53 protein-coding genes (1 of these 53 running past the window's edge) are annotated in these 55,645 nt (G+C 73.1%); 21 read left to right on the top strand and 32 right to left on the bottom strand.

Translation table 11 applies throughout. The annotated features are described in order from the left end of the window. Positions 1-314 precede the first annotated feature (314 nt). Positions 315-674 (top strand): hypothetical protein, encoded by a 360-nt coding sequence (locus ACIQFZ_RS07580; protein WP_365774332.1) that lies wholly within the window; start codon positions 315-317, stop codon positions 672-674. Between the two features lies 1 nt (position 675). Then, complete coding sequence (locus ACIQFZ_RS07575; protein ID WP_365425180.1) at positions 676-1,107, top strand: hypothetical protein; 432 nt, start codon at positions 676-678, stop codon at positions 1,105-1,107. Between the two features lie 17 nt (positions 1,108-1,124). On the opposite strand, the gene ACIQFZ_RS07570 is transcribed toward ACIQFZ_RS07575, so the two are convergent. Further along, entirely contained in the window at positions 1,125-1,622 is a 498-nt protein-coding gene (locus ACIQFZ_RS07570) for a GNAT family N-acetyltransferase (RefSeq protein ID WP_365774334.1), read from the bottom strand. Positions 1,623-1,896: 274 nt separating this feature from the next. Beyond that, positions 1,897-3,087 (bottom strand): glycerophosphodiester phosphodiesterase, encoded by a 1,191-nt coding sequence (locus ACIQFZ_RS07565; protein ID WP_365774335.1) that lies wholly within the window; start codon positions 3,085-3,087, stop codon positions 1,897-1,899. A gap of 627 nt (positions 3,088-3,714) precedes the next feature. On the opposite strand from ACIQFZ_RS07565, the gene ACIQFZ_RS07560 reads away from it, so the two are divergent. Further along, positions 3,715-4,386: a lysophospholipid acyltransferase family protein gene (locus ACIQFZ_RS07560; protein ID WP_365425186.1), complete on the top strand. Its 672-nt coding sequence runs from the start codon at positions 3,715-3,717 to the stop codon at positions 4,384-4,386. Positions 4,387-4,501: 115 nt separating this feature from the next. Here ACIQFZ_RS07560 and ACIQFZ_RS07555 read toward each other — a convergent pair whose 3' ends face one another. The 5 genes from ACIQFZ_RS07555 to ACIQFZ_RS07535 all read right to left on the bottom strand — a co-directional run bounded on the left by ACIQFZ_RS07555 (position 4,502) and on the right by ACIQFZ_RS07535 (position 10,489). After that, positions 4,502-6,013, bottom strand: coding sequence for an MFS transporter (locus tag ACIQFZ_RS07555; RefSeq protein ID WP_402690813.1), 1,512 nt, complete (start codon positions 6,011-6,013; stop codon positions 4,502-4,504). Continuing rightward, positions 6,010-6,576: a TetR/AcrR family transcriptional regulator gene (locus tag ACIQFZ_RS07550; RefSeq protein WP_365425190.1), complete on the bottom strand. Its 567-nt coding sequence runs from the start codon at positions 6,574-6,576 to the stop codon at positions 6,010-6,012. Before ACIQFZ_RS07550 ends, ACIQFZ_RS07555 begins: the two co-directional genes overlap by 4 nt. A gap of 99 nt (positions 6,577-6,675) precedes the next feature. Next, positions 6,676-7,647, bottom strand: a complete 972-nt coding sequence (locus ACIQFZ_RS07545; protein WP_402690812.1) for an aldo/keto reductase — start codon at positions 7,645-7,647, stop codon at positions 6,676-6,678. A gap of 72 nt (positions 7,648-7,719) precedes the next feature. Then, complete coding sequence (gene argH, locus ACIQFZ_RS07540) at positions 7,720-9,147, bottom strand: argininosuccinate lyase (RefSeq protein ID WP_365774336.1); 1,428 nt, start codon at positions 9,145-9,147, stop codon at positions 7,720-7,722. A gap of 148 nt (positions 9,148-9,295) precedes the next feature. Then, entirely contained in the window at positions 9,296-10,489 is a 1,194-nt protein-coding gene (locus ACIQFZ_RS07535; RefSeq protein ID WP_365425196.1) for an argininosuccinate synthase, read from the bottom strand. Between the two features lie 349 nt (positions 10,490-10,838). Here ACIQFZ_RS07535 and ACIQFZ_RS07530 point away from each other — a divergent pair, with 349 nt between their 5' ends. Further along, positions 10,839-11,426, top strand: coding sequence for a pyridoxamine 5'-phosphate oxidase family protein (locus ACIQFZ_RS07530; protein WP_402690811.1), 588 nt, complete (start codon positions 10,839-10,841; stop codon positions 11,424-11,426). A gap of 3 nt (positions 11,427-11,429) precedes the next feature. After that, entirely contained in the window at positions 11,430-12,128 is a 699-nt protein-coding gene (locus ACIQFZ_RS07525) for a L,D-transpeptidase family protein (protein ID WP_365425200.1), read from the top strand. Here the strand turns inward: ACIQFZ_RS07525 and ACIQFZ_RS07520 are convergent. Together ACIQFZ_RS07520 and ACIQFZ_RS07515 are read right to left on the bottom strand one after the other, a co-directional pair. Then, positions 12,115-13,638, bottom strand: a complete 1,524-nt coding sequence (locus ACIQFZ_RS07520) for a sensor histidine kinase (protein WP_402690810.1) — start codon at positions 13,636-13,638, stop codon at positions 12,115-12,117. The genes ACIQFZ_RS07525 and ACIQFZ_RS07520 overlap by 14 nt on opposite strands. A gap of 17 nt (positions 13,639-13,655) precedes the next feature. Continuing rightward, positions 13,656-14,405, bottom strand: a complete 750-nt coding sequence (locus ACIQFZ_RS07515) for a response regulator transcription factor (RefSeq protein WP_365436817.1) — start codon at positions 14,403-14,405, stop codon at positions 13,656-13,658. A gap of 154 nt (positions 14,406-14,559) precedes the next feature. Between ACIQFZ_RS07515 and ACIQFZ_RS07510 the strand changes: the two genes are divergently transcribed. The 5 genes from ACIQFZ_RS07510 to ACIQFZ_RS07490 all read left to right on the top strand — a co-directional run bounded on the left by ACIQFZ_RS07510 (position 14,560) and on the right by ACIQFZ_RS07490 (position 19,549). Next, positions 14,560-15,912: a ferric reductase-like transmembrane domain-containing protein gene (locus tag ACIQFZ_RS07510; protein ID WP_402690809.1), complete on the top strand. Its 1,353-nt coding sequence runs from the start codon at positions 14,560-14,562 to the stop codon at positions 15,910-15,912. Between the two features lie 7 nt (positions 15,913-15,919). Continuing rightward, positions 15,920-16,387, top strand: coding sequence for an FMN-binding protein (locus tag ACIQFZ_RS07505; protein WP_402690808.1), 468 nt, complete (start codon positions 15,920-15,922; stop codon positions 16,385-16,387). Between the two features lie 94 nt (positions 16,388-16,481). Then, complete coding sequence (locus tag ACIQFZ_RS07500; protein ID WP_376651654.1) at positions 16,482-17,864, top strand: ferric reductase-like transmembrane domain-containing protein; 1,383 nt, start codon at positions 16,482-16,484, stop codon at positions 17,862-17,864. A 73-nt stretch (positions 17,865-17,937) separates the two neighbouring features. Then, a complete protein-coding gene (locus tag ACIQFZ_RS07495; protein ID WP_402690807.1) occupies positions 17,938-18,756 on the top strand; it encodes an FMN-binding protein in 819 nt (272 codons plus the stop codon). A 55-nt stretch (positions 18,757-18,811) separates the two neighbouring features. After that, positions 18,812-19,549 (top strand): FAD:protein FMN transferase, encoded by a 738-nt coding sequence (locus ACIQFZ_RS07490; protein ID WP_402690840.1) that lies wholly within the window; start codon positions 18,812-18,814, stop codon positions 19,547-19,549. 24 nt (positions 19,550-19,573) lie between these two features. On the opposite strand, the gene ACIQFZ_RS07485 is transcribed toward ACIQFZ_RS07490, so the two are convergent. The 6 genes from ACIQFZ_RS07485 to argC form a co-directional block, all read right to left on the bottom strand. Continuing rightward, complete coding sequence (locus tag ACIQFZ_RS07485) at positions 19,574-20,113, bottom strand: arginine repressor (RefSeq protein WP_100567805.1); 540 nt, start codon at positions 20,111-20,113, stop codon at positions 19,574-19,576. A 19-nt stretch (positions 20,114-20,132) separates the two neighbouring features. Further along, the gene (locus tag ACIQFZ_RS07480; protein ID WP_402690839.1) at positions 20,133-21,317 is read right to left on the bottom strand and encodes an acetylornithine transaminase; all 1,185 of its coding nucleotides are present in this window, start codon (positions 21,315-21,317) and stop codon (positions 20,133-20,135) included. A gap of 101 nt (positions 21,318-21,418) precedes the next feature. Then, positions 21,419-22,327, bottom strand: coding sequence for an acetylglutamate kinase (gene argB, locus ACIQFZ_RS07475; protein WP_365425762.1), 909 nt, complete (start codon positions 22,325-22,327; stop codon positions 21,419-21,421). After that, positions 22,324-23,475: a bifunctional glutamate N-acetyltransferase/amino-acid acetyltransferase ArgJ gene (gene argJ / locus ACIQFZ_RS07470; RefSeq protein WP_365774340.1), complete on the bottom strand. Its 1,152-nt coding sequence runs from the start codon at positions 23,473-23,475 to the stop codon at positions 22,324-22,326. The genes argB and argJ overlap by 4 nt, the downstream gene beginning before the upstream one ends. Then, positions 23,472-23,624, bottom strand: a complete 153-nt coding sequence (locus tag ACIQFZ_RS07465; protein WP_365425766.1) for a hypothetical protein — start codon at positions 23,622-23,624, stop codon at positions 23,472-23,474. The genes argJ and ACIQFZ_RS07465 overlap by 4 nt, the downstream gene beginning before the upstream one ends. Next, the gene (gene argC / locus ACIQFZ_RS07460; RefSeq protein ID WP_402690806.1) at positions 23,621-24,649 is read right to left on the bottom strand and encodes an N-acetyl-gamma-glutamyl-phosphate reductase; all 1,029 of its coding nucleotides are present in this window, start codon (positions 24,647-24,649) and stop codon (positions 23,621-23,623) included. Before argC ends, ACIQFZ_RS07465 begins: the two co-directional genes overlap by 4 nt. Positions 24,650-24,734: 85 nt before the next feature. Between argC and ACIQFZ_RS07455 the strand changes: the two genes are divergently transcribed. Continuing rightward, positions 24,735-25,202 (top strand): DUF6314 family protein, encoded by a 468-nt coding sequence (locus tag ACIQFZ_RS07455; RefSeq protein WP_402690805.1) that lies wholly within the window; start codon positions 24,735-24,737, stop codon positions 25,200-25,202. Between the two features lie 37 nt (positions 25,203-25,239). Here ACIQFZ_RS07455 and ACIQFZ_RS07450 read toward each other — a convergent pair whose 3' ends face one another. Next, the gene (locus ACIQFZ_RS07450; RefSeq protein WP_365425770.1) at positions 25,240-26,685 is read right to left on the bottom strand and encodes a PLP-dependent aminotransferase family protein; all 1,446 of its coding nucleotides are present in this window, start codon (positions 26,683-26,685) and stop codon (positions 25,240-25,242) included. On the opposite strand from ACIQFZ_RS07450, the gene ACIQFZ_RS07445 reads away from it, so the two are divergent. Then, positions 26,684-27,598: a DMT family transporter gene (locus ACIQFZ_RS07445; protein ID WP_402690804.1), complete on the top strand. Its 915-nt coding sequence runs from the start codon at positions 26,684-26,686 to the stop codon at positions 27,596-27,598. The two genes, ACIQFZ_RS07450 and ACIQFZ_RS07445, sit on opposite strands and share 2 nt — an antisense overlap. Before the next feature lie 124 nt (positions 27,599-27,722). Next, complete coding sequence (locus ACIQFZ_RS07440) at positions 27,723-27,923, top strand: DUF1918 domain-containing protein (RefSeq protein ID WP_141362616.1); 201 nt, start codon at positions 27,723-27,725, stop codon at positions 27,921-27,923. 1 nt (position 27,924) lies between these two features. On the opposite strand, the gene ACIQFZ_RS07435 is transcribed toward ACIQFZ_RS07440, so the two are convergent. Then, on the bottom strand, positions 27,925-29,178 hold the full coding sequence (locus ACIQFZ_RS07435) for a glycoside hydrolase family 10 protein (RefSeq protein ID WP_402690803.1): 1,254 nt from the start codon (positions 29,176-29,178) through the stop codon (positions 27,925-27,927). Between the two features lie 171 nt (positions 29,179-29,349). Between ACIQFZ_RS07435 and ACIQFZ_RS07430 the strand changes: the two genes are divergently transcribed. Beyond that, positions 29,350-30,222 carry a 3-hydroxybutyryl-CoA dehydrogenase gene (locus tag ACIQFZ_RS07430; protein WP_361412808.1) on the top strand — a complete coding sequence of 291 codons (873 nt, stop codon included), beginning with the start codon at positions 29,350-29,352 and terminating at the stop codon, positions 30,220-30,222. A gap of 57 nt (positions 30,223-30,279) precedes the next feature. On the opposite strand, the gene ACIQFZ_RS07425 is transcribed toward ACIQFZ_RS07430, so the two are convergent. From ACIQFZ_RS07425 to infC, 9 genes are all read right to left on the bottom strand, one after another. Then, the gene (locus ACIQFZ_RS07425) at positions 30,280-30,822 is read right to left on the bottom strand and encodes an NUDIX domain-containing protein (RefSeq protein WP_365425776.1); all 543 of its coding nucleotides are present in this window, start codon (positions 30,820-30,822) and stop codon (positions 30,280-30,282) included. 95 nt (positions 30,823-30,917) lie between these two features. After that, a complete protein-coding gene (locus ACIQFZ_RS07420; RefSeq protein ID WP_365774345.1) occupies positions 30,918-32,258 on the bottom strand; it encodes a transcriptional regulator in 1,341 nt (446 codons plus the stop codon). Between the two features lie 422 nt (positions 32,259-32,680). After that, positions 32,681-35,194 carry a phenylalanine--tRNA ligase subunit beta gene (gene pheT / locus ACIQFZ_RS07415; RefSeq protein ID WP_365431715.1) on the bottom strand — a complete coding sequence of 838 codons (2,514 nt, stop codon included), beginning with the start codon at positions 35,192-35,194 and terminating at the stop codon, positions 32,681-32,683. Beyond that, positions 35,194-36,315, bottom strand: coding sequence for a phenylalanine--tRNA ligase subunit alpha (gene pheS / locus ACIQFZ_RS07410; protein ID WP_402690802.1), 1,122 nt, complete (start codon positions 36,313-36,315; stop codon positions 35,194-35,196). The genes pheT and pheS overlap by 1 nt, the downstream gene beginning before the upstream one ends. Positions 36,316-36,473: 158 nt before the next feature. Beyond that, positions 36,474-37,619 carry an ATP-binding protein gene (locus ACIQFZ_RS07405; RefSeq protein ID WP_365431709.1) on the bottom strand — a complete coding sequence of 382 codons (1,146 nt, stop codon included), beginning with the start codon at positions 37,617-37,619 and terminating at the stop codon, positions 36,474-36,476. Between the two features lie 50 nt (positions 37,620-37,669). Further along, positions 37,670-38,533, bottom strand: coding sequence for an RNA methyltransferase (locus tag ACIQFZ_RS07400; protein ID WP_365774348.1), 864 nt, complete (start codon positions 38,531-38,533; stop codon positions 37,670-37,672). Between the two features lie 163 nt (positions 38,534-38,696). Further along, positions 38,697-39,080, bottom strand: coding sequence for a 50S ribosomal protein L20 (gene rplT, locus ACIQFZ_RS07395; RefSeq protein WP_014671645.1), 384 nt, complete (start codon positions 39,078-39,080; stop codon positions 38,697-38,699). Positions 39,081-39,194: 114 nt separating this feature from the next. Continuing rightward, positions 39,195-39,389: a 50S ribosomal protein L35 gene (rpmI, locus tag ACIQFZ_RS07390; protein WP_007829094.1), complete on the bottom strand. Its 195-nt coding sequence runs from the start codon at positions 39,387-39,389 to the stop codon at positions 39,195-39,197. Positions 39,390-39,498: 109 nt separating this feature from the next. Continuing rightward, positions 39,499-40,146, bottom strand: coding sequence for a translation initiation factor IF-3 (gene infC, locus ACIQFZ_RS07385; RefSeq protein WP_365431718.1), 648 nt, complete (start codon positions 40,144-40,146; stop codon positions 39,499-39,501). A gap of 394 nt (positions 40,147-40,540) precedes the next feature. On the opposite strand from infC, the gene ACIQFZ_RS07380 reads away from it, so the two are divergent. Further along, on the top strand, positions 40,541-40,909 hold the full coding sequence (locus tag ACIQFZ_RS07380; protein WP_365418525.1) for a DUF1844 domain-containing protein: 369 nt from the start codon (positions 40,541-40,543) through the stop codon (positions 40,907-40,909). A 48-nt stretch (positions 40,910-40,957) separates the two neighbouring features. On the opposite strand, the gene ACIQFZ_RS07375 is transcribed toward ACIQFZ_RS07380, so the two are convergent. Next, entirely contained in the window at positions 40,958-41,710 is a 753-nt protein-coding gene (locus ACIQFZ_RS07375) for an SseB family protein (protein ID WP_402690801.1), read from the bottom strand. Between the two features lie 138 nt (positions 41,711-41,848). Between ACIQFZ_RS07375 and ACIQFZ_RS07370 the strand changes: the two genes are divergently transcribed. Then, on the top strand, positions 41,849-42,580 hold the full coding sequence (locus ACIQFZ_RS07370; RefSeq protein ID WP_402690800.1) for a hypothetical protein: 732 nt from the start codon (positions 41,849-41,851) through the stop codon (positions 42,578-42,580). A 29-nt stretch (positions 42,581-42,609) separates the two neighbouring features. Here ACIQFZ_RS07370 and mycP read toward each other — a convergent pair whose 3' ends face one another. After that, positions 42,610-43,821 carry a type VII secretion-associated serine protease mycosin gene (mycP, locus tag ACIQFZ_RS07365; protein ID WP_383058799.1) on the bottom strand — a complete coding sequence of 404 codons (1,212 nt, stop codon included), beginning with the start codon at positions 43,819-43,821 and terminating at the stop codon, positions 42,610-42,612. Then, positions 43,818-45,038, bottom strand: coding sequence for a hypothetical protein (locus ACIQFZ_RS07360; RefSeq protein ID WP_383058798.1), 1,221 nt, complete (start codon positions 45,036-45,038; stop codon positions 43,818-43,820). The genes mycP and ACIQFZ_RS07360 overlap by 4 nt, the downstream gene beginning before the upstream one ends. Before the next feature lie 1,241 nt (positions 45,039-46,279). On the opposite strand from ACIQFZ_RS07360, the gene ACIQFZ_RS07355 reads away from it, so the two are divergent. Further along, the gene (locus ACIQFZ_RS07355; protein ID WP_402690799.1) at positions 46,280-47,482 is read left to right on the top strand and encodes an amino acid deaminase/aldolase; all 1,203 of its coding nucleotides are present in this window, start codon (positions 46,280-46,282) and stop codon (positions 47,480-47,482) included. Positions 47,483-47,548: 66 nt separating this feature from the next. On the opposite strand, the gene ACIQFZ_RS07350 is transcribed toward ACIQFZ_RS07355, so the two are convergent. Further along, on the bottom strand, positions 47,549-48,460 hold the full coding sequence (locus ACIQFZ_RS07350) for a DUF2510 domain-containing protein (RefSeq protein WP_402690838.1): 912 nt from the start codon (positions 48,458-48,460) through the stop codon (positions 47,549-47,551). Positions 48,461-48,593: 133 nt separating this feature from the next. Further along, positions 48,594-49,226, bottom strand: a complete 633-nt coding sequence (locus ACIQFZ_RS07345) for a TetR/AcrR family transcriptional regulator (protein WP_383058795.1) — start codon at positions 49,224-49,226, stop codon at positions 48,594-48,596. Between the two features lie 137 nt (positions 49,227-49,363). On the opposite strand from ACIQFZ_RS07345, the gene ACIQFZ_RS07340 reads away from it, so the two are divergent. Genes ACIQFZ_RS07340 through ACIQFZ_RS07330 form a run of 3 tightly spaced genes read left to right on the top strand, consistent with a single transcriptional unit; the run spans position 49,364 to position 53,577 of the window. Continuing rightward, positions 49,364-50,827, top strand: coding sequence for a purine-cytosine permease family protein (locus ACIQFZ_RS07340; protein WP_402690798.1), 1,464 nt, complete (start codon positions 49,364-49,366; stop codon positions 50,825-50,827). Positions 50,828-50,851: 24 nt separating this feature from the next. Continuing rightward, entirely contained in the window at positions 50,852-52,480 is a 1,629-nt protein-coding gene (locus tag ACIQFZ_RS07335) for an amidohydrolase (RefSeq protein WP_365418509.1), read from the top strand. After that, positions 52,477-53,577 carry a C45 family autoproteolytic acyltransferase/hydolase gene (locus ACIQFZ_RS07330; RefSeq protein ID WP_383058790.1) on the top strand — a complete coding sequence of 367 codons (1,101 nt, stop codon included), beginning with the start codon at positions 52,477-52,479 and terminating at the stop codon, positions 53,575-53,577. Before ACIQFZ_RS07335 ends, ACIQFZ_RS07330 begins: the two co-directional genes overlap by 4 nt. Positions 53,578-53,809: 232 nt before the next feature. On the opposite strand, the gene ACIQFZ_RS07325 is transcribed toward ACIQFZ_RS07330, so the two are convergent. Beyond that, positions 53,810-54,799, bottom strand: coding sequence for a LysR family transcriptional regulator (locus tag ACIQFZ_RS07325; protein ID WP_376651661.1), 990 nt, complete (start codon positions 54,797-54,799; stop codon positions 53,810-53,812). Positions 54,800-54,869: 70 nt separating this feature from the next. Here ACIQFZ_RS07325 and ACIQFZ_RS07320 point away from each other — a divergent pair, with 70 nt between their 5' ends. Further along, a protein-coding gene (locus ACIQFZ_RS07320) for a TDT family transporter (protein WP_402690797.1) crosses the window boundary here: on the top strand, positions 54,870-55,645 show its 5' portion. 397 nt of this gene lie beyond the right edge of the window; 776 of the gene's 1,173 nt are visible here — the first part of the coding sequence; its start codon is at positions 54,870-54,872; the stop codon falls past the right edge of the window.

The following is a 55,645-nucleotide window of genomic DNA, read 5'->3' as shown; positions in this document are numbered from 1 at the left end:
GCCGGGATGCGGTCGCTCGTCGTGGTCATGCGGTCAGTAAACCAGACCCACGGGGACGGGAGGCCCTCGCTGTCCACATGCTGGACGCACGTGGACACCACGGCGATGCGGCGCGGACCTGGGGGTTTGGCGCCTGTGACCAGGGTGGACAAGGCCCGCGGGCGTCCGTCCGGACGGCCGCGGGCGGGCGCGGAGGACGCCGGACTGTGGCCAACGCCACGGCGCCGCACCGGGGGGAGCCGCGCCGGCGGACACCGGGTCCGCGGGGCCGGGCCGGGCGCGGCGGGGCGTTCACCCCGTAATAAGGTCGCAGCATGCTTGATGCCCTGACGCTGGTGACCGGCGTCGCCGCGCTGCTGCTCGCCGCCTGGTGCGGCTGGGCGGCCTACCGTGACCAGCCGACGAAGGACTGGCACTTCATCGGGATGGCGGTGGTGTCGCTGCTCGCCCTGGTCCAACTGGTGGTCGGGGTCGTGGCGCTGGCACGGGGCGAAAAGCCGGCACAGGGGACGACGATCTTCGTCGCGTATCTGCTGGGAGCCTTCGCGTGCGTCCCGGCGGCCGGGCTCATGTCGCTGACCGAGCGGACGCGCTGGGGTTCGGTGACGGCCGCGGCGGGCGGAGTGGTCCTCGCCGTCCTGGAGGTGCGGCTCTATGACATCTGGGGAAGGTGAGATGAGCGCCGTGGAGGAGAAGCCGGCCGGGGCACGGCTCGTCAGCGGACCGGGCACGCTGCTGGTCTGGCTGTACGGCGTGATGGTCGTCGGCGCGGTGTCGCGCTCGGCCTACCAGATCGCCACCGAGTTCGACCGGGCGCCGCTCGCCTACTCGCTGTCCGCGGTCGCCGGAGTCGTGTACGGCTTCATCACGTACTCGCTGGTGCGCGGCGGCGAGAAGGCGCGCAGGGCCGCGCTGGCGTGCTGCGTCGCCGAGCTGGTGGGCGTGCTGACGGTCGGCACATGGACGCTGCTCGACAAGTCAGCGTTCCCGGACGCGACCGTGTGGTCGGCCTACGGCCGGGGCTACGTCTTCATCCCGGTGCTGCTTCCGCTGTCGGCCCTGTACTGGCTGCGCAAGGCGCGGAAGCAGCAGCCGCAAGCGGCCTGAGCCGGTCCGCAGCCGCGCTACGCGGTCGCCGCGTAGCTGCCCTCCGGCTTCTCCAGGATGATCATCGGTACGCCGTCGGCGCCCTCGGAGGTACCGACCACCTGGTAGCCCACGCGCCGGTACAGGCGCAGGTTGCCCTCGCTGCGGTGACCCGTGTGCAGCCGGAACCTGGTGGCGCCCCGCTCCGCGGCCAGCGCGGCCTCGGCCGCGCGCAGCAGCCGGGCGCCGATGCCGTGCCCCTGGAGGCGCGGGTGGACGCAGAGCTTGCTGATGAGGGCCGCGCCGTCCTCGGTCACCCGGCCGCGCACCGAGCCGACCACCTCGTCGCCGAGCCGCGCCACGAAGACGCAGTCCGCGGCGAGCTCGTGGCGGATCGAATCGAGACTCTCGACGAGCGGGTCGATGCGGTAGTTGCCGTACAGCGCGGCCTCGCCCTGGAAGCACAGGTACTGCAACCTGAAGATCTGCTCCGCGTCCTGTTCGGCCGCCGCAGAGATGGTCACGCTCATGCCCATGTGCGCACGCCTCCCGCTCACTTGATCACCGGTCGTCCCCCACTCCTATCCCCGCGCTTCGCGGGCCGCAACCTCCGGTGCGGACAATCACCGCGGACATTCCGGACAACTGGCATGTTCCGGGCACGTGCTGCCTTGTGAGATACCCAACTCACCCGCCCTCACACGGTGGGTGGGGTCCCGCCGCGACCGCGGTGCCCGGGCGACACGATGCGGCCGTCCCGGCGCGGGCTGCCGGGACGGCCGTGGTCGGCCCCGAACGGAGCCGCGGGGTTCAGCCGTTGACGTGCCGGCCGCTCAGGAAGTCCTCGCGGGCGAGCAGTCCGGTGTCGGCGTTGTCGGTGAAGATGCCGTCGATGCCGGTGGCGAAGTAGGCCTGGAACACACCGAAGACGTCACCGTAGGCGTCGGCGGCGGTGCCCTTGCGGAACTTGGGCGGCAGGAACGGGTTCTCGTTGCGGGCGGTGTAGGGGTGCAGGATCAGACCCGCGGCGTGCGCGTCCCGGACGAGCGTGCTCGGCTGGGTGAGGTTGCCGTCGGCGTCCTTGGGGATGACCAGGTCGACGGTCGGGCCGATGCCCTGCGCGTAGGAGGCGATCTCCTTCAGGCCCTTGGGCGTGATCAGGTCGGCGACCGTGCGCGGATCGCCCGCCTCGACGAAGTCCCAGGGGCGGCTGCGGGCGTCCGACAGCAGCACCACGAGCGGATTGCCGACGAGCCGGTCCAGCCGCTGGATGCTGCTCGGCTCGAAGGACTGGAGGATCACCGGGGAGTCCTTCTTGTCCTTGCCGTACTTGCGCAGCAGCGCGGCGACCCGCTCCTCCAGGCCGAGGCCCAGCTTGCGGAAGTACGTCGGGTGCTTGGTCTCGGGGTAGATCCACACCTGCCGGCCACGCTTGCGGGTCTGCTCGTCCTGCCACTTCAGGACCTCTTCGAAGGTGGGGATCTCCCAGCGGCCGTTGTAGAGGGTGTTGTGGGGGCGGTTGGCCGGGATGCGTTCGATCGCGCGCAGCGTCTTCAGCTCGGCGAGGGTGAAGTCCTCGGTGAACCAGCCGGTGGTGGCCACCCCGTCCAGGGTCTTGGTGGTCCTGCGGGCGGCGAACTCGGGGTGGTCGGCGACGTCCGTGGTGCCGCCGATCTCCGGTTCGTGCCGGCACACGAGGTGACCGTCCTTCGTCGGCACCAGGTCGCCGGCCTCGACGACATGGGCGCCGAGGTCGAGGGCCAGGTCGTAGGAGCCGAAGGTGTGTTCGGGCCGGTATCCGCTGGCTCCCCGGTGGCCGACGATCGTCGGCACGGGCAGGTTCTTCAGCCCGCCGCCCTTCCGGCCGCCGGCTCCACCCTGGGCCGCTCCGGCCACGCCGGGCAGTCCGAGGACCGCTCCGCCCGCGCCCAGCACCGCGGCCCCGAGGAGGGCCCGGCGTCCGGTCCCGCGTCCCTGCTCGTCCGACTCCCGCGTACCCATGACCGCCTCCTGGTCTCGTGTCGTCCGTGCGCGCCGATCGTAGGTGGGCACCGATGACGGACGGGAGACCGCGCGGCGAACACCGGCGTGACGCCGGGTGTCGTCGGAGGCCGTACGGGACACAAGGGGCGCCGCCCGCCGAACGGGTGACGGCCCGTCGGCATGTCCCGGCCCGGTCCGGGAAGACGCACTCAGTGGCAGCCGTCGCGGCCCCGTGGCGCGGCCGATCCGCCGAACGGGGCGAAGTGGCGGACGGCGCGGGCGCCACTGCGCGCGGTCCGGGCGCCGCCGCCTCCGGCCGCGGCGTGTCGTGGCCCGCGGACCGACGCCGGTCCCCGCGGGCCGGCACCGCCACGGCCGCGGCCGGCACCATGAGCAGCACGCAGTACGACGAAGGCGATCGCGATGGACATCCTGTTCCCCCCTCCCGGACGGCGAGCGACCTCCATCACATCGTTCCGTTCGGGTTAACGGGGCGAAACGTACCTCCGTCGCAGGTAAACGTATGTCAACAGTGTGTAAGAGGCGGTGAGCCCGATGTGCATTCGGCCCTGGGCCGCGAGTATCGTCCTCACCTGCACAGACTCATGAACAATCCCTCGACATCTCCAGACACCGGAGGGCCCGTTGTCCCGCTTCGCGCTCATCAAGGGAGTGCTCGGCCCGATCATGCGCCTGATGTTCCGCCCACGGGTGGAGGGCGCGGAGCGGATTCCGGGCGACGGCCCGGTGATCCTGGCCGGCAACCACCTGACCTTCATCGACTCGATGATCCTGCCGCTGGTCTGCGACCGTCAGGTCTTCTTCATCGGCAAGGACGAGTACGTCACGGGGAAGGGCTTCAAGGGCCGGCTGATGGCCTGGTTCTTCACCGGCGTCGGCATGATCCCCGTCGACCGTGACGGCGGCCGGGGCGGTGTGGCCGCGCTGATGACCGGCCGCCGGGTGCTGGAGGAGGGCAGGATGTTCGGCATCTACCCGGAGGGCACCCGCTCCCCCGACGGCCGCCTCTACCGCGGCCGCACCGGCATCGCCCGGCTCACCCTGATGACCGGGGCGCCCGTGGTCCCGTTCGCCATGATCGGCACCGACAAGCTCCAGCCGGGCGGCTCGGGTCTGCCCCGGCCGGGCCGTGTCACCGTCCGCTTCGGCGAGCCGATGGAGTTCTCCCGGTACGAGGGCATGGACCGGGACCGGTACGTCCTGCGGGCCGTGACCGACTCGGTGATGGCGGAGGTCATGCAGCTGTCCGGGCAGGAGTACGTCGACATCTACGCGACCAAGGCGAAGGCGGCGTAGGCCTCCGGCGGTCGGGCGGGGCACGACGGCCGCGGGTCCACCGTGGCCGGTCGCGACCGCGCCACGCAGCCGTGTCCCGGCACGGCCCCCGCCCCCGTCGTACCCCGCCCGGGGGTCAGAGCTTCTGGCCCTTCAGCAGGAACCACGCCGCCGGCGCCGTTGCCAGCAGTACCGCCGCTCCCGCTCCCGACGCCAGGTGCAGGCCGTGGACGAAGGACTCCCTGGCCGCGTGCAGCAGGGCCTCGGAGGTCTGCGCGGGCAGGCTCGCCGCCACCTCGACCGCGCCGCCCAGCGACTCGTGGGCGGCGGACGGTGTGCCCGCCGGGCCGGTGAAGCCCCGGTAGACGCCGGTCACGATGGAGCCCAGCAGGGCGATGCCGAGGGCCGCACCCAGTTCGTACGCCGTCTCGGAGACCGCCGAGGCGGCGCCCGCCTGCTCCTTGGGCACGCTGGAGAGGATCACGTCGGCGGTCACCGTGAAGGAGAAGCCGGCACCGACGCCGACCACCAGCAGGGACGTGCCCAGCAGCGGGTAGCCGGTGGTCCCGCTGAGCGTCGTCAGCGCGGCCAGCCCCAGGCCGATGGCGGCAAGTGAGCCGGAGACCACGGTCCGCACCGAGAAGCGCCGGGCCGCCCGCCCGGCGAGCAGTCCGGCCGCCACCGCGCCCACGGCGGCGGGCAGTTCGAACAGCCCCGCCTCGAACGGCCGCCTGCCCTGGACGAGTTGCAGATACTGGGACAGGAAGAACACCAGACCGGACATGCCGAGCACGGTCAGCAGATCGGCGAGGACGGCACCGGAGAACCCCCGGTTGCGGAAGAGCCGTATGTCCAGCAGCGGCTTCGGCAGCGTGAGCTGGCGGCGGACGAAGCCGTACAGCGCGGCCGCGCCCAGCAGACCCGTGGCCAGGACCGGCCAGGTGAACCCTCGTGCCGCGGCCTCCTTGACCGCGTAGACGACGCCGACCACGCCGACCAGCGACAGCACGACGCTCGCCAGGTCCCACGGGCCCGGGTCGGGGTTGCGGGACTCGGGCAGGGTCTTGATGCCGACCAGGACGAGGACCGCCATCACGGGGAGGTTGATGAGGAAGACCGAGCCCCACCAGAAGTGCTCGAGCAGCAGGCCGCCCACGATCGGGCCGACGGCCGTGCCACCGGAGGCGGTGGCGCCCCAGATGCCGACGGCGAGGCTGCGCTCGCGCGGGTCGTGGAAGAGGTTGCGGATCAGGGCGAGCGTGGCGGGCATCAGGGTGGCGCCCGCGACACCGAGCAGCGCCCGCGCCAGGATCATCAGTTCCGGTGTGGCGGCGTAGGCGTTGAGCACGGAGACCGCGCCGAACGCGGTGGCCCCGCCGAGCAGGATGCGCTTGCGGCCGATGCGGTCGCCGAGGCTGCCCATGGAGACGAGCAGACCGGCGATGACGAAGGAGTAGACGTCGCCGATCCACAGCAGCTGGGTGCCCGAGGGCCTGAGGTCCTCACTGATGAAGGGGGTCGCGAGACCGAGGACGGTCGCGTCGACGGCCACCAGCAGCACGGCGAGCGCGAGGACGGAGAGCGCGAGCCAGCGGCCCGGACGCTGCTCCACCTCCGCCACGCGAGCCGGCTGCAGGGTGCTGGTCATGATTCCTCGTTCCGTGAAGTGTCCGTGCGCAGTGCGCCGCCGAGCAGCAGCTCGGTGATCATGTGGTGGAAGTCCTTGGGGGCGACCTTGCCGCTCAGCACGACGTAGGCGCCGGAGGCGATGAGGCCGACGAGGGCCTCGGTGAGCCAGGCGGGGGTGAGGTCGATACGGAACTCGCCGCTGAGCTGGCCGCGCCGGAAGACCTCGGAGATGCGCTCGTCGAGCCGGTTCCAGCCCTCGTTCTGCGCCTCGCCCTCGAACAGCTGGTTCTCCGTGTAGAGGAAGGAGAGCAGCCCGGCCACCGGTTCGATCTCGCGGACCAGGCGCCGTACGGCGTCGCCGGCCGGCCCCTCCCCCAGACGGGCCGCGTCGAGGGCGGCCTCGCACTCGGCGATCCCGAGCGCCTCCAGCGCCCTGACGAGCGAGTCGCGTCCGGCGAAGTGGCGGTGCAGCGTGGCCCGGCTGATCCCGGCCGCCTTGGCGACCTCGTCCATGGTGGCGGTGGACTTGTGGGTGAGCAGGGTGGCTGCGCTGCGCAGCACGTGGTCACGATCGACAGCCATGAGACAAAGATAGCCCATGTGAGACATTGATGTCTCATATTGGGTATGCGTGTCTCACTGGTCTCACTGACTCATGCTGGAGAAGGGTGCCGTGGGCGCTCAGTGCCAGGGCAGCTGCCCGCGCCGCTCCCAGTAGGCCCGGGGCTCCTCGGACAGCGCGTCGAGGCGGGCGAGCTGGTCCTCGTCGAGGTCGACGGCCGGGGCGTGCAGGTTGGAGGCGAGCTGGCCGGGCGTGGCGGCGCCGGAGAGGACCAGACCGGCCCACGGCCTGCGCAGGATCAGGGCGAGGGCGACCGCGTCGCAGCCCAGGCCCGCCTCCCGGGCGACCGCCTTGAGCGCCTCGGGGGCGTACGGCTCGGCGAGCCGCCCGTTGGCCATGCCCTCCTTGACGATCACCGTCAGTCCGGCGTCGTGCGCCTCGGCGAGGGCGGGACCGGCGGAGGTCTCCAGGACGTTGTACGTCGACTGGACGGTACGGAAGAGGGGAGCGCCGTCGACCGTCACGCCGAGCGCGGCCCGGACGGCGTCCGCCTGGGCGGGTCCGCTGGTGGAGAAGCCGATCGTGAGACCGCCCGCGGCGGCCTCGGCGAGCCTGGCGTGCAGCTCCTTGTCGGTGAGCGCCGGGCTGTCCGGGGTCAGCGAGTGGATCTGGTACAGGTCGAGCCGGTCACCGAGCAGTTCGGCGGTCTCTGCGCGCTGGCGCTCGTAGGTGGCGAGGCTGTGGTCCTTGACCTCGTGCCGGTCGGCGTCGGTGGTCCAGTTCGCGGTGTAGGTGTAGCCCCACTTGCTGCCGACGACGACGTCGGCGGCGTCGGGGCGGGCCCTGAGCCAGTCGGCGAGGAACTCCTCGGCGCGGCCGTAGGAGCGGGCCGCGTCCACGTAGCGGACGCCCTGCGCGTAGGCGGCGTCCAGGAGTTCGTGGGTGCGCTCGCGCAGGGCGTCCACCGTGCGGTCGGCCGGGAGGTCCTTCTCGCGGCCGAGGTTGATGTACCCCGGACGCCCGACGGCGGCCAGCCCCAGACCGATGTGGCACGTGGGGGTCGTGGCCGAGGCCAGTCGGGCGAAGGGCATCGCGGGCTCCGTTCGGTCGCTTCCTTACGGCTGTGGACCAACGTAACCCGCGAGACCCCGAAGGCGGGCGAACTACTTCCGGGCGTCCGCCCACTGGTGCTGCGCCGCCACGTCCGCCTTGACCTCGGCGAGCTGGACGGCGACCGCGCTCGGGGCGGTGCCGCCGCGGCCGCTGCGGGAGGCGAGGGCGCCGGGGACGTTGAGGACGGTGCGCACCTCGGGCGTCAGATGGGCGGAGATCTTGGCGAACTGCTCGTCGGTCAGCTCGTCGAGTTCCTTGCCCTCGGCCTCGGCGGCCTTCACGCACTCGCCTGCGACCTCGTGCGCCACCCGGAACGGCAGGCCCTGCTTGACCAGCCACTCGGCGATGTCGGTGGCCAGCGAGAAGCCGGCCGGGGCCAGCTCCTCCATGCGCTCGCGGTGCACGGTGAGGGTGGCCATCATGCCGGTGAAGGCCGGCAGCAGGACCTCCAGCTGGTCGCAGGAGTCGAAGACGGGCTCCTTGTCCTCCTGGAGGTCGCGGTTGTACGCCAGCGGCAGGGCCTTGAGGGTGGCGAGCAGCCCGGTCAGGTTGCCGATCAGTCGGCCGGACTTGCCGCGCGCCAGCTCCGCGATGTCCGGGTTCTTCTTCTGCGGCATGATCGACGAGCCGGTGGAGAAGGCGTCGTGCAGCGTCACGAAGGAGAACTCCTTCGTGTTCCAGATGATGACCTCCTCGGCGATCCGGGAGAGGTTCACACCGATCATCGCGGTGACGAAGGCGAACTCCGCGACGAAGTCCCGGGAGGCCGTGCCGTCGATGGAGTTGCCGGCGCTGCCGCGCTCGAAGCCGAGGTCCCGCGCCACCGCCTCCGGGTCCAGGCCGAGGGAGGACCCGGCCAGGGCGCCGGAGCCGTACGGCGACACGGCCGTCCGCTCGTCCCACTGGCGCAGCCGCTCGGCGTCCCGCGACAGGGACTGGACGTGCGCGAGGACGTGGTGGGCGAACAGGACCGGCTGGGCGTGCTGGAGGTGGGTGCGGCCGGGCATGGCCACGTCCGGGTGGGCCTCGGCCAGGCCGATGAGCGCGTCCTGGAGGTCGGCGATCAGACCGCCGATGATCCGGGCGTGGTCGCGCAGGTACATGCGGAAGAGGGTGGCGACCTGGTCGTTGCGGGACCGGCCGGCGCGCAGCTTGCCGCCGAGGTCGGCGCCGAGGCGCTCCAGCAGTCCGCGCTCCAGGGCGGTGTGCACGTCCTCGTCGGCGATGGTGCCGGTGAAGGAGCCGTCGGCGACGTCCGCCTCCAGCTGGTCGAGGCCGGCCAGCATGCGCCGCAGTTCGTCGTCGTCAAGCAGCCCGGCCTTGTGCAGCACGCGCGCGTGGGCGCGGGAGCCGGCGATGTCGTAGGGCGCGAGGCGCCAGTCGAAGTGGACGGACGCGGACAGCTTCGCCAGGGCCTCGGCGGGACCGTCGGCGAAACGGCCGCCCCAGAGCCGTACGTCACCGCTGTTGCTGCTCACTTGAGTTGCTCCTCGGGGATGGCGATGTGCGCGACCGCCTCCCCACCCGTGAGTGAGGAGGCGGTTGTCAGGCTAGTGCGTGCGAGGCGACCCGGCGCCGTGACGCGAGGTCCGCGCCGGGTCGGACCCGTCGGGGCCCTGTGGGTACCTAGGCCAGGTCGCGCTGTGCGGCGATCTTCGACGACAGGCTGTAGATGTCGATGAAGCCCTTGGCGGCGGACTGGTCGAAGGTGTCGCCGGTGTCGTAGGTGGCGAGGTTGAAGTCGTACAGCGACTCCTGGGAGCGCCGGCCGGTGACGACCGCGCGGCCGCCGTGCAGGGTCATGCGGACGTCGCCGGAGACGTGCTGGTTGGCCTCGGTGATGAAGCCGTCCAGGGCGCGCTTGAGCGGGGAGAACCACTGGCCGTCGTAGACCAGTTCGCCCCAGCGCTGCTCGACCTGCCGCTTGTAGCGGGCGAGTTCGCGCTCGACGGTGACGTTCTCCAGCTCCTGGTGGGCGGTGATCAGGGCGATCGCGCCGGGAGCCTCGTACACCTCGCGGGACTTGATGCCGACGAGGCGGTCCTCGACCATGTCGATCCGGCCGATGCCCTGGGCGCCGGCGCGCTCGTTGAGCTGCTGGATGGCCTGGAGGACGGAGACGGGCTTGCCGTCGATGGCGACCGGGACGCCCTCCTTGAAGGTGATGATCACCTCGTCGGCCTCACGGGCGACGGCCGGGTTCTGGGTGTACTCGTAGATGTCCTCGATCGGCGCGTTCCAGATGTCCTCGAGGAAGCCGGTCTCCACGGCGCGGCCGAAGACGTTCTGGTCGATGGAGTACGGGGACTTCTTGGTGGTCGCGATCGGGAGGTTCTTCTCCTCGCAGAACGCGATGGCCTTGTCCCGGGTCATCGCGTAGTCGCGGACCGGGGCGATGCACTTCAGGTCGGGGGCGAGGGCGACGATGCCGGCCTCGAAGCGGACCTGGTCGTTGCCCTTGCCGGTGCAGCCGTGGGCGACGATGCCGGCGCCGTGCTTCTGGGCGGCGGCGACCAGGTGCTTGACGATCGTCGGCCGCGACAGCGCGGAGACCAGCGGGTAGCGGTCCATGTAGAGGGCGTTGGCCTTGATCGCCGGGAGGCAGTACTCGTCGGCGAACTCGTCCTTGGCGTCGGCGACCTCGGCCTCGACGGCACCGCAGGCGAGCGCGCGCTTGCGGATGACGTCCAGGTCCTCGCCGCCCTGGCCGACGTCGACCGCAACGGCGATGACCTCGGCGCCCGTCTCCTCGGCGATCCAGCCGATGGCGACGGAGGTGTCCAGACCGCCCGAGTAGGCGAGTACGACGCGCTCGGTCACGGGATTCTCCTCACACTGCATTCGCTGACATGCATGAGTATGCAGAACTCTGCATGGTTCGTCAATCTCGACCGGGGCGCGTCGCGGCACCAGGGGGTTCGCAAGGCGTTTTCAGAACTCGCCCGTCACTCCTTGAACGAGCGCCACCGCTTCCGCGTATCGCCGGACAAGGCGCCCCGGCCGCCGGGCCCCGGGCGTCGGCCTCCCCGGCCGCCTGCGCCTCACTCCGTGGGGTGACAGGCAGCCGTGGCCGCCCCGAGGAAGCGCCGGCCGGGGCGGCCACGGTGGGCCGGGCGGAGGCCGTAATTCCTTAGACAGGCGAAAGAACTTCCCCGGATAATCGCTGGACATGGGAAAGACGTATGAGTGCATCGACGGCAGGCTGCGCACGTTCATCGAGCGGCAGCCCCTCTTCTTCACCGCGACCGCCCCGCTCTCCGGCGACGGCACGGTCAACCTCTCCCCCAAGGGCCTCAAGGGCTCCTTCGCGGTGCTCGACGAGCACACCGTGGCCTACCTGGACTTCGCCGGGTCCAACGCGGAGACCATTGCCCACCTGCGTGAGAACGGCCGGATCACCCTGATGTGGTGCGCCTTCGAGGGGCCGCCCAGCATCGTGCGCGTCCACGGCCGGGGCGAGCCCGTCTTCCGCGACGACGCGCGCTTCGGCGAACTCCTCGCCCGTTTCCCCAGCATCGACCCGGCCGCGCACGGGCTGCGCGCGATCATCGTGGTGCACGCCGAACTGGTGCGGGACACCTGCGGGTACGCGGTGCCCTTCATGGCGTACGAGGCGGACCGCGATCTGCACGGCAGGCGCTTCGCGCGCGAGGACGACGCCTCGCTGAGCGACTACTTCACCCGGAAGGAGCACGTGGCCACCAGCTTGGACGGCCTGCCTGGGCTGCCGTTGCCGCTGCCGCCGTCTACGGTCTGAGCCATGCGCCCCGCTGTCGCCGTGATCCTCGCTGCCCTGTCCCTCCTCACGCTCGGTGCCGCGCCCGCGGGCGAGGTGCCGCTGCCGGCGCGGATGCGGGACACCGGCGGCGGCACCCAGCTGATCACCGCTCAGGCGGCCCGCACCGGCGCCACGTCGGGCACGGTCACCTGGTGGGACCTGCGCGGCGGGCGCTGGGTGCGGGCCGGTTCGGCACCGGCCCGGTTCGGCGCGAAGGGCCTCGTCGAGGGCATGGTGCGACGGCAGGGCACGAACACGACGCCGACCGGGCTGTACCACCTGCCGTTCGCCTTCGGCGTCACGTCCGCACCGGACGGGACCCGGCTACGGTATCGGCAGGTGGGCCCGGACTCCTGGTGGTGCCAGGACAACGGCTCGCGCTCCTACAACCGCTGGACCCAGCCGCGCCCCGCGGACTGCCGGGCCACCGAGTCCGAGCACCTGGTGGCGTACCCGAGGCAGTACGCGCACGCGCTCGTCATCGGGTTCAACTACTCCCGTCCGGTGCACGGCCGGGGAGCGGGGATCTTCCTGCACGTCAACGGGCCCGGGGCGACGGCCGGCTGTGTGTCGGTGCCGCGGGAGGCCATGCGGCGGATCCTGGCGTGGGCGGATCCCGGGCGCCGGCCGCACATCGCGATCGGCACGGCGGGCGGGGCGACCGCGATCAGCCGTTACTGACCTCGGCGCCACCCGCCGGCAGCCGGACGGTGAAGGCCGTGGAGCCGGGGCAGCTGTCCAGGCCGACACCGCCGCCGTGGGCCTCCGTCACGGCCGCCACGATCGACAGGCCCAGACCGGCCCCGGCGCCGCCGAAGGAGTCGGTGCGGCGGCGGTCGGCCCGGGTGAAACGCTCGAAGACACCGGGCTGGACCTCCTCGGGGACGCCGGGCCCGTCGTCGTGCACCCGCAGCACGGCCGTGGCGGCACTCTCCGGGTCCGCCTCCCGGTCGCACTCCAGGTCCAGGGACACCGTCACCTTGGTGCCCGCGGGCGTGTGCGCACGCGCGTTGGCCAGCAGGTTGGCGAGCACCTGCTGGAGCCGGTGGGCGTCACCGGTCACCGTCACCGGCTCCTCCGGCAGCTCCAGCGTCCAGCGGTGCTCCGGACCCGCGGCCCGGGCGTCCGTCACCGCGTCCAGGACCAGGCGGGTCAGGTCGACCGGCCGGCGGTCCAGGGGACGCCCGGCGTCCAGCCGGGCCAGGAGCAGCATCTCGTCGACCATCTCGCCCATGCGCGCGGACTCGGCGGCGATGCGTTCCAGGGCCCGGGTGACCTCGGGCGGCACCGGCCCCGGGTGCAGCAGGGCGAGCTCGGCGTGGCCGCGCACGGTGGCGACCGGGGTGCGCAGCTCGTGGCTGGCGTCGGCGGCGAAGCCGCGCAGCCGCTCCTCACTGGCGTGCCGTTTGGTCAGCGCGTCCTCGACGTGGTGGAGCATCCGGTTGAAGGCGGCGCCGACCCGCCCGACCTCGCTGCGCGGGTCGGCGCGCGGCGCGCGGGGCGGCAGCGCCACCTCGCCGCTGGCGAGCGGCAGCTCGCTGACCCGGGCGGCGGTTTCCGCGACCCGGGTCAGCGGCCGCAGCGACCAGCGCACCCACAGGGCGCCGGCGACCCCGGCGACGGCCAGGGCCAGGGCGGAGACGGTCCCCGCGACCAGTTCGAGGCGGTGGACGGCGGCCCGCACCGGCGCCACCGGCAGCCCGGTGACCAGCACGTCGCCGTCCCGGCCCGGCCAGGCGGCCAGCCGGTACTCGCCCAGGTCGGACAGACGCACCGTGTGCCCGCCGTGGTCCACCGGGAGCGCGGCCAGTGCCCTGCGGTCGGCACCGGTGAGGGTGACGTCGAAGCCGGGACGGGACGGGGAGGGGACCATGGCCGCGTGGGTCACCGTGCCGCCGAGGAGCCGGGCACCGAAGGTGGCGGCGGCCTGGCGGCGGGTGTCGCCGCGCTCGTCGCCGTCGTGGTCGGAGGGCTTGGCGGGCGTGGCGGTGCCGTGCTCCAGGCTCTCCGGGAAGCCCGGCCCGGCCTGCTGGAGCTGCTGGTCGATCCGGCCGGTGAGGAAGCCGTCCAGTTCGAGGACCGCGGCCACGCCGACGGCGGCGCAGCCGACGGCCAGCAGCACCACCAGGCCGAAGGTGAGCCGGGCCCGCAGGGTGCGCGGCCGGGGCAGCCGGCGTATCCGCGGTGTCATCGCCCGCCGCGGCACGGTCACCGTACCGCCGGCTTCAGCACGTACCCGGCCCCGCGCACCGTGTGGATCATGGGTTCGCGTCCGGAGTCCACCTTCTTGCGCAGATACGAGATGTACAGCTCCACCACATGGGCCTGGCCGCCGAAGTCGTAGGACCACACCCGGTCGAGGATCTGCGCCTTGCTCAGTACCCGGCGCGGGTTCTGCATCAGGAAGCGCAGCAGCTCGAACTCGGTCGGGGACAGCTCGATCAGCTCTCCCGCCCGGGTGACCTCGCGGGCGTCCTCGTCCATGACCAGGTCGCCCACGGTCAGCCGCGGGCCGTCCGCCGGCTGCCGGGCCATGCCGGCGCGGCGCAGCAGTCCGCGCAGCCGGGCGACCACCTCCTCCAGGCTGAACGGCTTGGTCACGTAGTCGTCGCCGCCCGCGGTGATCCCCGCGACACGGTCCTCCACCGCGTCCCGCGCCGTGAGGAAGAGCACACAGACGTCCGGCTGCGCGGCGTGCAGCTCGCGCAGCACGGCGAATCCGTCGGTGTCCGGGAGCATCACGTCGAGGACGACGGCGTCGGGCCGCACCTCGCGGGCCGCGGCGATGGCCGAGGCCCCGTCGCCCGCGGCGCGCACCTCCCAGCCCTGGTAGCGCAGGGCTCCGCAGAGCACTTCGGCGAGGTCGGGGTCGTCGTCGACGACGAGGACGCGCACGGGGGTGCCGTCGAGGCGGGTGAGGGCGGGCAGGCCGGTAGGGCTCGGGCGGAAGGTGTCCATGGCCCCTCCAGCATCGCCGGTCCCCGGCCCGGACGGCGAGGGAGGACCCTCTGAGTTTTCTGTGAGCGGGACCACGCGGCCCACGGCTCAGAGCTTCCTCAGAGGTTCGCCCCGCACAGTTGCGTCCTGGACCGGCGAAGCGACGGGAGAGCGGATGACCACGGTGTACGAGCGGAGGGCGGCACCGCCCGTGCCACTGGCGCCCCGGCGCTCCCCGGCGGGCGCGGTGCTGGCGCTGCTGTGGGCGGGGGCCGCCGCGGTGGTCCTCCTGTGGTGGTACGACACCGCCTCCGTCGTGGGCGCGGCGGGCTGGCTGACCGGCGCCGGGCGGATCGCGGGCCTGCTGTGCGGGTACGCCTGCGCGGTGCTGGTGGGCCTGATGGCGCGGGTACCGTTGCTGGAGCGCCGGATCGGCTCGGACCGGGTGGCGCGCTGGCACGCGATGGCCGGCCGCTACACGGTGTGCCTGCTGGTCGTGCACGTGGTGCTGATCCTCGCCGGATACGCCGCGCAGGACGGCTCCTCCGTCCTGCGCGAGGCGGTCACGGTGGTGCTGGACTACCCGGAGATGCTGAAGGCCACCGCCGGGACCGTGATCCTCTTCGCGGTCGGCGTCACCTCGGCGCGCGCGGTGCGCAGCCGGGCCGGTCACGAGTTCTGGTACTACACGCACCTGCTCACCTACGCCGCCGTCTTCCTGGCCTTCGGCCACCAGGTGGCGCTGGGCGGCGAGTTCACCGGTCACGTCCTGGCCACGGCCGCCTGGTACGCGCTGTACCTGGGCGTCGGGGCCCTGGTGATGTGGTTCCGGATCCTGGTCCCGGTGCGGCTCAACCTGCGCCACCGGATGCGGGTCGAGGCGGTCCACAAGGAGGCGCCGGGTGTGTACTCCGTCGTCGTGCGCGGCCACCGGCTGGACGAACTGGGCGCGCGGCCGGGGCAGTTCTTCCGCTGGCGATTCCTCGCCGAGGGCATGGGCTGGACGTCGACGCCGTACTCCCTGTCGGCGCCGCCCCGTCCGGACCTGCTGCGCATCACGGTGAAGGCGCTCGGCGACCACAGCGCGGCCGTGCCGCTGCTGCGGCCGGGCACCCGGGTGTGGGCGGAGGGCCCCTACGGGTCGATGACCGCCGACCGGCGCACCTCGCACAAGTCCCTGCTGATCGCGGCCGGGGTCGGCATCACGCCGCTGCGCGCGCTGTTCGAGACGCTGCCCGGTGACGTCACCCTGCTGTACCGGGCACGTACGGCCGAAGACCTTGCCCTGGGCGGCGAGTTGGAGGCCATAGCGCGCGGGCGCGGGGCGCGGGTGCTGTACGCGCTCAACGGCCCGCGCGGCGAACGCCCCCACCTCACCGTGGAGTCCCTGCGCGCGGCCGTCTCCGACCTGGCCGGGCACGACGTGTACCTCTGCGGCCCGCACGCCTTCGCCCGGGACCTGTACGAGGTGCTGCGCGCCGCCGGGGTGCCGGACCGCCGTATCCACCACGAGTCGTTCGAGCTGTGAGGCCCTGTTGCACGCGTTGAGGAAGAACCGTCCGCTGCGCCGCGTCGTGCTGGCGAGCGCCGCCACCGTCTCCGGGCTGGTGATGCTGCTGTCGCTCAAGCCGCACACGCCGCCGCAGATCGCCGCGGATCCGGCGCCGGCCCCGTCCAGCGGTTCGAGCACGTCCGGCGGATCGGGTGCGGCCGGCCGGTCCACCGGCACCAGGACCGTCACCGGTGAGACGGTGCAGACCCGCTGGGGCCCGGTGCAGGTGCGGGTCACGCTCGCCGGCGGCCGGATCACCGACGTGACCGCGCTCGCCCAGCCCTCCGGCAACCCGCGGGACCGGGAGATCAGCGGCTACGCCATCCCCCAGTTGCGCAGGGAGGCGCTGGCCGCGCAGAGCGCGAACATCGACACCGTCTCGGGGGCGACGTACACCAGTGACGGATACCGCCGCTCGCTCCAGTCCGCGCTGGACGCGGCCCGGCGCTGAACCTCGGCCGGACACTGAACGCGGGGCCGCCGTGGCACGTATTCCAGGGCCAAGGGACCACGCCGCCCCCCTTGACCCCGTCCGCGGAGGAACCGTGACCAGCACGCTCGCAGGAGGCCGCGCCGCCCGGCGCCAGACGATGCGCCGCATCCGGCCGCGCCGCTCCCCCGCCGTCCCACTGCTGACCGCCGTCTGGGCGGGCGCGGCGGGCGTCGTCTGGCTGTGGTGGATGAACACCCCGTCCATCGACGGCACCGCCGGGAAGGTCCTGAACGCGGGCCGGATCACCGGCCTGCTCGCCGGCTACCTCATGGCATTGGTCGTGCTCCAGATGGCGCGGGTGCCGGCCCTGGAGCGGCGCGTGGGCTCCGACCGGGTCGCGCGCTGGCACGCCATGACCGGCCGGTACACGCTGTGCCTGGTCCTCGCGCACGTCTTCCTCACCATGTGGGGCTACGCGCTGCTGGGCGGCAGGTCGCTCGGCGACATCGTGGCGCAGACCGTCGAATCCGTCGAGCAACTGCCCGACATGGGCAAGGCCGCGATCGGCACCGGTCTGCTGGTGGTCGTCGGACTGGTCTCGATCGGCCCGGTGCGCCGCCGGATGCCGTACGACACCTGGTACCACGTGCACCTGTTCACCTATGCCGCGGTGTTCCTGACGTTCTGGCACCAGATCACCACCGGCAACGACTTCGCCGTGGAACCGGCCGCCAGGACCTTCTGGTACGGCCTGTACGGCGCGGTGACCGCGCTGGTGATCTGGTACCGGATCCTCACCCCGATCCGGCTGAACCTGCGCCACCGCATGCGGGTGGAGGCGGTGATCGAGGAGACGCCGGGCATCGTGTCGGTGCTGATCGGCGGCAAGAAGCTGCACCGGATGGGCGCGGAGGCCGGGCAGTTCTTCCGCTGGCGGTTCCTGGCGCCGGGCATGCGGTTCTCCTCCCACCCGTACTCCCTGTCGGCGGCGCCCCGTCCGGACCTGCTGCGCATCACCGTCAAGGCGATCGGCGACCACAGCGCCGGGCTGCGCGACCTCACCCCCGGCACCCGGGTGTGGGCGGAGGGGCCGTACGGCGCGCTGACCGCGTCCCGGCGCAGCCGCGGCAAGGTGCTGCTGGTGGCGGGCGGGGTGGGCATCACGCCGATGCGGGCGCTGTTCGAGACGCTGCCCGGCGCGGCCGGTGACATCACGTTGTTGTACCGGGCCAACAGCACGCAGGACCTGGCCCTGTGGGACGAGCTGGCGAAGATCGCCGACGAGCGCGGCGCCCGCCTGATGTACGCGGTGAACAGCCCGGACGGCGAACGCCCCGACATCTCCGCCGAGTCGCTGCGCCGGAAGATCGCCGACATCGACCGCCACGACGTCTTCATGTGCGGCCCGCCCGGCTTCGCGCAGTCGGTGTACGAGGCACTGCGCGGCGCGGGAGTCCCCGCCCGCCGCATCCATCACGAGTCGTTCGAGATGTGAGCGACGGGAACGCGGAACGGCGCGGAAACCACATGACTTACGGGACTCACGGGAATTCAGGAGCTCATCGGCGATGAGGAAGAACCACCCCATCCGACGTGCCGTGCTGGCCGGCGCCGCGACCGTGTCCGGCATCGTGCTGCTCCTGTCGCTGAAGCCGGCCTCCGACCCCGCCTCGGCAGCCGGCGCGGCGCCGCAGCGGACCGCGGCGGCACAGGAGTCGCCGCAGGGCGGCAGCGGTGCGCAGCGGACGGGCACGCGGTCCGTGACCGGCGACGTGGCCCGGACCCAGTACGGCGACGTGCAGGTCCGGCTGACCGTCAGCGGCGGCAGGATCACCGCGGCGGAGGCGGTACAGGCGCCGCAGGGCGGGCTCAGCGGCCAGAAGAGCGAACAGGCGGTGCCCCGGCTCAACCAGGAGGCCGTGACCGCACAGAGCGCCAACATCGACACCGTCTCCGGAGCGACGTACACCAGCGGCGGCTACAAGAAGTCGCTCCAGTCGGCACTGGACAAGGCGAAGGCGGGCGGTTCGGCGTCCGGACCGGCCTCCGGTCCGTCCTCCGGCACGCCGTCCGGTTCGTCCTCCTCGGGGGCCGCCGCATCGGGAGCAGCCCAGGCCCGCACCGTCACGGGTGAGGCCGCCCAGACCGACTACGGCCCGGTACAGGTCCGGATCACGGTCAGCAACGGCAGGATCAGCAAGGCTGAGGCCGTGCAGGCGCCGCAGGGCGGGCTCAGCGGCCAGAAGAGCGAACAGGCGGTGCCCCGGCTCAACCAGGAGACCGTGACCGCACAGAGCGCCAACATCGACACCGTCTCCGGAGCGACGTACACCAGCGGCGGCTACAAGAAGTCGCTCCAGTCGGCACTGGACAAGGCCGGTGGCTGAGGCCATGTCCGGGTCGGCCGAGGGTCCCGCCGCGGTGCGGCACGCGGAGGAGGTCATGGGGACCGTCTTCTCCTTCGACGTCCGCGGCGGTCGGTCCGACGCGGTGGCGGCGGCCCTGGGCGAGGCGATCGCCGGGCTGCACCGGGTCGACGAGCTGTTCAGCACCTACCGCGACGACAGCCAGCTCTCCCGCCTGGCACGTGGTGAGCTGACCGTGGCGGAGTGCGACCCCGAGGTCGCCGAGGTGCTCGCACTGGGCGCCGAGGCCGAACGGGTCAGCGAAGGCTGGTTCAGCCTGCGCTACCAGGGGAGCCTGGATCCGACCGGGATCGTCAAGGGCTGGGCCGCCGAACGGGCCGCCCGGCGGATCGCGGCGGCGGGGGTGAGCGGGGTCAGCGTGAACGGCGGCGGAGACGTCCAGTTGCTCGGCTCCCCCGACGCGCAGCGGCCCTGGCGCGTGGGTGTGTCGGACCCCCTGCGCCCCGGCGGACTCGCGGCGGTGGTCTCCACGGCGGGTAGGAGCGAGCTTGCGGTGGCGACGTCGGGCACGGCCGAGCGCGGCGCCCACATCGTCGACCCGAGCACCGGCAGGTCGGCGGTCACCGACCTGGTCGCGGTCACCGTGGTCACCCCCAGCCTGACCTGGGCGGACTGCTGGGCGACGGCCGCGTTCGCCATGGGTTCCCGCGCGGGCCTGGCCTGGCTGGAGTCGTTGCCGGACGTGGAGGCGCTGCTGATCACGGCGGGCGACGAGGTCAGGTGCACGCACGGGCTCGCCGCCCGGCTGGGCTGAGGTCCGGCCGGGCCCGCGCCGCGGTCACTGGCCGTTCTGCGCCAGCCTCAGCAGGTGGTCCGCCAGTGCCTGTCCCCCGGTGGGGTCCCGGCTGATCAGCAGCAGCGTGTCGTCGCCTGCGATGGTCCCCAGGATGTCGTGCAGTTCGGCCTGGTCGATGGCCGAGGCGAGGAACTGCGCCGCCCCCGGAGGCGTCCGCAGGACCACGAGGTTGGCGGAGGCCTCCGCGGAGATCAGCAGCTCCTGCGAGAGCCGCCGCATCCGCTCCTCCTTCACCGACTCCCCCAGCGGTGCGCGCGGGGTGCGGAAACCGCCCTCGCTGGGCACCGCGTAGATGAGGTCGCCGTCGGTGTTGCGGATCTTCACCGCGTTCAGCTCGTCCAGGTCGCGGGAGAGCGTCGCCTGGGTGACGCTCAGCCCGTCGTCGGCCAGCAGCTTCGCCAACTGGCTCTGGGAGCGCACCGGTTGCCGGTTGAGGATGTCCACGATCCGACGGTGACGGGCGGTGCGGGTCTGCGGCACCGCCGGCCCGGCCTCGGTCTGACCGTTCTGCGCCTGACTCATCGTCGTCTCAATCTCCGGATCATCCGTCCCCGTTTGCCACGTCCAGGACGCCGGGCAGCGCTCCGAGGAAGGCGTCCACCTCGTCGTCGCCGAGGTTCAGCGGCGGCATCAGCCGTACGACGTCGGGGGCGGGCGCGTTCACCAGGAAACCGGCCTCCTGAGCCGCCTGCTGCACCTGGGGCGCGCGCGGCTCGGTGAGCACGATACCCAGCAGCAGGCCCGCGCCCCTGACGTGGGCGACCAGCGGGTGGTCCAGTGACTCGATTCCCTCGCGCAGCTTCTCGCTCTGCCGCTTGACGTTCTCCAGCAGCCCCTCGCCCGCGATCGTGTCCAGGACGGCGAGTCCGGCGGCGCAGGCGACCGGGTTGCCGCCGAAGGTCGTACCGTGCTGACCGGGCTGGAGCAGGTCGGCGGCGCGCCCGAAGGCGACGGTGGCGCCGAGCGGCAGTCCGCCGCCCAGGCCCTTGGCGAGCGTGACGATGTCCGGCAGGACGCCCTCGTGGGCCTGGTACTCGAACCAGTGCCCGGTGCGCCCGACCCCGGTCTGCACCTCGTCGAGGACCAGCAGCGAACCGGTGGCCGCCGTGATCGCCCTGGCCGCCTTCAGGTAGCCGGGCGGGGGCACCACGACCCCGTTCTCGCCCTGGACGGGCTCGATGACGACGAGGGCGGTCTCCTCGGTGACCGCGGCGGCCAGGGCCCGCGCGTCCCCGTAGGGCACGTGGGTGACCTCGCCGGGCAGCGGCAGGAACGGCTCCTGCTTGCCGGGCTGGCCGGTGAGCGCGAGGGCGCCCATCGTACGGCCGTGGAAGCCGCCCTCGGTGGCGACCATGTGCGGCCGCCCGGTCAGCCGGCCGATCTTGAAGGCGCCCTCGTTGGCCTCGGCGCCGGAGTTGCAGAAGAACACCTTGCCGTCCCGGCCGAAGAGCTGGAGCAGCCGTTCGGCCAGGGCGACGGGCGGTTCGGCGATGAACAGGTTGGAGACGTGGCCGAGGGAGGCGATCTGCCGGCCGACCGCCTCGACGACGGCGGGGTGGGCGTGGCCGAGCGCGTTGACCGCGATACCGCCGACGAAGTCGACGTACTCCCGGCCGTCGGCGTCCCACAGCTTCGCGCCCGCGCCGCGGACGAGGGCGAGCCGCGGGGTGCCGTAGTTGTTCATGAGCGCGCCCTGCCAGCGCGCGGCCAGTGCCTGGTTGCTCACGTCCTGGCTGCTCGCGTCCTGGTTGCTCACGTCCTGGCTGCTCGCGTCCTGGTTGCTCACGTCCTGGCTGCTCGCGTCCTGGTCGCTCACGTCCTGGTCGCTCACGACTCCCCCTGTTCGTCCGGCACGACCATCGTGCCGATGCCCTCGTCGGTGAAGATCTCCAGCAGGATCGAGTGCTGGACCCGGCCGTCGATGACGCGGGCGGTGGTCACGCCGCCGCGCACCGCGTGCAGGCAGCCCCGCATCTTCGGCACCATGCCGGAGGACAGCTCCGGCAGCAGCTTCTCCAGCTCGCTCGCGGTCAGGCGGCTGATCACCTCGTCGGAGTTCGGCCAGTCCTCGTAGAGGCCCTCGACGTCGGTGAGGACCATGAGGGTCTCGGCGCCCAGTGCCGCGGCGAGTGCCGCGGCCGCCGTATCGGCATTGACGTTGTAGACGTGCCCGTCGTCCTCGGAGCGGGCGATCGAGGAGACGACCGGGATGCGGCCGTCGGCGAGCAGCGCCTCGATCGCGCCGGTGTCGATCGCGGTGATCTCGCCCACTCGCCCGATGTCGACCGGCTCGCCGTCGATCTCGGGGATGTGCTTGGTGGCGGTGATGGTGTGCGCGTCCTCGCCGGTGAGGCCGACGGCGAACGGCCCGTGCTGGTTGAGCAGGCCCACCAGCTCCCGCTGCACCTGCCCGGCCAGCACCATCCGCACGACGTCCATGGCCTCCTCGGTGGTGACCCGCAGGCCCGCCTTGAACTCGCTGACGATGCCGTGCCGGTCGAGCGCCCGGCTGATCTGGGGGCCGCCGCCGTGCACGACGACGGGCCTGAGGCCGGCGTGCCGCAGGAAGACGACGTCCTGGGCGAAGGCGGCCTTCAGCTCCTCGTCCACCATGGCGTTGCCGCCGAACTTGATGACGACGATCTTGCCGTGGTGCCGGGTCAGCCAGGGCAGCGCCTCGACGAGGATCTTCGCCTTGGGGAGCGCGGTGTGTTTGCGAGTGGTTCCGGAGCTCATGAGGAGTAGGCGCTGTTCTCGTGGACGTAGTCGGCGGTGAGGTCGTTGGTCCAGATGGTGGCGGTCTGGGCGCCGGCGGCGAGGTCGGCCACGATGTGGACCTCGCGGTAGCGCATGTCGACCTTCGCGCGGTCCTCGCCGACGCCGCCGTTCTTGCAGACCCAGACGCCGTTGATGGCGACGTTCAGCCGGTCGGGCTCGAAGGCGGCCCCGGTGGTGCCGATGGCGGACAGGACGCGGCCCCAGTTGGGGTCCTCGCCGTGGATGGCGCACTTGAGGAGGTTGTTGCGGGCGATGGAGCGGCCCACCTCCACGGCGTCCTCCTCGGTCGCGGCGCCCACCACCTCGACCTTGATGTCCTTGCTGGCGCCCTCGGCGTCCCGGATGAGCTGCTGCCCGAGGTCGTCGCACACCGCCCGTACGGCCTCGGCGAACTCCGCGTGCCCCGGGGTGACCCCGGAGGCGCCGGAGGCGAGCAGCAGCACGGTGTCGTTGGTGGACATGCAGCCGTCGGAGTCGACCCGGTCGAAGGTGACCCTGGTGGCGGCGCGCAGCGCCTGGTCGAGCACGTCGGCCTCGAGGTCGGCGTCCGTGGTGAGGACGACGAGCATGGTGGCCAGGCCCGGGGCGAGCATGCCGGCGCCCTTGGCCATGCCGCCGACGGTCCAGCCGTCCTTGGTCACCACGGACGTCTTGTGGACGGTGTCGGTGGTCTTGATGGCGATGGCGGCCTTCTCGCCGCCGTGCTCGGAGAGCTGGGCGGCGGCCGTCTCGACGCCTGCCAGCAGCTTGTCCATGGGCAGCAGGACGCCGATCAGTCCGGTGGAGCAGACCGCGACCTCGATGGCGCCGACACCGAGCACGTCGGCGGCCTTCTCGGCGGTGGCGTGGGTGTCCTGGAAGCCCTTGGAGCCGGTGCAGGCGTTGGCGCCGCCGGAGTTGAGGACGACCGCGGAGAGCCTGCCGTCCTTGAGGACCTGCTCGGACCACTGCACCGGGGCGGCCTTGACGCGGTTGGAGGTGAAGACGCCCGCGGCGGCGCGGCGGGGCCCGGTGTTGACCACGAGGGCCAGGTCCGGGTTGCCGCTCTCCTTGATCCCGGCGGCGATGCCCGCCGCCTGGAACCCCTTGGCTGCCGTGACACTCACTGCATCTCCTTGTTCGCCCCGCCGCGGTAGCGGCTGATGTCACTGCCGCCCGTGCAGCGCAGCGGTGCGGCCATCTCCCCCAGTGCCTTGACGGCCTGGGAGGTACCCCCAGTCGTCTGCGGCCCGGTGGCTGCACGTGCGTCGCTCACGGGGCGACTCCGATCGTGGAAAGTCCGAGCTCCTCGGGAAGTCCGAGGGCGATGTTCATGCTCTGCACCGCGCCGCCCGCGGTGCCCTTGGTCAGGTTGTCGATGGCGCTGATCGCGAGGACGCGGTGCGCGGCGGGGTCGTACGCCACCTGGATCTGCACGGCGTTGGAGCCGTACACGGAGGCGGTGGCGGGCCAGCGCCCCTCGGGGAGGAGGTGGACGAAGGGCTCGTCGGCGTAGGCCTTCTCGTACGCGGCGCGCACGGAGTCGGCGGTGACCCCGGGCCGGGCCTTGGCACTGCACGTGGCGAGGATGCCGCGGGGCATCGGCGCGAGGGTGGGCGTGAAGGACACGGTGACGCGCTCCCCCGCCGCGGCGCTGAGGTTCTGGATCATCTCCGGGGTGTGCCGGTGCAGGCCGCCCACCCCGTAGGGGGACATGGATCCCATGACCTCGGAGCCGAGCAGGTGCGGCTTGGCCGCCTTGCCGGCGCCGGAGGTACCGGAGGCGGCGACGATCACGGCCTCGTTCTCGGCGAGTCCGGCCGCGTAGGCCGGGAAGAGGGCGAGGGAGGCGGCCGTCGGGTAGCAGCCGGGCACCGCGATGCGCCTGGCCCCCGCCAGCGCGGCACGGCCGCCGGGGAGTTCGGGGAGGCCGTAGGGCCAGGTGCCGGCGTGCGGCGAGCCGTAGAAGCGCTCCCAGTCGGCGAGGTCCTTCAGCCGGAAGTCGGCGCCCATGTCGATGACGAGGACGTCGGGGCCCAGTCGCTCGGCGACGGCGGCGGACCGGCCGTGCGGCAGGGCGAGGAAGACGACGTCGTGCCCGGCGAGGACTTCGGGGGTGGTCTCCTCCAGGACGCGGTCGGCGAGGGGCGGCAGGTGCGGCTGCAGCGCGCCGAGCCGCTCTCCGGCGTTGGAGTTCCCGGTCAGGGCGCCGATCTCGGCCTCGGGGTGCGCCAGGAGCAGGCGCAGCGCTTCTCCGCCCGCGTATCCACTCGCTCCGGCGACCGCCACACGTACAACCATGAACCCTCCTCCTCGATGGCATGACTATACGCATTCCTGCACGTTTATGCAACGGATTCGAGACCGGCCGTCGTACGGTGAGCGGGTGGAAAAGGGCGAGCGGGCGGCGGAGGGCCGGTTCCTGCCGGTGCCGGACGTGCTGGCGTACCTGGCCGGGAACTGGCGGGTCCGACGGTCGGTACGGGACCTGGCGGGCGGCGGGACGGGGGAGTTCACCGGTACGACGGCCTTCGGCGCCCTGGACGGCGGCGGGCTGCTGCACCGGGAGTGCGGCACGTTCGCCTGGCAGGGGGTGGCCCGGCCCGCCGAGCGGACGCTGCGCTTTCTGCCCGGAAGCGTGCCGGGCACGGCCGACGTGCGCTTCGCGGACGGACGGCCCTTCCACGATCTGGACCTGCGCTCCGGGCGGCACCTGGCCGGGCATCCGTGCGCGGCGGATCTCTACCGGGGCGAGTTCACCGTCCAGGACGCCGGGCACTGGCGCACGGTGTGGCGCGTGGGCGGCCCCGCGAAGGACCTGCTGCTGACGACGGACTACACGCGCGAGGACTGAACTCCCTGTTCCCGCGGTCGGTTGCCCTGCCCGAGCGTCAGGGCAGCGCCTCCGCACAGGCCGTCCGCAGGCGGCGCACGCCTTCGGCGATCTCCGCCGTGCCGCCGACCGCGGCGAAGCTCAACCGCACGTGGGCGGCCGGGGGTTCGGCGCTGAAGTAGGGGCGGCCGGGGGTGAGCGCGACGCCCGCGCGCAGGGCGGCGGCGGTCAGGGCGGCCTCGTCCGCGCCGTCGGGCAGGCGCGGCCACAAGTGGTAGCCGCCGGACGGGACGTGCGGCAGGGCGAGTTCGGGAAGGTGCTCCCGCAGCGCGGTGGTCAGCGCGTCCCGACGGCTCTTCAAGTCGGTGGCGAGCGCGCGCAGATGGCGCGGCCAGGCGGGTGAGCCGACCAGTTCGAGTGCGGCCTCCTGCAACGGCCGCGGCACGAAGAACGTGTCCACGACCTGAATGGCGCGCAGCCGTTCCAGCACCGGACCGCGCGCGACCAGCGCGCTCACCCGGAAGCTGGGCGAGGTGGCCTTGGTCAGCGAGCCGACGTGCACCACGACCCCGTCCGGGTCGCAGGCGACGAGCGGGGGAGGCAGGGTGCCGGCGTCCTCGTGCACGAGCCGCCGTACGAAGTCGTCCTCGACGACGAAGGCGCCGGCCTCGCGGGCCGTCCGCAGCACCCGCGCGCGCCGGCCGGTGGCGAGGACGGCGCCGGTGGGGTTCTGGAACAGGGGCTGGCAGACGAACACGCGGGCGCCGGTGGCCCGGAACGCGTCGGCGAGCAGTTCCGGCCTCACCCCGTCCGCGTCGACGGGCACGGGTACGGGCCGCAGTCCGGAGGACCGGGCGATGGCCAGCATGCCGGGATAGGTGGGCGACTCGACCAGCACCGGAGCGCCGGGCGGGGCCAGGGCACGCAGGGCGGTGGTCAGCGCGGACTGGCCGCCCGCGGCGATCAGGACCTCGGCGGCGGTGACGGTCCCGCCCGGTCCGCCGATGTCCCGCGCGAACCACTCGCGCAGCTCCGGCAGCCCCTCCAGCGGCGGCCGCCCCCACGCACCGGGACGGCGTCCGGCCCGGGACAGCGCGGCGGCCATGGCCCGCTCGGGCTGCAACGAGGGGTGCAGGTAGCCGCCGTTGAACTCGATCACGCCCGGCGGCGGGGCGGCCAGCGAGATCGTGACGCCGGAGGCGTCCACCGTGCGCGGTACGAGCTCGGCGGCGCCGTCCGCGCTGAGCGCGACCTCCTGCCAGGAGGTGTCGCCGGCGGGAGCGGCCGTCGCGCGCGCCGGGGCGCGGAAGGCGCCGGCGCCGGGACGGGTGACCACCAGGCCCTCGGCCGCCAGCTGCGACAGGGCCCGCGAGACGGTCACCGGACTGACCCGGTACCGCTCGACGAGGACCCGGCTCGACGGGAGCTTTCCACCAGGTGAGTAGCGGTCCAGTTCCCTCCGCAGGCATTCTGCGAGTTCGGCGACGCTGCTACGCTGTTGCATGAGAGCACAGAGTAGCGCTACCGCACCGACACCGATAGCGGTGGACGCCCCGGCCCGCCCGCGCGCCGGCATCCTTCAGGCGGCCCTCGGCGTGGTCGCCTTCTCCCTGACCTTCCCGGCCACCGCCTGGGGCCTGGAGGGCTTCGGACCCTGGTCCCTGGTGGCCGTGCGCAGTGTGCTCGCCGCCGTCCTCGCGGGCGGCTGCCTGCTGGCGCTGCGCGTACCGCCGCCCGCACGCCGGCACTGGCCCGGCCTCGCGGTCGTGGCCGCCGGAGTGGTCCTCGGCTTCCCGCTGCTCACCACGCTCGCCCTGGAGACCTCCACCACCGCCCACGCGGCCGTCGTCGTGGGCCTGCTGCCGCTCACCACGGCGCTGCTCTCCGCGCTGCGCTTCGGCATCCGTCCCTCGCGCACGTTCTGGACGGCTGCGCTGGCGGGCGCGGCGGCCGTGGTGGCCTTCACCGTGCAGCAGAGCGGCGGTGCGCTGACCACCGCCGACGCCTTCCTGTTCGGCGCCCTGCTCGTGTGCGCCGCCGGCTACACCGAGGGCGGCCGGCTGGCCCGCGTGATGCCGGGCTGGCAGGTCATCGGCTGGGCGCTGGTGGTGTGCCTGCCGCTCACCGCGCCCGCGGCCGCGTTCGCGCTGACGCACGAGCCCGTGCACCTGGGCGTCCACAGCGTGACCGGGCTGCTCTGGGTCGCGGCGGGCTCGCAGTTCCTCGGGCTGGTCGTCTGGTACCGGGGCATGGCCGCCGTCGGCATCCCCAAGGCGAGCCAGTTGCAGTTGGCCCAACCCCTGCTCACACTGGTGTGGTCGGTGCTGCTGCTCGGCGAGCACCTCACTCCGGCCGCCCCTGTGACGGCCGTAGCCGTGCTCGTCTGCATCGCCGTCACCCAGCGGGCGCGCGGCTGACCGGCGCTCACACCGGTGCCGACCGCACACCGGCCCGGCCGCTCACCGGTTCCAGTCGCGCTCCGCACCGTAGACTCGGAAGTCGAGGACCGCTGCTCCCGCACATGGTGAGGAGGCCCCGCAGATGCGCGCAACCGTGGGCGACCAGCTCGTCCAGCACGGCAGGGTGGTCGGTCAGCACGACCAGATCAGCGAAATCGTCGAGGTCATGGGCACGGAGGGCAACCCGCCGTACCGCGTCCGCTTCCCGGACGGGCACGAGGCCGTCATGTCACCGGGCCCCGACTGCCAGGTCCGCCACAAGAAGGAGCACGAACACCACTGAGTCAGCGCGGGGGTCTCGCCGGCCGGCGGTAGTGGTCGGCGACGACCCGCGCCATGGCCCCCGACAGGTCGGCCGCCACCTCCTTCGCGGCGAAGAAGACGTGCCCGCGTACTTCCGGGTGCGCGGCCGCGAGGGTGAGGTGGCGGGACAGTTCGTCGGGGTCCTGCCAGGCCGCGCCCTGCGCGGGGTCGCCGGCCTTGTAAAGCGCCTCCCCCACGTAGAGCCGCGTACGGCTGCCCTGTGCCACCTCGGCCCACCAGGGCAGCAGGGCGGCGTAGTCGGCGGCGGCGAAGCCGACGGCCCAGTACAGCTGCGGGACGACGTAGTCGATCCAGCCCTCCATGACCCACTTGCGCGTGTCCGCGTACAGGTTGTCGTACGTCTGCACGCCGGCCCGGGTGTCCGAGCCGCGCGGGTCGGTCGAGGCGTTGCGCCACACCCCGAAGGGACTGATCCCGAACCGGGCGCCCGGGCGGGTGACGGCGATGGCCGCGGCCATCTCGCGGATCAGCCGGTCGATGTTGTCGCGCCGCCAGTCGGCCCGGCCGGCGAAGGCGCCGCCGTACCGGTGGTGGGCGGTGGCGTCGTCGAAGGTCTGGCCGGCGACCGGATAGGGGTAGAAGTAGTCGTCGAAGTGGACGCCGTCCACCGGGTACCGGGACACCGCGTCGAGCATCGCCCGCCGCACGAAGGACCGGACCTCGGGCAGGCCGGGGTTGTAGTAGAGGCACCCGCCGTACCGCACCACCCAGTCGGGGTGCCTGCGGGCCGGATGGGAGGCGGCCAGCAGGGCCGGGTCGTCGTGCAGGGCGACCCGGTAGGGGTTGAACCAGGCGTGCAGCCGCAGTCCGCGGGCGTGCGCCTCCGCCACGGCCGTGCCCAGCGGATCCCAGCCGGGGTCCCTGCCCTGCGTGCCGGTGAGGAACTGCGACCACGGCTCGTGGGGCGAGGGCCACAGCGCGTCGGCCGACGGGCGCACCTGGAGGAACACCGTGTTGAGCCGGCGGCGCACCGCCACGTCGAGCAGGGCGGTCAGCTCGCCGCTCTGCCGGGCCGCGCTCAGCCCGGGGCGTGAGGGCCAGTCGCGGTTGCGCACCGTCGCCAGCCACATGCCGCGCATCTCGGTGACTGCGGCGCGGCCCCGCCGGTCCGTGCCGGTGCCGCCCGTCGCGGTGGCCGCGTCGCCGGTCGTCGCCAGGGTCGACAGCGCCGCCACGGTGAACGACCGTCGTGTCACCCGTGTCGCTCGGGCCATCCGGGCACTCCCCGTACGCCGTGGATCCGCACAGTCACGGATCGTTCTCCTGCTCAGGATGCCCGACCCGGGCAACCGATCACGGCCACTACGGGGGTAACGTGCACGATCGGAGCAGGCACCGCACAACGGGCCGCCTGCCACAGCCGTAGGAACTGCGAAAGGGACGATGTGACCGGCATTTCGGGAGACATTGCACGCGTCGGAGTGGTGGGCTGCGGCCAGATGGGTGCGGGCATCGCCGAGGTGTGCGCCCGGGCCGGCCTGGAGGTGAAAGTCGCCGAGACCACCGGCGAGGCCCTGGAGATAGGCCGTACCCGGCTGTTCAACTCCCTGGCCAAGGCGGCCGAGCGCGGCAAGATCAGCGAGGCGGAGCGGGACGCGACGCAGGCCCGGCTGAGCTTCACCACCGACCTCGGCGAGTTCTCCGACCGCGACCTGGTGATCGAGGCCGTGGTGGAGAACGAGCAGGTCAAGACCGAGATCTTCCAGGTCCTGGACCAGGTGGTGACCCGGCCGGACGCGATCCTGGCCTCCAACACCTCCTCCATCCCGCTGGTGAGGCTGGCGGTCGCCACCGCGCGGCCCGACCAGGTGATCGGCATCCACTTCTTCAACCCCGCCCCGGTGCAGCAGCTGGTCGAGCTGATCCCGGCGCTCACCACCTCCGAGGGCACGCTGAGCCGGGCGCAGCTGTTCACCGAGAAGGTGCTCGGCAAGCACGCGATCCGCGCCCAGGACCGCTCGGGCTTCGTGGTGAACGCGCTGCTGATCCCCTACCTGCTCTCGGCGATCCGGATGTTCGAGTCGGGCATCGCCAGCCGCGAGGACATCGACAACGGCATGGAGCTGGGCTGCGCCCACCCGATGGGCCCGCTGAAGCTGTCCGACCTGATCGGTCTGGACACGGTGGCCTCGGTCGCCCACTCCATGTACGAGGAGTACAAGGAGCCGCTGTACGCCGCTCCCCCGCTGCTCCAGCGCATGGTGGACGCCGGCCGACTCGGCCGGAAGTCCGGCTCCGGCTTCTACACCTACGGCTGACCACGAAGAACGACGGTCAGCGGGCCCGGCACCGAGGTGGTGCCGGGCCCGTGTCGTTCACCACCCTGGTGGGCCCTGCCTGAGGTGGTGCAGGAGCAGCAACGCGGCCGCCATGTTGGCGGCCGGGACCTCGCCGCGGGCGACCAGGTCGGGAACGATCTTGAGGGGGACCCATTCCCGGCGGTCGGACTCGAAGTCGTCCGCCGGGTGTCCGACGTACTCGCCCTCGTCCGACCAGTAGATGTGGTGCCGGGCGTCGGTGAGTCCGTTGGACGGCTCCACGCTCATGAGGTGGCGCAGGGGTCCCGGCCGCCAGCCGGTCTCCTCCTCCAGCTCCCTGGCGGCGGCGGCCACGATGTCCTCGCCGTCCTCCACGACGCCCGCCGCGAGTTCCCAGCCCCAGCTGTCGGTGATGAAGCGGTGGCGCCACAGGAGGAGGACCTCACCCGCCTCGTTCACCACCGTGGCCACGGCGACGGGCCGCAGCCGTATCAGGAAGTGGTCGAGGTGCCGACCGTCCGGCAGCTCGACATCCGCGAGGTTGACGGTGAACCAGCGGTTTGCGTATACAGTTTGTTCGTTCTGTTTCGTCCACTGCACGGTTCTGCCACCTTCCGTCGGGTCAGTGGCAATATCGCAGCCGGAACGGTCCCGCAGCAGGCGTACGGTGAGCCGCCGGGAGCACCGCGCCGCCGTCACAGCGGTACGCGCAGGGCCCCGTCGATCAGTTCGGCCGCCTCGGCCGTGCCGGCGCCGCCGCTGCGCACCAGGTGCTCGCGCACCGCGCGCAGTCTGTCCCGCAGCCGCTGCGACTCCATCCCACGGGCCTGTTCGGCCATCCGCACGGCCGTGGCCACCGCCTTGTCGGCATTGCCCCGGCGCAGTTGGATCGTGCTGAGCATGGCCAGCCGGTGCACCCTGCCCCGGTCGTGCGCGGGGTTGTCCACGGCGGCCGCCGCGTGCTCCTCGGCGGCGGCCAGCTCGCCGAGGCTGAGCAGGGCCTCCGCCACCTGCACATTGACCAGGCCCGGTTGGACGTAGCCCGTCTCGTCGGGTTCGTATCCGCGCCGGATGCGTTCTGCGGCGGACTCTGCTCGCCCGATGCAGCCCAGCGCGCTCGTGCCGTCGCCGAGGTGGGCGTAGGCCTTGGCCTGCATCGCGTACAGGTCGGAGGCGAGCGCGGGGGTGATGTGCTGGCCGGCGGCGCGCAGGGCGGCCTCGGCGAAGGCGACGGCCTGGCGGTACTCCCGCATGAACAGCGACTGGTTGACCAGCAGCGCGATCACATACGCGCCAAGTCCCCGGTCCCCGCTGGCCTTGGCCAGCCTGAGCGCCTGGTGGAAGTAGCGCTGGGCCAGGCCGTGCGCGTCGGAGTCGTAGGCGCAGATGCCCACGATGGCCACCAACGCGCCGGTGGCGCGGTGCAGTTGGCGGCCGGTGGCGTCGGTGTAGTTGCCCCGCAGCAGCGGGGTGGCCTCGGCGTTGAGGAAGCCCACGACACGGCCGCGGGTCGCGACGCCGCCGGCCTTGCGGTACATCTGCTCGTAGTGCGTGCGGGCGGCGCGCAGCATCTCGATGTCCAACGGGGTGACCCGGTGCCGGCCACCGCGGGAGACGTCCACGTCCTCGGGCGGGTTCTCCCACTCCCACACGGGCATGACGGCGGGCGTGCCGGTCACGGCGGGGGTTCCGAGGAGGTGCGGGCGCTGCTGCTCGTCGGATCGCCACAGGGCGGTGGCGCGTTCGACGAACCCGGACAGCGAGGTGCCGTGCGGCGCGGAGGGCTCGCCGGGCACGCCGAGACCGATGTCGTCGAGCGTGACCGACCGGTGCAGCCGGCTCGCCAGTACCTCGCAGATCAGGTCGGGCACCTGGCCGCGCGGCCGCTGGCCCTTCAACCACCGGGCCACGGCGGTGTGTTCGTACCGGAGCGCGAGTCCGCGAGCCCGCCCCTCCTGGTTGACGTGCGCTGCCAGGCCCGCGTGCGAGATCCCGGCCTCGTCCAGGATCGCGTCGAGCAGTGTGTTGGGCTGCATGGGTGCCCCCCGGTGGCTCGGTGGCGACAGCGTAGTGCGTTCGCCTTCACACGGGGTGTGAACGGAGCACGCGCATCCGCGCTGTACGCGCGCTGTCGCTAAGAGTCCCCACCCGGTTGACTGAACCGCCTCCTCCAAGAGGCCGTCCGGGCCGCCGGCTCCCCCTCAACAAACCACGGCGGCCCGGCACGGCGACGCTCCGCCGAGTGGCCGGCCTTGTCGACACGGGCCGGTGGGGGCCGATCGCGCCCAAGCCGCATATCGGCAAAGCCCTGCGCCCTTGGGGGCACGGGGCTTGGACCCGATCAGCACGGCCGGCCTTTCGACGCGGGCCGGCTCCGGAAGGGGCGCGGGGAACTGCGCGACCGGCCACCGACCACCCACAGTCGGCGACGGACTCGCAGTCCCCCGCGCTTGACCCGTCAGCTGCGCAGAACCGCCCCCGTGCGCTCAGCGGCCAGCGCCACCGCCGCGTCGCGGGCGGCGGACGCCTCGTCCACGGTCAGCGTGCGGTCCGGCGCGCGGAAGCGCAGCGCGTAGGCAAGGGACTTGCGGCCCTCGCCGAGCTGCTCGGCGTTCTCGTAGAGGTCGAACAGCCTGATGGACTCCAGGAGTTCACCGGCGCCCTCGCGCAGCGCGGCCTCGACGTCGGCGGCCGGGACCGGCTTGTCGACGACGAGGGCGACGTCCTGCGTGGCGACCGGGAACGTGGAGATGCCCGGCGCCTGCGGGGTGTCGTCGCCGACCTGCTCCAGCACGTCCAGGTTCAGCTCCATCGCGCAGGTGCGCTCGGGCAGGCCCAGCGCCTTGACCACGCGCGGGTGCAGTTCGCCCGCGTGGCCCACGACCCGCTCGGTGCCGTCCACGGCGACCGCGAACTCGGCGCAGCGGCCCGGGTGCCACGGTCCGTACTGGCCCTTGCGGACGATCAGTTCGGCCCCGGTCTCACGGGCCGCGGTCCGCGCGGCCTCGACCGCGTCGGCCCAGTCGGCCGGGCGGTCCTTGCCCCACCAGCCGGTCTGCTCACGGGCGCCCGCGAGGACCACGGCCACATGGCGCGGCTGCTCGGGCAGCGCCGCGTTCAGCTCCGCGATCTCCTCGTCGGTGGGACGCCGGTCGACGGGCGGCTGGGCCACGACCCGCTGCTCCTCGCGCGGGTGGAAGACCAGGCCGGTCTCGAACAGGGCGAGATCGTGGCTGCCGCGGCCGTCGTTGCGGCGCAGCGCGCCGAGCAGGCCCGGCAGCAGCGTGGTGCGCAGCGCGGGCTCCTCGTCGCTGAGCGGGTTGACCAGCCGGACCACGCGGCGCGCGGGGTCGCCGGGCTCCAGGCCGAGCTGGTCGAAGACCTGCTCGCCGACGAACGGGTAGGTCGGCGCCTCGACGTAGCCCGCGCCGGCCAGCGCGCGGCCGACCCGGCGGTGCAGCCGCTGGCGGTGGGTGAGGCCGCGGCCGGAGGGGAGCCTGGGCAGCGTGGAGGGCAGGTTCTCGTAGCCCTCCAGGCGGATGACCTCTTCGGCCAGGTCGTTGGGGTCCGTCAGGTCGGGCCGCCAGGACGGGACGGTGACGGTCAGGTCGTCCTGCCCCTCCACCTGGCAGCCGATCTGCTGGAGCCGGCGGACGACGGCCTCACGGCCGTAGACGACGCCCGCGACCTTGTCCGGGTGGTCGGCCGGCACGGTGATCGTGCGCGGAGCCGCCGGCGCGGCGACCTCGGTGACACCGGCGTCGGCCGTGCCGCCCGCGAGCAGGACCAGCAGGTCCACCGTGCGCTGGGCCGCGGCAGCAGCGGCCTGCGGGTCGACGCCCCGCTCGAAGCGGCGGGAGGCCTCCGAGGACAGCTTGTGGCGACGGGCGGTGCGCGCGATGGAGACCTGGTCGAAGTGGGCGGCCTCGATGACGACCTCGGTGGTCGCGTTCTCCGTGTCCTCGTGGTCGGCGATCTCGGTGTTGGCGCCGCCCATGACGCCGGCGAGGCCGATGGGGCCGCGCTCGTCGGTGATGACCAGGTCCTCGGCGTGCAGCGTGCGCTTGACGCCGTCGAGGGTGGTGAACTTCTCGCCCTCCTCGGCCCGGCGCACGCCGATCGTGCCCTGGACCAGCTTGCGGTCGTAGGCGTGCAGCGGCTGGCCGAGCTCCAGCATCACGTAGTTGGTGATGTCGACGGCGAGCGAGATCGGGCGCATCCCGGCCTTCTGGAGGCGGCGCTGGAGCCAGATCGGGGAGCGCGCCTCGGGGTCGAGGCCGGAGACGGTGCGCGCGGTGAAGCGGTCGCAGCCGTGCGGCTCCTCGATCCGCACGGCGTAGCCGAACGCGTTCGGCGCCGGTACGTCGAGCAGGGCGGGATCGCGCAGCGGCAGGCCGTAGGCGATGGCGGTCTCGCGGGCGACGCCGCGCAGGGACAGGCAGTCGCCGCGGTTGGCGGTGACGGCGATGTCGAGGACCTCGTCGACCAGCTCCAGCAGCTCGATGGCGTCCTTGCCGACCTCGGTCTCGGGCGGCAGCACGATGATGCCCTGGCTGCCGTCGTCGCCCATGCCCAGCTCGTCGCTGGAGCAGATCATGCCGTGGGAGGTCTTGCCGTACGTCTTGCGGGCGCTGATCGCGAAGCCGCCGGGCAGCACGGCGCCCGGGAGGACCACGACGACCTTGTCGCCGACGGCGAAGTTGCGGGCGCCGCAGACGATCTCCTGCGGCTCGCCGGTGCCGTTGGCCTGGCCGACGTCGACGGTGCAGAAGCGGATCGGCTTCTTGAAGCCCTCCAGCTCCTCGATGGTCAGCACCCGGCCGACGGCGAGCGGCCCCTTGAGGTCGGCGCCGAGCTGTTCGACGGTCTCGACCTCGAGGCCGGCCGAAATGAGCTTGGCCTGGACGTCGCGCCCGGTCTCCGTCGCCGGCAGGTCGACGTACTCCCGCAGCCAAGAAAGCGGGATCCGCATCAGATCTCCATCCCGAACGGCCGGGTGAACCGGACGTCACCCTCGACCATGTCTCGCATGTCTTCGACGTTGTGGCGGAACATCAGCATCCGCTCGATGCCGAACCCGAAGGCGAAGCCGCTGTACTTCTCCGGGTCGACACCGCAGGCGGTGAGCACCCGCGGGTTGACCATGCCGCAGCCGCCGAGTTCGATCCAGCCCTCGGAGGAGCAGGTGCGGCAGGCCCGGTCGGGGTTGCCGACGGACTCGCCGCGGCAGACGTAGCACACCATGTCCATCTCGGCGGACGGCTCGGTGAAGGGGAAGAAGTTCGGCCGCAGCCGGGTCTTCATGCCCTCGCCGAACAGGGACTGCACCATGTGGTCCAGGGTGCCCTTGAGGTCGGCCATGGTCAGGCCCTCGTCCACGGCGAGCAGCTCGACCTGGTGGAAGACGGGCGTGTGGGTGGCGTCCAGCTCGTCGGTGCGGTAGACGCGGCCGGGGCAGATCACGTAGACCGGCAGCTCGCGTTCGAGCAGGGAGCGGATCTGCACCGGCGAGGTGTGGGTGCGCAGGACGACACCGGACTCGCTGCCGCCTTCGGGGCCCTGCACGAAGAAGGTGTCGGCCTCGCCGCGGGCCGGGTGGTCCGGGCCGATGTTCAGGGCGTCGAAGTTGAACCACTCGGCCTCGGCCTGCGGGCCCTCGGCGACCTCGTAGCCCATGGCCACGAAGACGTCCTCGATGCGCTCCGAGAGCGTGGTCAGCGGGTGGCGGGCGCCGGCCGGTACGCGGTCGTACGGCAGCGTGACGTCGACGTCCTCCTCCACCAGCACACGGGCGTCCCGCTCGGCCTCCAGTTCAACCTGGCGGGCGGCGAGCGCCTTGTTGACAGCGCCGCGGGCCATGCCGACGCGCTTGCCGGCGTCGGCCTTGGCGTGCGGGGGCAGGGCGCCGATCTCGCGGTTGGCGAGGGAGAGCGGGGAGGCGGGGCCGGTGTGGGCGACCTTGGCCTCGTGGAGCGCGTCGAGGGAGTCCGCGGCGGCGAAGGCGGCGAGCGCCTCGTCCCGCATGCGCTCGATCTCTTCCGGTTTCAACGCATCGACCTCGACAGGGTCGTACGACTTATTGGGTGCCGACATCTCTTCCCGTGCTTCCGATTGGCTGGCTGGAGGTCCCCGTCACCGACTCGCACCGCCTCGCGGACAGATCGTCACGGCTTTCGGGACACAAAGGTGCCAAAGGCCGAGTCTAACGGGGCTGGGGAAAGCGAATGCGCCCGTGGGTCCTCGGCCGGTGCTCAGAGCAGGTAGGCCGGGGTGCCCACGGGCAGGGTAAATCGGATCTCCGCGCCGCCCCCTCGGGCGCGGCCGACCGTGATGGTGCCGCCGTGGGCCTCGACGATGCCCTTGACGATGTAGAGCCCGAGACCGGTGCCGCCGCGCTTGCTGCCCCGCCAGAAGCGGGTGAAGACACGGTTCATGGACTCCTCCGGAATGCCGGGCCCCTCGTCGCTCACCGTGACCGACGTGGCCGTGTTCCCCGCGTCGTCCCCCTCCCGTGGGGACGGCGCCGGTGTGACATCAATGGTGACGGATCCCTCGCCGTGCCGCACGGCATTTTCCACGAGGTTGCTCAGCACCTGGTCGATCTTGTCGGGGTCGGCCCACAGCTCGGGCAGCGGCTTCTCGACGCGCACCAGGAACCGGTCGGCGGGCTGGCCGGCGGCGACGTACGCCTGGACGTGCCGCCCGACCGCGGCGCCCATGTCGACGGGCTGGCGGCGTACCTCCAGGCGGCCGGAGTCGATGCGGGATATGTCGAGCAGTTCGGCGATGAGCCGGGTGACGCGGTCGGCGTCGGCGTCGACGGTCTCCAGCATCAGCCGCTTCTGGTCGTCGGTGAACCTCTCCCACTTGGCGAGCAGGGTCGCCGTGAAGCCCTTGACGGAGGTCAGCGGCGAGCGCAGTTCGTGTGCGACGGTGGCGATCAGCTCGGCGTGGCTGCGCTCGGTGCGGCGGCGTGCCTCGGTGTCGCGCAGGGAGACGACGACGCGGCGGACCGGGCCGGTGGGGTGGGCGCGGACGTACTTCGCGGAGACGAGGACCTCCCGGCCGCCGTGCAGCAGGAGGTTGCGCTCGGGCTGGCCCACCCGGATGGCCAGGCCGCCGTAGGGGTCGGTCAGCTGCCACCAGCGGCGCCCCTCCAGGTCCTCCAGCGGCAGGGCCTTCTCCAGGGGCTGTCCCAGGGCCTGGTCGGCGGGTACGGCGCTGATCCGGGCGGCGGCGGCGTTGAAGCAGATGATCCGCCCGTGCTCGTCGGCGACCACCAGGCCGTCGGGCAGGTCGTCGGGGTCGATGCCGAGGCCGGTGGGATCGTCCTGCCGGGGCGCGGGTGGTCGTCGCGCGTCCCGCGCTCCGGGCGCGCGACCGGTGCCGACACTCATCCCCTCACCCCACCTCTCAGCCGGTGCAGCAGGCCCCCGGGCTGGTCACCCTACTGGTTGCGGGTGGCGGAGCGGCATCCTCCGGAGCCGCGCTGCGCACGGGCCGACGCGTACAGACATACGGCGGCGGCGGTCGCGAGGTTCAGGCTCTCGGCCTTTCCGTGGATGGGAACCCGTACGACGGCGTCGGCGAGGGCGCGGGTCTCCTCCGGCAGGCCCCAGGCCTCGTTGCCGAACACCCACGCGGTGGGGCCGCCCATGGTGCCGTGGTCGAGCTCGTCGTCCAGATCGTGCTCGCCCGCGCCGTCGGCGGCGAGGATGCGCACCCCGGCGTCCCTGAGCGCGGCGACCGCCCGCTCGACGGGGACGCCGACGGCCACGGGCAGGTGGAACAGGGAGCCGACGGAGGCCCGGACGGCCTTGGGGTTGTAGAGGTCGACGGAGGCGTCCGTGAGGACGACCGCTTCGGCTCCGGCGGCGTCGGCGCAGCGCAGGACGGTGCCCGCGTTGCCAGGGTCGCGCACATGGGCGAGGACCGCGACGAGCTTCGGGCGGGCCGCGACGATGTCCTCGAAGGGGGTGTCGAGGAACCGGCAGACGCCGACGAGCCCCTGCGGGGTGACGGTGGTGGAGATGTCGGCGATGACGTCGTCGGCGGCGAGGTGGATCCGGGCCCCCGCGGCGCGGGCCTCCCCCACGATGTCTGCGTACCGCTCGGCGGCCTCGACCGTGGCGAACAACTCGACGAGGGTGGCCGTGTCGCCGGCCCGGTGCGCCGCCGCCTCCCGCACGGCCTGCGGCCCCTCCGCGAGGAACAGCCGCTCCTTGCCCCGGAAGTTCCGCTTGGCCAGCCGCCGCGCTGCCGAGACGCGGGGCGAGCGGGGGGAGAGCAGGTCAGGGGTGGCGGGGGGCATGGAGAGCTTCACCTTCGGTAGGAACGTTCCGCCGCGACGGCGATCAGCCGGCGGTCCCGGGCGGTGCCGGACGCGCCTCGGGCACCGCGCGGCGCACATACGACGGACCCGCAGGCAGAGCCCACGGGTCCGTATGGATCGCACCGGCCGGGCCGGCGCCGCGTCACGCAGCCTTGGGCGCGTTGACGTCGCTCGGCAGGGCCTTCTGCGCGACCTCGACGAGCGCGGCGAACGCGCTGGCGTCGTTGACGGCCAGCTCGGCCAGGATCTTGCGGTCGACCTCGACGTTCGCGGCCTTCAGACCCTGGATGAAGCGGTTGTACGTGATGCCGTTGGCGCGGGCAGCGGCGTTGATGCGCTGGATCCACAGCTGGCGGAAGTCACCCTTGCGCTTCTTGCGGTCGTTGTAGTTGTAGACCAGCGAGTGGGTGACCTGCTCCTTGGCCTTGCGGTACAGGCGCGAGCGCTGACCGCGGTAGCCGGAGGCCTGCTCGAGGATCGCCCGGCGCTTCTTGTGGGCGTTGACTGCCCGCTTGACGCGTGCCACTTGATTGACTCCTTGTAGCGGGGCCGTGGTTGTCCTCACACGGCCCGGAAACGATTGGGTCCCGGTCCTGACGTACGGCGCGTGGGGATCGCAGGGCGATCACGCGCCGCCGCGTCACTTGCCGAGAAGCTTCTTGATCTTCTTGGCGTCGCCCGGGGCCATCTCGGCGTTGCCGGTGAGACGACGCGTCAGACGGGACGACTTGTGCTCGAGCAGGTGGCGCTTGCCGGCGCGCTCACGGAGCACCTTGCCGGAGCCGGTGACCTTGAAGCGCTTGCTGGCACCGCTGTGCGACTTGTTCTTCGGCATAGCGCCGTTCTCTCCTCGTCGGTGGCGCTCCGGTGCCCGGTCGCGAGAACCGGGCACGGTGGAGCGTCGCTCTTGTGTCGGATACATCCTGGGACGGGGGTCCCGGGAGTCACGCCTCGGCGGAAGCCTCGGCCGGGGCCTCGGTGATCTCGGCCTCAGCGGCGTTCTGCGAGCGGCCCGGGTGGGCCTTCGCCTCGGCCTTGCGGGCCTCCTGCGCCTGGCGGGCCTCGGCCATCGCCTCGGTCTTCTTCTTGTGCGGACCGAGAACCATGATCATGTTGCGGCCGTCCTGCTTCGGGTTCGACTCCACGAAGCCGAGGTCCTGGACGTCCTCCGCGAGCCGCTGGAGCAGTCGGTAGCCCAGCTCGGGCCGGGACTGCTCGCGACCACGGAACATGATCGTGATCTTGACCTTGTCGCCCTGCTTGAGGAACCGGACGACGTGACCCTTCTTGGTGTCGTAGTCGTGCGGGTCGATCTTCGGCCGGAGCTTCATCTCCTTGATGACCGTGTGCGCCTGGTTCTTGCGCGCCTCACGGGCCTTCATGGCCGACTCGTACTTGAACTTCCCGTAGTCCATGAGCTTGCAGACGGGCGGACGGGCGGTCGCCGCGACCTCGACCAGGTCCAGGTCGTACTCCTGCGCAAGCTCCAGTGCCTTCGCGAGCGGCACAATGCCGACCTGCTCGCCACTGGGACCGACAAGTCGCACCTCGGGAACGCGAATCCGGTCGTTGATGCGGGGCTCGGCGCTGATGGATCCTCCTCGGTTAGCACCACGCGACGGTCTGGCGGACAGCCGCGTACTCTGTGTTCGACAGACCTAACCGCGCCGAAGCACGAAAAATGCCCCGGACGATCACAGGCGGGGCTCCTCGAACTACCGGAACGACCGCCGCGATGGCCGCGGGGCGCACTTTCGGACGGATCGCGCCACTGGGACGGGAACCGTCTGACCGGTGACCCGCCGCCCCGGAGGGCGGTCAGGTGGGAGTTCGAAGCCTCCACTTGTGGGCCGAACTCGTGATGCCCTGGGCATACGCGTCCAGCCGGTCGTCACACAAGGCTAGCAGCATCGGTGGGGAAGGGCGAATTCAAGCTGTCCAGGGCTCGCTGCGGGAACCCTCCGTCCTGCGCCTATCGTGTGGGGCATGAGTGAGACCTCCCCCTCCGGCCCCGCCGAGCAGCCCGACTTCGACGCCATGACCCGCGACATCGCGGAGGTCCCGGCGGTCGAGGTGATCGTGACGGTCGCCGTCAACCTGATGAGCGCCGCCGCCGTGAAGCTCGGTCTGACCGAGGAGGGCGACGAGCACAAGGACCTGGACGAGGCCCGCAAGCTGGTGGCGGCCCTCGCCGGACTGCTGGACGCGAGCGCCACCGAGATCAGCTCCTTCCACGCGGCACCGCTGCGCGACGGCCTGAAGTCGCTGCAGCTGGCCTTCCGCGAGGCCTCGGTCGTCCCGGACGAGCCGGGCCAGGGCCCGGGCGAGAAGTACACCGGGCCGATCTACGGCTGATCCGCTCCCGCGGAGCCCCGTTTCCCGACCCAGCCGATCACCGCTGCGTCACGCAGCCGATCCCCGCTCCTTCACGTACAAGGGCTCGCCCGGCGGCGTCGCCCCGGCCGGCAGCAGTGCCAGGTCGAGGCCGCGCACCAGGCGGGCCCTCAGTGTCTCGCTGGCGGCGAGCCGCGCTGCCACGGCGCGGGCGGTCTCGGCGGGGGCGGTGGGGACGGACGGGTCGAGCACCAGCGCCAGGGTCCCGTCGGCCTGCCCCCGCCCGAGGTGGGCGCGCAGCACGGCGGGTTCCGCGGCGACGGCCTCCCGCACGGCGGTGACGACGGCCGGGTCGGCCAGCGGGTCGGTCGTCGTACGGCCCTCGGCCAGGGCGAGCAGGGCGGGTCCGGTCAGCTCGAACGGGACCGGTCCGGCCAGGTCCAGCACCACCGTGTCCGCCTTCTCGTGCACGGCGGCCTCCAGGACCTGGTGCAGCCGTACGGCCACGGGGCGGGCGTCCGGGTCCCAGCGGGCCAGGGAGTCGGTGGAGCTGAAGGCGGGCAGGGCGGTGCGCTGACCGGCCTTCAGGGTGGGTACGGCCATCTCGCTGGTCTTCTCCCGGCGCAGCCCGTTCTCGTCCTCCTCCACCTCGCCGAGGACGGCCACCACGGGCACGAGCAGCCGGGCGCTCCGGAGCCCCTCCAGGACGGGTCCCACGGCGGTGCGGTCCTCGGCCCAGGCGGCGAGCGCCGCGCTCAGCCCGGGGTCGACGGAGCCGTCGTCGTCGGAGAAGCCGGAGTCGGGAATGTTCTTCATCGCCACGGTGCCGACCCTATCCGGGGCCGCGCCCGCTCTCTCAGGGTCCCCTGGCCCACGTCCGATACCGCCCCGGGGGACGTTCGGGCCCCCTATCGTCGGCGGAAGGCGGAGGACGGGCCGTCGTGAGCGGGGAGGCGGACGGTGGAGACGGTGGGCGGAGGCTCGGTGCCGGTGCCGAGGTCGGTAGCGGTGTCGGTGGCCGGGGGCGTCACCGTGGGGGTGGCGGTTCGTCGCCTCGGATCCGAGGTGGGCGTCGGGTACGGCGACGCCGTGTTCGACACGGCGAGCATCGTCAAGGTCGACATCCTGGCGGCCCTGCTGCTGGGGGCCCAGGACGCGGGGCGGCGGCTGACGGCGCGGGAGCGGACGTACGCCGCCGCGATGATCGAGAGCAGCGACAACGACTCGGCGTCGGCGCTGTGGCGGGACATCGGCGGCGCCGACGGCCTGAACGCGGCCAACGAGCGGTTCGGACTCACGCGGACCATCGGCGGCGACGGTCCGCGGTGGGGTCTGACCCGGACCACGGCCGCCGATCAGCTCGTGCTGCTCGGGCAGGTCTTCGGGGCCCGCTCGGAGCTGAACGAGGCCTCGCGGACGTACCTTCAGGGGCTGCTGGGGCGGATCGCCCCGGGCCAGGACTGGGGGGTGTCGGCCGTCGCCGACGGCTCCGGGTGGGCCCTGAAGAACGGCTGGATGCCGCGCGACACGACCGGCCTGTGGGTCGTCAACAGCATCGGACGGGTGACGGCCGGCGGCGACGACTACCTGGTGGCCGCCCTGTCCAGTGGCAGCCCGACGAAGGAGCAGGGCATCGCGCTGGTGGAGGAGGCAGCCCGGTCGGCGGTGTCGGCGTACGGCCGGAGGGTGTGACCTCCAGCCGTGGCCGGGTGACCCCGGCTCTACAGCCGGAAGTCGGCCCCGCCCTCGCGGCGGCCGCGCCACAGGACGACCGCCACGACCAGCATCACTCCCCCGGCGCTGCCCGCGAGGGGTCCCGCCCAGCCGGAGGCGGTGTCGTCCGCCTCGGCGGAGTCGGGGCCGGGGCCGAAGTACCGCTCGCCGTAGGACGCCGCGGTCAGGCCCTCGGGCCGGAGGCGGCCCGCGGCCTTGATGGCGGCGGCGGGATCGACCATGCCGAAGCCGCGGGAGTCGTCGCGGCCGCCGACGGGGGCGCTGCGGGCCGTGTCCTCCAGGAGCTTCTTGATCTGGGCGGGGGTCAGACCCGGGTGGGCGGCCTTGACGAGGGCGACGGCGCCGGAGACGAAGGCGGAGGCCGCGCTCGTGCCCCAGCCCTCGTAGTACCGCTGGTCGGGGTCGGCGATGACGACGTCGACGCCGGGCGCGCTGACCGTCGCGTACCAGCGGCGGGTGGAGAAGGCGGCGCGGGTGCCGTAGCGGTCCACGGCGGTCGCGGCGATCACGCCCGGGTAGGCCGCCGGGTAGGAGATGTGGTCGCCCTTCTCGCCGCCGTTGCCGGCCGAGGCGACGACGACGGCGCCCTTGCCGAGCGCGTACTGGACGGCCTCGTCCTCGGCGGGCTCGGGGTGCGCGGAGTCCGAGTCGTCGCCGAGGGAGAGGTTGATGACGTCGGCGCCCTGGTCGGCGGCCCACCGGATACCTTCGGCGAGGGCGTTGCCGCGGGTGCTGCGGGCCTTGCTCCGGGCGGAGTCGTCCTCCTCCAGGATCACCCGCACGGGCAGGATCCGGGCCTTGGGCGCGATGCCCATGACTCCGTCCGCGTTGCCGGGGCCGTGGCCGTGACCGGCGATGATGCCGGCCATGGCAGTGCCGTGGCGGGCCCAGGGGCGGTCGCCGCGCCGCGCGCCGAAGCCGATCATGTCCTTGCCGGGCAGGACGTTGCCGCGCAGATCGGGGTGGTCGTCGTCGACGCCGGTGTCCAGGACGGCGACGGTGATGCCCTTGCCCTGGGTGGTGCGCCAGGCCTCCTGGGTGTGCATGGCGTCAAGACCCCACTGCTGGGCGCGGATGCCGTCGGCGTGCGCGGGGGCGGACGGCACGAGGGCGAGGCAGGCGGCGAGGAACAGGCTCGGGACGCCGATTGCGAGAGCCCTGCGCGGCGTACGGTTCCCGGGCGTCACGGCGGCTGTCACGAGGGCTCCTCCGTGGCTGACTTGACGGTCTGGCGCAGGCCCCGTTCGATGCGGTCGGCGAGGCCCTGGGCCTCGTTTCCGAGGCCTGCCTGGGCGGCGGGGGTGGTGGCTCCGGACTTCGTCGCGTCGGCGGCGGCCTGCGGGGTGCCGGCGGCGCGGCCGTCGGCCCAGCCGGACACGGCGTAGACGACCACCGGGGCCTCGGTCAGCACGGAGACGGTCCACGACGCGCGCTGCTCGTCGCCGAAGGCCGCGGCGACGGTGCCCTTGGCGGCGTAGGGGCGCGGCACGAGGTCGGTGCGCCGGGCGAGCCCCTCGTTCTCGAAGCGGGCGGCGAGGGACGTCATGGTGGGGGCGTCGGCCTTGGTGAAGAGCAGGCCGACGGTGGTGACGTAGCTCTGGGTGGCGTCCGTGTAGGTGGCGCGCAGCAGGCGGGCGCAGCCGACGGGGGTCAGGGCCTTGCGCAGCAGCGGGTCGAAGGCGCCCTCGCAGCCGCTGTCCGGTGCGACGGCGACACGGGTCCAGGTGCGGTCGGCTCCGCCGGGTCCGGCGCCGCGGCCGTCCACGGTGGGTGGGAAGAGCTGGTCGACGGGGACGCTGTGCCACATGGCACCGGCCGCGGCGAAGCCGCCCTCCGCGCCGGGCTTCCCCGGCTCCCCGGTGAGCCAGCTGCCGGTCACGGCGCCGCCTATGAGCCCGATCCCCAGCACGACGCAGGCGGCCGCCACGGCGACCCTCGGCCGTACCAGCGCACCGGTCGACCGTGCCCGCTGGTCGTAGCCTGCCGGCTCCCCGAACCCCATGCCGAGCCCCGTCCCCGGCGCCATGGCCGCGCTCCAGGACAGCGCCGGATCAGGCGCCGTGGCGGCACCCGTGGCTCGCGGCGGCGTCCGGGCGGGGGCGGCGGGAGCACCCGGGGAGGCGTCGAAGGACGGATGCGGCGGGACCGGGGTCCACGCCGACCCGGTCGGCCGCTGGGGCGTGCCGGTGGGGCGGGGACGATTGTCGGCGTCGCCTGGGCTGAAGAAGCTGCCCGGGCCTCCGGTCCGGCCGGGCGCGCTCAGGTGGTGTGCCGTGCCGAGGGGGCCGGTCGCGGTGTCGGCGCCGCCGACGGGCCCGGCCTGGGATTCCGGGGTGGTGACAGGGCCGTTCGCGGCGTCCGACCGGGGGTCGCGCGCGGAGGACGGGGCCGTCGGATGCGGCGGTGCGCTCGGCACCGGGGGGTTCTGGACGGAGACGGGGCGCAGGCGCGCGGTCGTCTCCGACGGGGTTTCGGCGGGTGCGCCGCCGCGTGCCGCCGGTGAAAGCCGGTGCCCCGGAGGCGGGGGTATGGTCCCGCGCTCACGCCGGCCGGGCTGCGCCGACTCACCGGAGAAGCGAGCGGCGGCCCTCCCGTCCCCGGAGGTCGTACGTCCTGCCGTGCCGTCAGCGGAGTCTCGACCACTCGAAGCCCCAGGCCCGGGCACCTGCGACGCGCCCGCAGAACGGCCCGGAGCCCCGGCGTGGGTGTCAGCGGACGCCCCAGGCCCGGCAGCGGCTCCGGACGCCGCGCGTCTCTCGATCGGTGGTGTGCCGAGTGGACGGTCCCCTGTCCGGCCGAGGTCCGGTCGGCGCGGTGCCTCCCGGCCGACCGTCGGGGGTGCGTCCGGGAAACGGGCCGTGGCGGGGGGCGGGGGCGGTGTCGTGGGGGGCGTGGTGCGGCGGGAAGGGGGACGGAAGTCCGGGAAGCGTGGGCGGGAAGCGGCGGTGGTCCGGGCGTCGTCGGTGGCGGGGCCCGTGCGAGGTGGTGGGAAGCCGGTGCCGTGGCCCGCACGGATGTCCGTGTCCGGACCCGCCGGTCCTCCACCTGTCGCGGCGCGTGGGGAGCCGCCCGGGACCGGAGCGGCGGAACCTGCCGAAGTGCCGCGTGCGGAGACACCCCGGGCCGGAGCCGTGGAACCCGCCGATGTGCCGTGCGGGGAGACACCCCCGCCCGGAGAGGCCGAACCCGTTGGAGTGCCGTGCGTTTCCGCGGTCGTACCGCCGCCGGGCACCGCCCGTGTCGTGCCCTCGACCGGGCCGGGCGCGGCCTGGGTGGGCGGGTCGTCGGTGGCACGTGCCGTCGGGTCCGAGTCGCCGTCGCCGCCCGAGGGCCCGACGGGCCGCGGGGGGACGGGGGCGTGGCGCGCTTCCGTGCTCATGCACCCCCCGTTTCCTCGTGCCCGTGTCGTTGCACCGGGCACGGCCGTCCTCGTCGCCCCGCCCGGCGCGGACTCGTCGTCACCGGACACGCATACCCGTACGAGCGATCCGCCATCCCGGCTCAACGCCGCGGCCGGAATCACCTCGCGGTTCCGCCGTTCGTGCGCGTCACTCTACGGGCTGCCCCGGTCCCGGCGGGAACCAGTCCACGAGCCCAGGGGGATCTGCCCGGAACATCCCCCTACCCTGCGGTAATCAGGTCTGGCAGGCTGCGACCATGACTGCGCGCGCCGCCGACCGGGCCCGTTACGACCGGGCCACCGCCCAACTCGACGCCCCTGTCGCGATCGTGGACCTGGACGCCTTCGACGCCAACGCGGACGACCTCGTCCGCCGGGCCGGCGGCAAGCCGATCCGGGTCGCCAGCAAGTCCGTGCGCTGCCGGGCCCTGCTCGAACGCGCCCTGGCGAAGGACGGCTTCGCGGGCATCATGTCGTTCACCCTCGCCGAGTCCCTGTGGCTGGCCCGCTCGGGCTTCGACGACGTGCTGCTCGCCTACCCCTCCGCCGACCGCGCCGCCTACGCCGAACTCGCCGCCGACCCCAAACTCGCCCGCGCCGTCACGGTGATGGCCGACGACCCGGCGCAACTGGACCTGATCGACGCCGCACGCGAGGACGGACGTGAAGTCGTCCGGGTCTGCCTGGAGTTGGACACCTCGCTGAAGCTGCTCGGCGGGCGCGTGCGGGTCGGCGCGCGCCGCTCCCCGCTGCACTCCCCCGCCCAGGTCGCCGACATGGCCCGCACGGTGGCCCGGCGGCCGGGGTTCGCGCTCGTGGGGATCATGGCGTACGAGGGCCATGTGGCGGGTGTGGGCGACGCGGTCGCGGGGCGGCCGCTGCGTTCGCGCGCGATCCGGCTGATGCAGGCGGCGGCGCGCAGGAAACTCGCCGAGCGGCGTGCCGCGGTGGTGCGGGCGGTCCGGGCCGTGGCGCCGGACCTGGAGTTCGTCAACGGCGGCGGCACCGGAAGTGTGCAGCACACGGCGGCGGAGGACGCGGTCACCGAGATCGCCGCGGGCTCCGGGCTGTACGTCCCGCGGCTCTTCGACAACTACACGTCGTTCCGGGGCCGTCCGGCGGCGCTGTTCGCCCAGCCCGTCGTACGGCGCCCGGGGGTCGGGGTCGTCACGGTCCTGGGCGGCGGCTACCCGGCCTCCGGCGCGGCCGGCGCGGACCGGCTCCCGGAGCCGTACCTGCCCGAGGGGCTGCGCTACGACCCCCAGGAGGGTGCGGGCGAGGTGCAGACCCCGCTGCTCGGCTCCCCCGCCGACGACCTGCTGATCGGCGACAAGGTGTGGTTCCGGCACGCCAAGGCGGGCGAGCTGTGCGAACGGTTCGACACACTGCACCTCGTCGAAGGCGATCGTGTGACGGCGGCCGTGCCGACGTACCGGGGCGAGGGGCACACCTTCCTGTAGCCCCGGGCTCCTTCCCGTAGCCCCGGCCCCGCGGGCCTGCAGCCCCGGCCTTCCGGCGTCTCCGGCTCAGCTCGACGGGCCGATACTGCTGCCCACGCCGCCGCCGGTCGTGGTGTCGCCGATGGGCCGGATGCCCTTGGTGATCCTGTCCATGTCGGCCGGCGGCGGGCCGTCCGGGCCGGCGTCGAAGACGAAGCGGACGAGGACCGGCGCCTGGGTGCCGGTGCTGGACGGGAAGACGAGCGACTCGACGTAACCGCCCGGCCCCTCGGCGGTTCTGACCAGCCTGCGCACGAAGTAGCCGGCCCGGCCCGCGACCGCGACCTGCCCGGACGCGACGGTCCGCTGGGAGGTGATCCCGCCGTAGAGGCGCTGGCCGATCGCGTTCCGCTCGTACGCCTCGTCGGCCGCGTCCTGGATGTCCCGCCTGGCCAGGGTCTCGGGGGTGGTGCCCTCGGCCGCGGTCGCCGTGCGGGTGATGACCAGGCCGTGCCGGCACAGGCCCACCCCGGCGGGGCAGTCGTAGACACCGTGGGTGGTCATGACGACGTCGTCCTGGGCGACGTTCTCCGGTTTCTCCCAGCCCTTCGGCAGCGGCAGGGTGATGCCGTTGAGCTGGTCGACGGCGACGGAGGGATCGTCGTCGGCGGAGGCTGCCGGGGACGGCGACGAGGTGGCGGTGGGCACGCTCGTGGGCGCGGCGGACCGTGTGCCGGTGGCCGGGTCCGCCGGGCCACCGCCCCCGTCGTCCCGGCCCAGCAGGACCGCGCCCGTGACGACCGCGGCGACCAGGACGGCACCCGCGGTGACAAGGGCGACGGCCTTGACCCTGGACGGTCCCGCGCCGGCAGGAGGTGACGCGGACAGCTGCCCGGGCAGCCCGGGGGCGCGCCGGTGCTCGGTCCAGGCCGTACCGTCCCACCAGCGTTCCAGGTGGGGGGCGTTGGGGTCGCGGTACCAGCCGGGCGGGGGCGTCATGCTCACCCCGGCACTCTATGCACCCGGTCCTTCGGACTCATCGGCCGGTGGCCCCACGGGCGGCGCTCCGTGAGGCCGTGTCCGTGTGCACGGTCCGCCGGATCCGCCGAATCACCCGCGATCGGCGCACACGTCAGGCGCCGTCGCGCAACGTGCCCGGCTCCAGCCCGAGTTCACGCTCCGCCGTGGTGAACAGCAGGGTGTCGAGCGCGGGGTGGGTGAACCGCGTGTCGTCGTTGGCGTAGGAGCCGAGGCCGTCGATCGCCACGAGGATGACCACGCACGCCCCGAGGGCGTCGTCGGTGGTGAAGTCTCCCCCGCGCACACCGTCCTCGATCACGGCGGTCAGGGCGTCCCGCATGACCGCCTCCTGCTCGGCGACGACGCGCAGGAGGTTCGGGCGGTAGCGGGAGAGGTGGCGGGCGTTGAGCCAGAGCCGGCCGAGGTCGACGAAGTCCTCGCCGCCGAGGCGGCCCAGCAGGCGGCTCAGCCGCCGTACCGGCGGCAGCTCGGCCTCGGCCTCCGGCAGCAGGGCCTCGCGCTCGCGGGTGACCGCGCGCACGAACGCGTCGCACAGCAGGTCGTCGATGGTCGCGAAGTAGTGGCTGATCAGACCGGGGCGCACCCCCAGCTCGTCGGCGACGAGCTGCATCGTCACACGCTCCAGGCCCCGCTCCAGCGCAAGGCGGGCTGCCGTCTGCAGGATCTCGGTCCGTCGCTCGGCCGCGGTCTTCCGCGTCCGCGTGGCCCGGGGGGTTGACGTCATGCCGATCACACTATTGGATGGCGCACCAACAGTCTATTGGTGCCGACACCAACAAAACTGGTCCGCCTTGGCCGCACCCCCGGACACCTCGGTGGCGAGGACAGTGCCGTCTTTTCGTCTCTTCGAAGGAACCACCCATGCAGCGTTCCCCGCGTTCCCCGGCGGGCCCCGACGTGGCCGCCCCCGCCCTCGGACGTGACCGGGCCGGACTCGTCGAGAGCCGCGGCATCGACTGCGTGCCCGACTCGGAGCGGCACGGCACGGCGCGTGAGCTGTTCTCCGTCTGGGCCGCGCCGAACGTGAGCTACCTCAGCTTCGTGGTCGGGGGCACCCTCGTCCTGATGGGGCTGTCACTGACGGAGTCGCTGGCCGTCATCGTCACCGGCAACCTCTTCTGGCTCCTGACCGGGTTCATCGCCGTCAGCGGCCCCGCCGCGGGCACCTCGGGCTCGGTCATCTCCCGGGCCATGTACGGCGTCGTCGGCAACAAGGCCGTCGTCGCCCTCACCGGCTGGCTGATCTCCTCGCTCTACCTCGCGCTGAACTGGTCGGCGGCCTCCGTCGCCGGCCTCGGCCTGGCGGGACGGCTCGGCCTGCCGGACTCCGCCGCGCTGGACGCCGCGGTGGTCTGCGTGATCGCCGGCGCCACCATCCTCGTCGCGATCTACGGGCACGCGACGATCGTCCGCCTGTACACGGCGCTGACCATCGTCCTCACCCTGGTCTTCGTCGCCCTGAGCGTGATGGTGCTCGGGCACACGAACTGGTCGTACACGCCCGCCGAGCCGCTGACCGGGCTCGGCCACCTCGTCGTCCTGGCCTCCGGTTTCACGATCGTCGCCTCCGCCCCGCTGTCGTACTCCAACAGCCCGGACCTCTCCCGCTACCTGCCGCGGCACACCAGCGGGCGGGCCATCACGCTGTGGACCGCGTGCGGCGCCTTCCTGCCGAGCGTCGTGTTCACGGCGATCGGGGCCCTCGCGGCCACCACGCTCGACATGAGCGATCCGCAGGCGGCGCTGGAGAGCGTCATGCCGCACTGGTTCGTGCCCGTCTTCGTCACCGCGGTGGTGGTGAACACCGTGGCGAACAACGGCCTCACCGCCTACAGCTCCGGACTGTCCATGCAGTCGATCGGCGTGCGGCTGCCCCGGATGATCGCCGTTCTGGTCGTCGGCGTGATCGGCACCACCATGACGCTGTTCGCGCTCCTGGTCTTCGACTTCCTCACCGCCGTCAACGCCATGATGGAGCTGGTCGTGATCGTCACCGGCCCCTGCATGACCGTCTACGCCACCGACATCGTCCTGCGCCGCAACCGCTACGACGGCGAACTCCTCCACGACCAGAGCCGTACGAGCCCCTTCTGGTACCGCGGGGGCGTCAACTGGGCCGGTGTGCTCGCCACCCTGGGCGGCGCCGCCGCGGCCACGCTGTGCGCCAGCTCCACGTTCTGGGCCGGCCCCGTCTCCGCGGCCATGGACGGCCTCAACCTCGCCATACCCGTCGGCGTCCTCGGCTCGGGGGCCCTCTACTGGGCCCTGTCCCGCGCCCTCGGCACCCTCGCCCCGACGTCCTCCCCCACGACCGCTCGGCACTGACCGCTCAGCACGGAAAGAACTCCCATGAACGCCGACCTCATCGTGCGCGCGGCACGGATCGAGAACTTCGACCCCACGCCCGCCCGGACCACGGACACCGTGGTGGCCGTCCAGGACGGCAGGATCGTCGCCGTCGGCGGGGACGACGTCCTGCGCCACTGGACGGGCGCCGCCACCGACGTGCTGGAATTCCCCGGGGCGACCCTCACCCCGGGACTGACCGACGCCCACGCCCATCCGGTGTGGGGGGCGATCGAGGTCGGCAGCGGCCTGGACCTCGGCGGCCTGGCCACGCTCGACGCGGTGTGCTCCCGCATCGAGGACCGCGTCGCGGAGCAGGGCCGCGAGGCCTGGGTGACCGGGTTCGACCTCGACGTCAACGTCTTCGACGGGGAGCCCACCGGCCACCCGCTGGGGCGGCGCTTCCCCGGCGTGCCGATCTCGCTCATGACCCGCGACGCGCACTCCCTCGTGGTCAGTCCGGCCGTGGTCGACCGCGTCGGACTGACCGGCGCGGAGACCTTCGACGACGCCTCCGAGATCGTCGTCGGGCCCGACGGGCGGCCCACCGGCTTCATCGTCGAACTCCAGGCCATGGATCTCGTCCTCGACCACTATCCCGAGGTACCGCTCCCGGTCGCGGCCGGCCATGTCGCCGACCGGCTGCGCGAGTTCGCCGCCACCGGCCTCACCGGTCTGCACGCGCTGGACTTCACCGCGCCCTCCGAGGACGTCTACCGGGAGATCGAGAGGCACGGGGACCTTCCGCTGCGGGTGCGCTGCTCGCCGCTCGTGCCCGCCGACTCGGGACGGGACGTGTGGGAGGCCGTCGCCGCCCAGCAGGGGCTCGCCGGGCGCCGCTGGCACGTCGCCGGCGCCAAGCTCATGCTGGACGGCACCGCCGACAACGGCTCCGCCTGGTTCGAGCACCCCGACGTCTTCGGCCAGAACCGGCGGCCGCTGTGGAAGGACGTGGAGGGCTACCGCGAGGCCGTCCGGTTCTTCACCGAGCGCGGCATCCCCACGGCCACCCACGCCATCGGCGACAGGGCGGTGCGCACCGCCCTCGACGTGATCGAGGAGGCCGGCCACGCCACGTCCGCGCCGCACCGGATCGAGCACATCGAGTCGATCCCCGACGATCTGCTCCCGCGGTTCGCCGCGCTCGGCGTCGTCGCCGGGCTCCAGCCCGTCCACGCGACCCGTATGACCAGGGCCGACCAGCAGGACAACTGGTCCCGCCGGATCGGGCCGCAGCGGGTCGCCCACGGCTGGCGCACCCGCGACCTGCTCGACCACGGCGCCGTGGTGGCGCTCGGTTCGGACTGGCCCATCGGCATCGCGGACCCGCGGACCGCCCTCGCCGACGCCCAGTTGCGCCGGCCCGTCGAGGAGCGGACGGCCGCCCCCGTCCAACCCGGCCAGCGGATCAGTGCCCGGGAGGCCTACGCCGGGATGACCCGCGCCCCGGCCGTCGCGGCGGGCGCCGCCGACCGGCTCGGCCGGATCGCGCCGGGCTACCTGGCCGACCTCGCCGTGTTCGCCCGCGACCCGCTCGACCTGACCCCCGAACAGCAGACCGCCAACCCCGTCCTCGCCACGGTCGTCGGCGGCTCCGTTCTCCAGCACACGCCCCAGGAATGCGCCTCGTGACCTCCGCACCGTACCCCCGCCCCGACCACCGCCCGCATGTGAGCGCCGACGCCGCCGATCCCCGTCTGCGCGGCCGGATCCGGGGCCGGCAGCTCGCCGACGGGCTGCACGGCACCCTCGACGCCTACGACCGCCTCTTCACGCTCGCCGGCCTCCGCCCGGCCACGGTCCGCGACGCCGCCGACCGCGCACTGGACGCCATCGGCGCCTTCCGCCCGGCCCTGCGCGAGCAGATCGAGGGCATCGCCGAGGGAGCCGGGGTCGAGCCCTGGCAGGTGGCCGCGCTCAACGCCCGCACCGAGATCCTCGCCCGCGGCAGCGCCGTCCCGCCCGGTGAGTGCTCCACCATCGTGCGGCGGCTGCGGACGGCCGACGGGGGCAGCACCCACGTCGGCGTGCAGACCTGGGACTGGCACGTCGAGCTCAGCTCCTCCTGGCACACCCTGGAATCCGCCGGTGGCGCGCACCGGTACGTGGGCATCACCGAGCACGGCATCCTCGCCAAGATCGGCGTGAACAGTGCCGGGCTCGCCCTGCACTTCAACATCCTCGGCCACCGGGACGACCGCGTCGGCGGCATCCCCGTGCACGTCCTCGCCGCGCTCGTCCTCGAGGAGGCCGGCAGCGCCGAGCAGGCGCGGGAGATCCTGCGCGAGGCCCCGCTCACCTCGTCCGGGTCCTTCACGCTCTTCGACGCCCACAGCGCCCTCCTCCTCGACCTCAGCCCGGTGGGGGTCTTCGAGGTGCCCGAGGTGGCCGAGGGAACGCATCTGCGCACCAACCACTTCCTCACCGCAGTCCCCTCCCGGCACGAGAAGACCTGGCTCTACCAGCCCGACTCCGGCGAGCGCTACGCCTTCCTCCGCGACCGGCTCGCACGCAACCCCGTGGAGCATGCCGGTGAGCTGATCCAGCGACTCGTGACCGGCCCCGGGGAGCCCCCGGTGACCTGCGTCCCCGACATGGACGGGCCGACGGGCGGCCGCTGGGCGAGCCTGGCCACCGTCGTCCTCGACCCGGCCTCCCGCACCGCACAGGTCCTCGACGGCACACCCGCCGAACACACGACCCGCCCCTGGCGCTCACTGCACGCCTGACGCGGTCCTCACAGAACAGGAACGCGGCCCCCCACAGGCCGGGGAGGACCAGCCCGGCCTGCGGAGTTCTGACCCCGGGCCGGATCCCCTGTCGCAGCTCGGCACGGCAGGTTCCTGACCCCCGGGCCCGGACCCATCACCGCAACCCGACACGGCGGATTCCCGACGCCCCGCCGGGCCCCCGTCCCAGCCCAAGACAGCAGGTTCCCAACCCCGGCCCGCGCCCCCCGTCTCAGCCGGCCCCCGGCCTCGTGTGTTGTCCGATCGCGCTTTCCGAGCGGGTCAGGGACAGCAGTTCGCGGGCCGGGCCCACCGGGCGGTGGCCGGTGGGCCAGACCGCACGCAGGTCGCGTTCGAGGGTGATGCCGTCCACGGGCACGGGAACGAGCCGACGCAGCGACAGCTCCTCGCCCACCGCGAGTTCGCTGAGCACCGCGGGCCCCGCGCCGCTCACCGCGGAGGCCTTCACCGCCGTCGTGGAGGACAGCTCGATCAGCGGGCGCGCCAGGCCGCCGAGCGCCGCGTCCAGCACCTGCCGGGTGCCGGAGCCCTTCTCGCGCAGGATCAGCGGCGTGGTGGCCAGTTCCTCTGCGGACAGCGGCCGCCGGCGGCGGGCCCACGGGTGGGCCGGGGCGGTCACCACGAGCAGGCGGTCGTGGCCGATCACGACGGAGTCGAGACCGGACGGCACCGACACCCCCTCGACGAAACCGAGGTCCGCCTCGTCCCCCAGCAGCCGCTCCGCGACCACCGCCGAGTTCCCGGCGAGCAGGGACACCGCCGTGTCCGGCCGCCGGGTACGCAGCGCGATCAGCCATCCCGGCAGCAGGTACTCCGCGATCGTCATGCTGGCTGCCACCCGCAGCCGCGAGTCCCGCCGGTCCCGCAGCGCCTGCGCGCCCGCGTCGAAGGCCTCCGCAGCCTCGACGACCCGCCGCGCCCAGTCGGTGACCAGGGCTCCGGCGTCCGTCAGCCGCGATCCGCGCGGCGAGCGGTCCACCAGTGCCACGCCCAGCTGCCGCTCCATGGAACGGATCCGGCTGCTCGCCGCCGGCTGGGTGATGCCCAGCTCCCGCGCCGCCCCGCCGAGGCTCCCCAGCCGCGCCACCGCCAGCAGCAACTCCAGCGCGCCCAGGTCGGGCACCCGGTGCGCCAGCGAGGTCCTCGGCCGCCGTCCCGCGCCGTCTCCTCCGTTCATCTCGGTCCTCTCGGTGCTCCTCATAAGGCCAGCTTATGTCGTGATAGACACAAACCCCCTGGTGGGAGCGTACGGACCGGGAAAAGCTTGAGTCATGGTCACCGCAGCCCACACCCTGCCCCGGCAGGCCGCCCCCCGGCCCCGCGTCCCCGCCGTCCGCCATCTGGGCCCCAACTGGTACGCCTCCGTCATGGGCACCGCCGCCGTCGGCACGGCGGGCGCCGCACTGCCGCCGCACATCCCGGGACTGCGCACCGTGTGCACCGCCGTGTGGGCGCTCTCCCTCGTCGTGCTCGTGGCACTGCTCACCGCCCGCACCCTGCACTGGACCCACCACCGCGACCAGGCCCGCGCACACCTGCTGGACCCGGCGGCGGCGCCGTTCTACGGCTGTCTGTCCATGGCCCTGCTGGCCGTCGGCGGCGGCGCCCTGTCCGTCGGGCGGGACTGGATCGGCATCCCGGCCGCGGTCGCTCTGGACGCCGTGCTGTTCACCGCCGGTACGGCCGTCGGGCTCGCGGCCGCCGTGGCCGTGCCGTACCTCATGGTCGTGCACCACCGGATCGAGCCGCACCAGGCGACGCCCGTATGGCTGCTGCCGCTGGTCGCGCCCATGGTGTCCGCCGCCCTGGGGCCCGCCCTCGTGCCGCACATGCCGGCCGGGCAGGCCCGGGCGACCCTGCTCCTTGCCTGTGTGGCGATGTTCGGCCTCAGTCTGCTCGCGACCCTGGTCGTACTGCCGGTGATCTTCGGCCGGCTGCTCACGGCGGGCCCGCTGCCGCTCGCGCTGACCCCGACGCTGTTCCTGGTCCTCGGCCCGCTCGGGCAGTCCACCACCGCCGTCGGCGCCTTCGCGGACACGGCACCCGG

The sequence above is a fragment of the Streptomyces sp. NPDC093064 genome (genome assembly GCF_044754605.1).
Classification (GTDB): domain Bacteria; phylum Actinomycetota; class Actinomycetes; order Streptomycetales; family Streptomycetaceae; genus Streptomyces.
The sequence above is the reverse complement of the archived record's forward strand: the minus strand, read 5'-3'. Positions and strand labels throughout refer to the sequence as shown.

Excerpts from the sequence above, each read along its gene's own strand:
- ACIQFZ_RS07580 (WP_365774332.1), top strand. The coding sequence starts at position 315 with ATGCTTGATGCCCTGACGCTGGTGACCGGCGTCGCCGCGCTGCTGCTC.
- ACIQFZ_RS07575 (WP_365425180.1), top strand. The coding sequence starts at position 676 with ATGAGCGCCGTGGAGGAGAAGCCGGCCGGGGCACGGCTCGTCAGCGGA.
- ACIQFZ_RS07570 (WP_365774334.1), bottom strand. The coding sequence starts at position 1,622 with ATGGGCATGAGCGTGACCATCTCTGCGGCGGCCGAACAGGACGCGGAG.
- ACIQFZ_RS07565 (WP_365774335.1), bottom strand. The coding sequence starts at position 3,087 with ATGGGTACGCGGGAGTCGGACGAGCAGGGACGCGGGACCGGACGCCGG.
- ACIQFZ_RS07555 (WP_402690813.1), bottom strand. The coding sequence starts at position 6,013 with ATGACCAGCACCCTGCAGCCGGCTCGCGTGGCGGAGGTGGAGCAGCGT.
- ACIQFZ_RS07550 (WP_365425190.1), bottom strand. The coding sequence starts at position 6,576 with ATGGCTGTCGATCGTGACCACGTGCTGCGCAGCGCAGCCACCCTGCTC.
- ACIQFZ_RS07545 (WP_402690812.1), bottom strand. The coding sequence starts at position 7,647 with ATGCCCTTCGCCCGACTGGCCTCGGCCACGACCCCCACGTGCCACATC.
- ACIQFZ_RS07530 (WP_402690811.1), top strand. The coding sequence starts at position 10,839 with ATGGGAAAGACGTATGAGTGCATCGACGGCAGGCTGCGCACGTTCATC.
- ACIQFZ_RS07525 (WP_365425200.1), top strand. The coding sequence starts at position 11,430 with ATGCGCCCCGCTGTCGCCGTGATCCTCGCTGCCCTGTCCCTCCTCACG.
- ACIQFZ_RS07520 (WP_402690810.1), bottom strand. The coding sequence starts at position 13,638 with ATGACACCGCGGATACGCCGGCTGCCCCGGCCGCGCACCCTGCGGGCC.
- ACIQFZ_RS07515 (WP_365436817.1), bottom strand. The coding sequence starts at position 14,405 with ATGGACACCTTCCGCCCGAGCCCTACCGGCCTGCCCGCCCTCACCCGC.
- ACIQFZ_RS07510 (WP_402690809.1), top strand. The coding sequence starts at position 14,560 with ATGACCACGGTGTACGAGCGGAGGGCGGCACCGCCCGTGCCACTGGCG.
- ACIQFZ_RS07495 (WP_402690807.1), top strand. The coding sequence starts at position 17,938 with ATGAGGAAGAACCACCCCATCCGACGTGCCGTGCTGGCCGGCGCCGCG.
- ACIQFZ_RS07490 (WP_402690840.1), top strand. The coding sequence starts at position 18,812 with ATGGGGACCGTCTTCTCCTTCGACGTCCGCGGCGGTCGGTCCGACGCG.
- ACIQFZ_RS07485 (WP_100567805.1), bottom strand. The coding sequence starts at position 20,113 with ATGAGTCAGGCGCAGAACGGTCAGACCGAGGCCGGGCCGGCGGTGCCG.
- argB (WP_365425762.1), bottom strand. The coding sequence starts at position 22,327 with ATGAGCTCCGGAACCACTCGCAAACACACCGCGCTCCCCAAGGCGAAG.
- argC (WP_402690806.1), bottom strand. The coding sequence starts at position 24,649 with ATGGTTGTACGTGTGGCGGTCGCCGGAGCGAGTGGATACGCGGGCGGA.
- ACIQFZ_RS07445 (WP_402690804.1), top strand. The coding sequence starts at position 26,684 with ATGAGAGCACAGAGTAGCGCTACCGCACCGACACCGATAGCGGTGGAC.
- ACIQFZ_RS07450 (WP_365425770.1), bottom strand. The coding sequence starts at position 26,685 with ATGCAACAGCGTAGCAGCGTCGCCGAACTCGCAGAATGCCTGCGGAGG.
- ACIQFZ_RS07440 (WP_141362616.1), top strand. The coding sequence starts at position 27,723 with ATGCGCGCAACCGTGGGCGACCAGCTCGTCCAGCACGGCAGGGTGGTC.
- ACIQFZ_RS07435 (WP_402690803.1), bottom strand. The coding sequence starts at position 29,178 with ATGGCCCGAGCGACACGGGTGACACGACGGTCGTTCACCGTGGCGGCG.
- ACIQFZ_RS07420 (WP_365774345.1), bottom strand. The coding sequence starts at position 32,258 with ATGCAGCCCAACACACTGCTCGACGCGATCCTGGACGAGGCCGGGATC.
- pheT (WP_365431715.1), bottom strand. The coding sequence starts at position 35,194 with ATGCGGATCCCGCTTTCTTGGCTGCGGGAGTACGTCGACCTGCCGGCG.
- pheS (WP_402690802.1), bottom strand. The coding sequence starts at position 36,315 with ATGTCGGCACCCAATAAGTCGTACGACCCTGTCGAGGTCGATGCGTTG.
- ACIQFZ_RS07405 (WP_365431709.1), bottom strand. The coding sequence starts at position 37,619 with ATGAGTGTCGGCACCGGTCGCGCGCCCGGAGCGCGGGACGCGCGACGA.
- ACIQFZ_RS07400 (WP_365774348.1), bottom strand. The coding sequence starts at position 38,533 with ATGCCCCCCGCCACCCCTGACCTGCTCTCCCCCCGCTCGCCCCGCGTC.
- rpmI (WP_007829094.1), bottom strand. The coding sequence starts at position 39,389 with ATGCCGAAGAACAAGTCGCACAGCGGTGCCAGCAAGCGCTTCAAGGTC.
- ACIQFZ_RS07380 (WP_365418525.1), top strand. The coding sequence starts at position 40,541 with ATGAGTGAGACCTCCCCCTCCGGCCCCGCCGAGCAGCCCGACTTCGAC.
- ACIQFZ_RS07355 (WP_402690799.1), top strand. The coding sequence starts at position 46,280 with ATGACTGCGCGCGCCGCCGACCGGGCCCGTTACGACCGGGCCACCGCC.
- ACIQFZ_RS07350 (WP_402690838.1), bottom strand. The coding sequence starts at position 48,460 with ATGACGCCCCCGCCCGGCTGGTACCGCGACCCCAACGCCCCCCACCTG.
- ACIQFZ_RS07345 (WP_383058795.1), bottom strand. The coding sequence starts at position 49,226 with ATGACGTCAACCCCCCGGGCCACGCGGACGCGGAAGACCGCGGCCGAG.
- ACIQFZ_RS07340 (WP_402690798.1), top strand. The coding sequence starts at position 49,364 with ATGCAGCGTTCCCCGCGTTCCCCGGCGGGCCCCGACGTGGCCGCCCCC.
- ACIQFZ_RS07335 (WP_365418509.1), top strand. The coding sequence starts at position 50,852 with ATGAACGCCGACCTCATCGTGCGCGCGGCACGGATCGAGAACTTCGAC.
- ACIQFZ_RS07325 (WP_376651661.1), bottom strand. The coding sequence starts at position 54,799 with ATGAGGAGCACCGAGAGGACCGAGATGAACGGAGGAGACGGCGCGGGA.